51 protein-coding genes (1 of these 51 only partly in view) are annotated in these 57671 nt (G+C 30.9%); 17 read left to right on the top strand and 34 right to left on the bottom strand.

Annotated features, from left to right (window positions below; translation table 11 throughout):
• From B2217_RS15980 to B2217_RS15945, 8 genes are all read right to left on the bottom strand, one after another.
• Window positions 1-2290, bottom strand: the 5' portion of a protein-coding gene (locus tag B2217_RS15980; protein WP_180904650.1) for a DUF5686 family protein. The gene continues 122 nt to the left of window position 1, outside the view; the window shows 2290 of its 2412 coding nt (coding positions 1-2290); its start codon is at window positions 2288-2290; the stop codon falls past the left edge of the window.
• A gap of 76 nt (window positions 2291-2366) precedes the next feature.
• Window positions 2367-2921, bottom strand: coding sequence for a ribosome recycling factor (gene frr, locus B2217_RS15975; protein WP_115000990.1), 555 nt, complete (start codon window positions 2919-2921; stop codon window positions 2367-2369).
• A gap of 8 nt (window positions 2922-2929) precedes the next feature.
• A complete protein-coding gene (pyrH, locus tag B2217_RS15970) occupies window positions 2930-3640 on the bottom strand; it encodes a UMP kinase (RefSeq protein ID WP_115000992.1) in 711 nt (236 codons plus the stop codon).
• A 50-nt stretch (window positions 3641-3690) separates the two neighbouring features.
• Window positions 3691-4458: a TatD family hydrolase gene (locus B2217_RS15965; protein WP_291093290.1), complete on the bottom strand. Its 768-nt coding sequence runs from the start codon at window positions 4456-4458 to the stop codon at window positions 3691-3693.
• Window positions 4448-5434, bottom strand: a complete 987-nt coding sequence (locus B2217_RS15960; RefSeq protein WP_291093292.1) for a GSCFA domain-containing protein — start codon at window positions 5432-5434, stop codon at window positions 4448-4450. Before B2217_RS15960 ends, B2217_RS15965 begins: the two co-directional genes overlap by 11 nt.
• Before the next feature lie 3 nt (window positions 5435-5437).
• On the bottom strand, window positions 5438-6409 hold the full coding sequence (locus B2217_RS15955) for a polyprenyl synthetase family protein (RefSeq protein ID WP_280051162.1): 972 nt from the start codon (window positions 6407-6409) through the stop codon (window positions 5438-5440).
• 39 nt (window positions 6410-6448) lie between these two features.
• Window positions 6449-6946, bottom strand: coding sequence for a hypothetical protein (locus tag B2217_RS15950; RefSeq protein WP_291123165.1), 498 nt, complete (start codon window positions 6944-6946; stop codon window positions 6449-6451).
• Complete coding sequence (locus tag B2217_RS15945) at window positions 6947-7936, bottom strand: LLM class flavin-dependent oxidoreductase (RefSeq protein WP_291123163.1); 990 nt, start codon at window positions 7934-7936, stop codon at window positions 6947-6949.
• Between the two features lie 485 nt (window positions 7937-8421).
• Between B2217_RS15945 and B2217_RS15940 the strand changes: the two genes are divergently transcribed.
• Window positions 8422-10020, top strand: a complete 1599-nt coding sequence (locus B2217_RS15940; RefSeq protein WP_185655221.1) for a transcriptional regulator — start codon at window positions 8422-8424, stop codon at window positions 10018-10020.
• Window positions 10021-10027: 7 nt separating this feature from the next.
• Here the strand turns inward: B2217_RS15940 and B2217_RS15935 are convergent, their stop codons facing one another.
• Window positions 10028-11836: a chloride channel protein gene (locus tag B2217_RS15935; RefSeq protein ID WP_180904656.1), complete on the bottom strand. Its 1809-nt coding sequence runs from the start codon at window positions 11834-11836 to the stop codon at window positions 10028-10030.
• A gap of 370 nt (window positions 11837-12206) precedes the next feature.
• Here B2217_RS15935 and B2217_RS15930 point away from each other — a divergent pair, with 370 nt between their 5' ends.
• The 3 genes from B2217_RS15930 (at window position 12207) to B2217_RS15920 (ending at window position 15564) form a co-directional block, all read left to right on the top strand.
• Window positions 12207-13493 carry a T9SS type A sorting domain-containing protein gene (locus B2217_RS15930; RefSeq protein ID WP_180904657.1) on the top strand — a complete coding sequence of 429 codons (1287 nt, stop codon included), beginning with the start codon at window positions 12207-12209 and terminating at the stop codon, window positions 13491-13493.
• 262 nt (window positions 13494-13755) lie between these two features.
• Window positions 13756-15042 carry a T9SS type A sorting domain-containing protein gene (locus B2217_RS15925; protein ID WP_180904658.1) on the top strand — a complete coding sequence of 429 codons (1287 nt, stop codon included), beginning with the start codon at window positions 13756-13758 and terminating at the stop codon, window positions 15040-15042.
• Between the two features lie 81 nt (window positions 15043-15123).
• Entirely contained in the window at window positions 15124-15564 is a 441-nt protein-coding gene (locus B2217_RS15920) for an acyltransferase family protein (RefSeq protein ID WP_347881526.1), read from the top strand.
• A gap of 246 nt (window positions 15565-15810) precedes the next feature.
• On the opposite strand, the gene B2217_RS15915 is transcribed toward B2217_RS15920, so the two are convergent.
• Together B2217_RS15915 and B2217_RS15910 are read right to left on the bottom strand one after the other, a co-directional pair.
• A complete protein-coding gene (locus B2217_RS15915) occupies window positions 15811-16308 on the bottom strand; it encodes a hypothetical protein (RefSeq protein ID WP_244957947.1) in 498 nt (165 codons plus the stop codon).
• Between the two features lie 29 nt (window positions 16309-16337).
• Entirely contained in the window at window positions 16338-16865 is a 528-nt protein-coding gene (locus tag B2217_RS15910) for a hypothetical protein (protein WP_180904659.1), read from the bottom strand.
• A 173-nt stretch (window positions 16866-17038) separates the two neighbouring features.
• Between B2217_RS15910 and B2217_RS15905 the strand changes: the two genes are divergently transcribed.
• Window positions 17039-18256: a LuxR C-terminal-related transcriptional regulator gene (locus B2217_RS15905; protein ID WP_180904660.1), complete on the top strand. Its 1218-nt coding sequence runs from the start codon at window positions 17039-17041 to the stop codon at window positions 18254-18256.
• 64 nt (window positions 18257-18320) lie between these two features.
• On the opposite strand, the gene B2217_RS15900 is transcribed toward B2217_RS15905, so the two are convergent.
• Window positions 18321-20825 (bottom strand): T9SS type A sorting domain-containing protein, encoded by a 2505-nt coding sequence (locus B2217_RS15900; RefSeq protein WP_291123158.1) that lies wholly within the window; start codon window positions 20823-20825, stop codon window positions 18321-18323.
• Between the two features lie 284 nt (window positions 20826-21109).
• Here B2217_RS15900 and B2217_RS15895 point away from each other — a divergent pair, with 284 nt between their 5' ends.
• Window positions 21110-21910, top strand: coding sequence for a T9SS type A sorting domain-containing protein (locus B2217_RS15895; protein WP_291123155.1), 801 nt, complete (start codon window positions 21110-21112; stop codon window positions 21908-21910).
• A gap of 34 nt (window positions 21911-21944) precedes the next feature.
• On the opposite strand, the gene B2217_RS15890 is transcribed toward B2217_RS15895, so the two are convergent.
• Complete coding sequence (locus tag B2217_RS15890) at window positions 21945-22415, bottom strand: DUF1810 family protein (protein WP_135835150.1); 471 nt, start codon at window positions 22413-22415, stop codon at window positions 21945-21947.
• 63 nt (window positions 22416-22478) lie between these two features.
• Window positions 22479-24251: an arginine--tRNA ligase gene (gene argS / locus B2217_RS15885; RefSeq protein WP_291123151.1), complete on the bottom strand. Its 1773-nt coding sequence runs from the start codon at window positions 24249-24251 to the stop codon at window positions 22479-22481.
• A gap of 109 nt (window positions 24252-24360) precedes the next feature.
• On the opposite strand from argS, the gene B2217_RS15880 reads away from it, so the two are divergent.
• Window positions 24361-25716 (top strand): DEAD/DEAH box helicase, encoded by a 1356-nt coding sequence (locus B2217_RS15880; protein WP_180904665.1) that lies wholly within the window; start codon window positions 24361-24363, stop codon window positions 25714-25716.
• 28 nt (window positions 25717-25744) lie between these two features.
• On the opposite strand, the gene msrA is transcribed toward B2217_RS15880, so the two are convergent.
• Both msrA and B2217_RS15870 read right to left on the bottom strand, forming a co-directional pair.
• Entirely contained in the window at window positions 25745-26278 is a 534-nt protein-coding gene (gene msrA, locus B2217_RS15875) for a peptide-methionine (S)-S-oxide reductase MsrA (RefSeq protein WP_180904666.1), read from the bottom strand.
• A gap of 65 nt (window positions 26279-26343) precedes the next feature.
• The gene (locus B2217_RS15870; RefSeq protein WP_115001022.1) at window positions 26344-26805 is read right to left on the bottom strand and encodes an Lrp/AsnC family transcriptional regulator; all 462 of its coding nucleotides are present in this window, start codon (window positions 26803-26805) and stop codon (window positions 26344-26346) included.
• Window positions 26806-27132: 327 nt separating this feature from the next.
• Here B2217_RS15870 and metK point away from each other — a divergent pair, with 327 nt between their 5' ends.
• Window positions 27133-28392: a methionine adenosyltransferase gene (gene metK / locus B2217_RS15865; RefSeq protein ID WP_180904667.1), complete on the top strand. Its 1260-nt coding sequence runs from the start codon at window positions 27133-27135 to the stop codon at window positions 28390-28392.
• 59 nt (window positions 28393-28451) lie between these two features.
• Here the strand turns inward: metK and B2217_RS15860 are convergent, their stop codons facing one another.
• A complete protein-coding gene (locus B2217_RS15860; protein ID WP_180904668.1) occupies window positions 28452-28829 on the bottom strand; it encodes a hypothetical protein in 378 nt (125 codons plus the stop codon).
• A gap of 96 nt (window positions 28830-28925) precedes the next feature.
• Complete coding sequence (locus tag B2217_RS15855; RefSeq protein ID WP_180904669.1) at window positions 28926-29309, bottom strand: hypothetical protein; 384 nt, start codon at window positions 29307-29309, stop codon at window positions 28926-28928.
• Between the two features lie 145 nt (window positions 29310-29454).
• Here B2217_RS15855 and fabG point away from each other — a divergent pair, with 145 nt between their 5' ends.
• Together fabG and menD are read left to right on the top strand one after the other, a co-directional pair.
• On the top strand, window positions 29455-30198 hold the full coding sequence (gene fabG / locus B2217_RS15850) for a 3-oxoacyl-[acyl-carrier-protein] reductase (RefSeq protein ID WP_038336119.1): 744 nt from the start codon (window positions 29455-29457) through the stop codon (window positions 30196-30198).
• 82 nt (window positions 30199-30280) lie between these two features.
• Window positions 30281-31951, top strand: a complete 1671-nt coding sequence (gene menD / locus B2217_RS15845; protein ID WP_180904670.1) for a 2-succinyl-5-enolpyruvyl-6-hydroxy-3-cyclohexene-1-carboxylic-acid synthase — start codon at window positions 30281-30283, stop codon at window positions 31949-31951.
• A gap of 46 nt (window positions 31952-31997) precedes the next feature.
• Here the strand turns inward: menD and B2217_RS15840 are convergent, their stop codons facing one another.
• The 7 genes from B2217_RS15840 to B2217_RS15810 form a co-directional block, all read right to left on the bottom strand.
• Window positions 31998-32654: a SanA/YdcF family protein gene (locus tag B2217_RS15840; protein WP_180904671.1), complete on the bottom strand. Its 657-nt coding sequence runs from the start codon at window positions 32652-32654 to the stop codon at window positions 31998-32000.
• A gap of 123 nt (window positions 32655-32777) precedes the next feature.
• Window positions 32778-33803: a T9SS type A sorting domain-containing protein gene (locus tag B2217_RS15835; protein ID WP_180904672.1), complete on the bottom strand. Its 1026-nt coding sequence runs from the start codon at window positions 33801-33803 to the stop codon at window positions 32778-32780.
• Between the two features lie 287 nt (window positions 33804-34090).
• Window positions 34091-34657 carry an elongation factor P gene (gene efp, locus B2217_RS15830; protein WP_038336113.1) on the bottom strand — a complete coding sequence of 189 codons (567 nt, stop codon included), beginning with the start codon at window positions 34655-34657 and terminating at the stop codon, window positions 34091-34093.
• 19 nt (window positions 34658-34676) lie between these two features.
• The gene (gene lpxA / locus B2217_RS15825) at window positions 34677-35462 is read right to left on the bottom strand and encodes an acyl-ACP--UDP-N-acetylglucosamine O-acyltransferase (RefSeq protein ID WP_115002092.1); all 786 of its coding nucleotides are present in this window, start codon (window positions 35460-35462) and stop codon (window positions 34677-34679) included.
• A 17-nt stretch (window positions 35463-35479) separates the two neighbouring features.
• Window positions 35480-36868, bottom strand: coding sequence for a bifunctional UDP-3-O-[3-hydroxymyristoyl] N-acetylglucosamine deacetylase/3-hydroxyacyl-ACP dehydratase (locus B2217_RS15820; protein WP_135835139.1), 1389 nt, complete (start codon window positions 36866-36868; stop codon window positions 35480-35482).
• A gap of 6 nt (window positions 36869-36874) precedes the next feature.
• Window positions 36875-37900: a UDP-3-O-(3-hydroxymyristoyl)glucosamine N-acyltransferase gene (gene lpxD, locus B2217_RS15815; RefSeq protein WP_180904673.1), complete on the bottom strand. Its 1026-nt coding sequence runs from the start codon at window positions 37898-37900 to the stop codon at window positions 36875-36877.
• Window positions 37901-37987: 87 nt separating this feature from the next.
• Complete coding sequence (locus B2217_RS15810; protein ID WP_244957948.1) at window positions 37988-39178, bottom strand: HD domain-containing protein; 1191 nt, start codon at window positions 39176-39178, stop codon at window positions 37988-37990.
• A gap of 277 nt (window positions 39179-39455) precedes the next feature.
• Between B2217_RS15810 and B2217_RS15805 the strand changes: the two genes are divergently transcribed.
• The 4 genes from B2217_RS15805 to B2217_RS15790 are packed head-to-tail and all read left to right on the top strand — an operon-like array spanning window position 39456 to window position 43003.
• Complete coding sequence (locus B2217_RS15805) at window positions 39456-41009, top strand: bifunctional response regulator/alkaline phosphatase family protein (RefSeq protein WP_180904674.1); 1554 nt, start codon at window positions 39456-39458, stop codon at window positions 41007-41009.
• Window positions 41010-41414 (top strand): tRNA (adenosine(37)-N6)-threonylcarbamoyltransferase complex ATPase subunit type 1 TsaE, encoded by a 405-nt coding sequence (tsaE, locus tag B2217_RS15800; protein WP_180904675.1) that lies wholly within the window; start codon window positions 41010-41012, stop codon window positions 41412-41414.
• Between the two features lie 6 nt (window positions 41415-41420).
• Window positions 41421-42626 carry an alanine dehydrogenase gene (locus tag B2217_RS15795; RefSeq protein ID WP_180904676.1) on the top strand — a complete coding sequence of 402 codons (1206 nt, stop codon included), beginning with the start codon at window positions 41421-41423 and terminating at the stop codon, window positions 42624-42626.
• Window positions 42627-42643: 17 nt separating this feature from the next.
• Window positions 42644-43003: a hypothetical protein gene (locus B2217_RS15790; protein WP_147280013.1), complete on the top strand. Its 360-nt coding sequence runs from the start codon at window positions 42644-42646 to the stop codon at window positions 43001-43003.
• Window positions 43004-43273: 270 nt separating this feature from the next.
• Here the strand turns inward: B2217_RS15790 and B2217_RS15785 are convergent, their stop codons facing one another.
• From B2217_RS15785 to B2217_RS15775, 3 genes are all read right to left on the bottom strand, one after another.
• The gene (locus tag B2217_RS15785) at window positions 43274-44509 is read right to left on the bottom strand and encodes a porin (RefSeq protein ID WP_180904677.1); all 1236 of its coding nucleotides are present in this window, start codon (window positions 44507-44509) and stop codon (window positions 43274-43276) included.
• A gap of 67 nt (window positions 44510-44576) precedes the next feature.
• Window positions 44577-45107, bottom strand: a complete 531-nt coding sequence (locus B2217_RS15780) for a YqiA/YcfP family alpha/beta fold hydrolase (protein WP_180904678.1) — start codon at window positions 45105-45107, stop codon at window positions 44577-44579.
• 148 nt (window positions 45108-45255) lie between these two features.
• Window positions 45256-48132, bottom strand: a complete 2877-nt coding sequence (locus B2217_RS15775; protein ID WP_291123145.1) for an alpha/beta hydrolase family protein — start codon at window positions 48130-48132, stop codon at window positions 45256-45258.
• A gap of 118 nt (window positions 48133-48250) precedes the next feature.
• Here B2217_RS15775 and B2217_RS15770 point away from each other — a divergent pair, with 118 nt between their 5' ends.
• Window positions 48251-49192 carry an MBL fold metallo-hydrolase gene (locus B2217_RS15770; RefSeq protein ID WP_280051594.1) on the top strand — a complete coding sequence of 314 codons (942 nt, stop codon included), beginning with the start codon at window positions 48251-48253 and terminating at the stop codon, window positions 49190-49192.
• Between the two features lie 150 nt (window positions 49193-49342).
• A complete protein-coding gene (locus B2217_RS15765; RefSeq protein WP_291123142.1) occupies window positions 49343-49777 on the top strand; it encodes a hypothetical protein in 435 nt (144 codons plus the stop codon).
• A 136-nt stretch (window positions 49778-49913) separates the two neighbouring features.
• Here the strand turns inward: B2217_RS15765 and B2217_RS15760 are convergent, their stop codons facing one another.
• The 5 genes from B2217_RS15760 to B2217_RS15740 all read right to left on the bottom strand — a co-directional run bounded on the left by B2217_RS15760 (window position 49914) and on the right by B2217_RS15740 (window position 55476).
• Window positions 49914-50726, bottom strand: coding sequence for a purine-nucleoside phosphorylase (locus B2217_RS15760; protein ID WP_115001055.1), 813 nt, complete (start codon window positions 50724-50726; stop codon window positions 49914-49916).
• Entirely contained in the window at window positions 50710-51750 is a 1041-nt protein-coding gene (lpxK, locus tag B2217_RS15755) for a tetraacyldisaccharide 4'-kinase (RefSeq protein ID WP_291123139.1), read from the bottom strand. Before lpxK ends, B2217_RS15760 begins: the two co-directional genes overlap by 17 nt.
• A 121-nt stretch (window positions 51751-51871) precedes the next feature.
• Complete coding sequence (locus tag B2217_RS15750) at window positions 51872-52897, bottom strand: DUF4230 domain-containing protein (RefSeq protein WP_422653379.1); 1026 nt, start codon at window positions 52895-52897, stop codon at window positions 51872-51874.
• Window positions 52898-53043: 146 nt separating this feature from the next.
• Window positions 53044-54201, bottom strand: coding sequence for a M14 family zinc carboxypeptidase (locus B2217_RS15745; protein ID WP_038336088.1), 1158 nt, complete (start codon window positions 54199-54201; stop codon window positions 53044-53046).
• 153 nt (window positions 54202-54354) lie between these two features.
• Complete coding sequence (locus tag B2217_RS15740; protein ID WP_125350449.1) at window positions 54355-55476, bottom strand: GNAT family N-acetyltransferase; 1122 nt, start codon at window positions 55474-55476, stop codon at window positions 54355-54357.
• 205 nt (window positions 55477-55681) lie between these two features.
• Here B2217_RS15740 and B2217_RS15735 point away from each other — a divergent pair, with 205 nt between their 5' ends.
• Window positions 55682-56371 carry a zinc metallopeptidase gene (locus B2217_RS15735; RefSeq protein WP_115001061.1) on the top strand — a complete coding sequence of 230 codons (690 nt, stop codon included), beginning with the start codon at window positions 55682-55684 and terminating at the stop codon, window positions 56369-56371.
• 57 nt (window positions 56372-56428) lie between these two features.
• On the opposite strand, the gene B2217_RS15730 is transcribed toward B2217_RS15735, so the two are convergent.
• The coding region (locus B2217_RS15730) for an AMP-dependent synthetase/ligase (protein ID WP_291123134.1) at window positions 56429-57671 on the bottom strand (1243 nt) is incomplete at its 5' end.

Below are 57671 nucleotides of genomic sequence, written 5' to 3'. Positions count from 1 at the left end.
CCTCAACACCTGTTTCGTGATAATAATGGTTCAACGTTTTGAACTCTAAATTTTGATGATCTGCTCTATCTTTCATATCACCCAAAACTCCACGGTAAACGAATTGCGGGAAAATAATTTTGTTTCCAACTTTAACGCCAGCAAAAATATGCTTCAACTGAAATGATACAAATCGATCCGAATAAAATTCACCTGGACGCATTGTTTCGAAATTCGTTAAACCACCTACTCCAAAATTCAAAAAGTCATTTCGTTTTGCATTTCCTTGTCCTTCGTACAAATTCATCAACGGCATTTTACCTTCGACCCAACCTGCATTTACATTAAAATTTGTTTTACCAACTCGCGTATCAAACACATCAAAATAAGAAACATTGAAACGAAGTGGATCATAATCAGAATTGAAAATATCCCAATATTTCGTCAGCGTTGCATAGAAAACAGATTTCCCGCTATTCACCGTCACTTTCCCGTAAGGCGTGCGAATAAACTTGTCTTTTGGCGCAAAACGAATCGCTAATTGCGTGTTATACAAATCGTACCAACCAATATTATTCAGGAAAGAATAATCAAATTCTGCTTGCTGTTTTTCATAATTCGCCGAAATATTGAAAGTTACATTTTTGAAAATATCTTGTTCATATCCAAACGAATAGCGTTTATATGAAAAATATTCGTGGTTATAAATATTACTAAAAGCTCCAGAAATTAGACGTGTATAATTCGATTGCAATAAAATTGGCGTTTTCCCAGAAGCCGAAACATCTTGCGAGTATTTTGCAAAAATTCGACCCGAATAAGGTTTGTTTACATAATAATCTCCACCAAATCCAAACTTGAATGTTTCATCTTTGAAACCATAAGCCGAATATGCATTCAATGAATATTTATCGCTCCAATTTTCATTTGTATTAAACGCAGCACCAAGTCTAAAACCTTCGTAATCGTTAAACGCTAAGATTTTTGTTAAATCTAAATCAACTTTTCCTAACGATAATTTTCCGCCAGAATTGATGATTCGCGTCAATTTCATTTGACGTTCTAACTTATATTTATCGCCAATACTATCAATTGTCGTGTACGTATTTCGCTCTTTGTTCGATAATGACGAATCACGGTAATCTTCCATCACATTGTCCCATTTCTTTTCGTTCATATTTTGAAAAGAAATTTCGTCTTCGTAACCTAAAAATTCGTTGCGTTTGAAATGCGCAGGATTCTGAATATCCTTGAAAGTAGTTTCGAGATTAATCCAAATTTTTTCTTTTTTATCAATAAAATCATCGCCAGCTAATTTCTCAGTGATCTTGAAATTACCAGCTTCCATACGATATTTTTGTTGATTCGGTATCCAAGAACCATTGTTCAATTTCCAATCTGCTTCTAATTCGGCAATATAATTTGCACTTGTATTTTCCGCTTCAATCTTAATCAAAGCAAAGGTTCTGTCATCAATCCAAAGCGTTCCTTTAATTTGTCTTTTATCCGTTTTGATCGATGGGAAAAAACTAATAACAGCCGTTTTTCGTCCATCAATAAAAATATCTTCTTTGAAACCATAACGGTAATGCGAAAGACCTTCGCGACTTACTGGATTAATAATTCCTTTGAAGAAAAAATTGATTTTATCTTGATCAAAATTGAACGCAATTGGTTGCATCGCCAAATATTCGTACAAAGGCGAACGCATTCCAGAAATACGAGAAGATTGCACAATATTTTTTAATCCAAAACGCTTCGAAACTTTGTGATCCATTGCACGTTCTCCCAAAAATAAATGACTATTGTCTAATAATTTTTTCCATTGATTATTGACAGAATCTTTGTGATTTTGAGGTTGAATAATAAACGGAATCGAATCGTTATTTACTGTACTCCAAAATTTTGTGTATGATTTTAGGAAAATATTTCCTCCGTTTCTGATTGTATTCTTAGATTGATTGCGAATTGCTTTGATAATCAAATTACGACCAACAGAATCATTTGTTGTAAAACTAACCTCATCCAAACTAATGAAAGAAGGTTTCATCATAATTTCGACCAACTTTTTACCTTCAGTCTGAATACTTTCCGAGAAATATCCGTTCTTGATTACATCAATAAAATGAACAGAATCATTGATATCCAATTCTCCTAATTCGTCTGTTTGACCAAGGAATTGTTTGGTATCACTGTAAACATTAGCACCTGTTAAACGAAATTCGTCTTGAGCATCGAATACTCTTACTTTAATTTGAGCAAATGTGGCAATTGAGATACAGAAATTTAGCAGGAATATATAATTCTTCATCGTTTGAAATTGATTATGCAAATAAATAAAAAAAGCAGCGAAACGCTGCCTTAAAATATTTTTTTTTCAAGAAAGATTAAACTTTCATGATTTCAGCTTCTTTTTTCGTTAAAGCTTCTTCTAATTTCTTAGAAAACTTGTCTGTTAATCCTTGTACACGTGTTTCGTAATCTTTCACCATGTCTTCAGAAGCTTCTTTTACAGCTTTCAATGCTTTGTTCGCATCTTGGCGTGCATTACGAAGTGAAATTTTAGCAGTTTCCATGTCCGATTTGGCCATTTTTACTAACTCTTTACGACGTTCTTCTGTTACTGGAGGAATACTGATAATAATTGTATCTCCATTGTTAGAAGGTGCAAAACCTAAATTAGCATTGATAATTGCTTTTTCTATTTCATGAATTAAATTTCTCTCGTATGGTTGAATGCTCAATGTCATTGCATCTGGTGTATTAACATTTGCAATTTGAGTTAACGGAGATAAACTTCCGTAGTAATCAACACGAACTGAACTTAACATTGCAGGAGTAGCTTTACCTGCTCTTAATTTGTCGAATGCAACCTCTAAGTGACTTACAGTTCCCTGCATTTGCTCCTTAGCCGTTTCTAAAATAATATCTAATTCTTCCATTTCGGGATTTATTTATTTGTTACTAGAGTACCTACGTTATCTCCTAAAATTAATTTTTTCAAGTTACCATCTGTATTCATATCAAATACAATAATAGGTAAATTATTTTCTTCACTCAAAGTAAAAGCTGTCATATCCATTACTTTTAAGTTTTTATCGTAAACTTCTTGATAAGAAATTGTTTCGAATTTCTCTGCTGTTGGATCTTTTTCAGGATCTGCAGTATAAATTCCATCAACACGAGTTCCTTTCAAAATAACATCAGCTTGTGTTTCAATTGCTCTCAAAACTGCTGCTGTATCTGTTGTAAAATATGGATTTCCTGTTCCTGCACCAAAAATTACGACACGACCTTTTTCTAAATGACGCGTTGCTCTTCTTTTGATAAATGGTTCTGCAATTTGCTCCATACGAATAGCCGTTTGTAAACGCGTATTAACGCCAGCGTCTTCCAAAGCTCCTTGCAATGCCATACTGTTAATCACAGTTGCTAACATTCCCATATAATCTCCTTGTACACGATCCATACCAGAAGCAACACCTTGTACACCTCTAAAAATATTACCACCTCCGATTACTATTGCCACTTCGCAACCAAGTTCTGCAACTTCTCTAATTTGTTGCGCATATTGTTTCAGCATATTTGGATCGATACCATATTGTAAATCTCCCATTAATGCTTCACCACTCAATTTAAGTAATATTCTTTTGTATTTCATCTTGTCAAAGGTTTTCTTTTGCAAATATAATTTTTCTATTCTGATTTATCCTAACGTTCGAAAATGTCAAACGCATTTTTTGTTGTAATTGCTGCAATTTCAGCTGGTGTTTGATGATAAATATCGACCAACTTATCGCAAACATGTGTCAAATAACTACTTTCATTTCGTTTTCCACGAAACGGAACAGGCGCTAAATAAGGTGAATCTGTTTCGAGAACAATATGTTTAATATCAAAATCACCTAAAAATTGATCTATTTTACCATTTTTGAATGTTACAACACCACCAATCCCTAATTTCAAATTGAAATCAATTGCGCGTTGTGCATCTTCTTTTGTTCCAGAAAAGCAATGAAAAATTCCGAATAATTTTTCATCTTTCACTTCTTCTAATACTTCAAAAACTTCGTTGAAAGCATCACGGCAATGAATTACAATTGGTAAATTCTTTTCTTTTGCCCATTCAATTTGTGTTTTAAAAGCATCTTGTTGCGTTTGTAGAAATTCTTTTTCCCAATACAAATCGATTCCGATTTCGCCAATCGCCTTAAATGGTCGTTTATCAATCCATTCACGTACATGAGCCAACTCCTCCTCTATTGTATCTGGATGAACCGAACATGGATGTAAACCCATCATCGCAAACATCGAATCTTGATGTTGACTTTCTAATGTCAACATTCTCTCCGTGTAACTTTTATCAATTGCTGGCAAATAAAATCTCCCTACTCCATTTTGTTTTGCTCGCGCAATTACTTCATCTATATCATTCTCGAATTGCTCCGAATATAAATGTGTATGTGTATCAATTAACATGTTTTATTTTTGATTTCAAAAGTTCTTTTTCAGCAGAAAAATCAAGTTGATTTCCTTTTTCTAATTCATTCATCAATGCAATCGTTTTTGCTAAAAACTGTTGATGATTGTCTGATTCTTCATTAAAAGGACGATGATTAATCGCTGAAATAACTTTGTTTATTTTTTGAATAATTGTTTGCGTTGATTGCTCGAAATAAGTATCCGAAAATTTTTCCCAAATGTAATCAACGGCTTGTTTCGATGGATGAATCAAATCTTCTTTGAAAAAACGATAATCTCTCAAATCATCCAAAACCAATTCGTATGACGGAAAATATTCAACATGATTATTTTGACTTAATTGATATAAAGCGTCTAACAATCTCGCTTTACTTACATTATTTTCAATCATTCCATCTTTTGTGTGACGAACAGGGCTAACTGTTGTAATAATGCGAATTGTTGGATTAATTTTCTTCAAATCTGAAACAATTAATTCCAACGATTTTAGATTTTCTTCTGTTGTTAATAATCGTTTTTCAAATTGTTTTGCGTCAACTTTATGACAATTCGCGACAATTTGATTAGACGTTTTCCATTCATAAATCCACGATGTTCCCAATGTAATCATCAGCACATCACAAGAAAGAATATAATCATGAACTTTATCTAAAGTCGAATTTAATTCCTCTAGAACAGCTTCTTTCGTCAACGCATTAAACGACGAATGTACATCGAAACAGAAAAATTCTTCTCCGTTTTGATGTACATCTGCTGTTGTAAAATATTTTTTTTGAATACTTCTTTCGATTAAATTTTGAATAGAATGTGAATTAAAAATCACTCCAAAAGGATTAATTAATCCATCAAACTTTAAATCTGTCAAACGCTTTCCAATTTCATCTGAAAAACAAGAGCCTATCGTCAATATTTTGTGTTGATGATTGAGCTTAAAATCAGAAGATTGAATTTGAAAAGTCGTTCGAAATTGCATTTTTTATCCTTGTCGATCAATTAAAACTTCGCTTAATTCTCTCAAATAAGATTTGCGTTCTTCTGGAACATCAATTTGATCCAAATAGCTGTGCGCTTTATTTGTATATTCTCTAATTAATGTCGAAAGTTTACGGTTTACATTCAGTTTTCTGAATAATTTTTCTACCGCATATACCTTATCAATATTATCTGTATTTGAACTATACCAATATAATAATTCCTCTTTTTCTTCTTCGTTTGCCGCTTCTAAAGCAGAAATGTAAAGAATCGTTTTCTTATTTTCGAAAATATCTCCAGCGTGTTTTTTACCTAAATGTTCAAGGCTACCAAAAACGTCCAAATAATCATCTTTCAATTGATACGCGATTCCTAAATTCAAACCATATTGGTACAATTTATCCGAATCCTCTTCCGAAGCATTTCCAATCATTGCACCTAATTTCAAAGCACAACCAAGTAAAACACTCGTTTTTAGAGAAATCATTTTAATGTAATCTTCATACGAAACATTCAATTTTGTTTCATAATTCACGTCCAATTGTTGTCCTTCACAAACTTCTAAAGCAGTTTTAGAAAATAATTTTGTCGAACTTTTAAATAATTCTGGTTCTAAATCTTCTAAATATTGATAGGCTTTTACCAACATCGCATCACCAGAAAGAATCGCTGTATTTAATCCAAATTTTTCGTGAACTGTTGCTTTACTTCTTCTTAATGAAGCATTATCCATAATATCGTCGTGCATCAACGAGAAATTATGAAAAAACTCAATCGCTAACGAAGGTTTCAATGCTTTTTCAACTTCACCATCAAACAAATCAGTTCCCAATAAAGTCAAAATTGGACGAATTCTTTTACCACCAATATTCAAAATGTAATCCATCGGTTCGTATAATTCTTCTGGATTTTTAGAAAATGGATTTTTATCGATTGTTTCGGCAATTAATTCGTGAAATTTATCAAATGAGTACATAGTTTGATTTTTGTAAAAATTAAGTTTTGGCAAATATAACTAAGAATGATTGATTTTGGGTTGTTTTCTTTTATTTTTGATTGAACCTAAAAATTCGATTCCGACAATCAAATACAAAAGAATTTGACCAATAATCGCCGCAATAAAATAAGGATGACCTTTTTGTAAAACAATCTCAGCACTTTGCGACGAAGGAATTGTCCAAAAATAAGTGGAAACAATTATTAAAAGCAACGCATTAAGCCTAAAAATCCAAATTTTATTCATTTTATATGTTCCAAAATGGATAAATAAAGCGCACAAAAAAGTATAAGCCAACACCTCAAAAAATTCGTTCAACACAAATTGTTCTCTAAATAAGCCAAAAATATCTTTGTGACTTACAAACAAAAATTCTTCTGGAACAAAGTAACTCCAATGGTTTGCAATAAAAAATAAAACAAGATTTAACATCAAAACAATCGTCAATTGATCTTTGAATTGATCAACAAACATTGAATAATACTTGAACTTTGAGATTGATTTCTTTGATTTCATTTAACGAAACAATTCACTTACAATTTGATACGATTTTCGTTTTGCTTTTTGATCAAAAACATTTGTTGAAACCATCATTTCATCAACTTTAGATTCAAAAATAAATTCATCAAAACTCTGCGCCAATGCACCTTTACTTCCAATAAAAGATAAAGCTGTCATTCCTTTTAGCATATATTTTTGCTCAGGCGAAGCTAATTCTAACTGTGTTTTTTCTGGCGGAACAATTGGCTGACGTTTATCTGTAATAATATTCAAAAAACCTTGGTACATCGACATCGATAAATAATGTGCTTCTTCGTCTGTATTCGCCGCAATTACATTGACACAAGCAATCGTATATGGTTCTTGCAAAAATTCTGAAGGTTGAAATTGAGAGCGATAAATATCTACCGCATTATAGAATTGTTGTGGCGCAAAATGACCCGCAAACGCATAAGGCAAACCTAATTTAGCCGCCAAAAAAGCCGAATCTGTACTTGATCCCAAAATATAAATCGGCACATTTGCTCCTTCTCCAGGAATTGCACGCACCTTACTTTCTTTATTATCTAAACTAAAATAGTTTTGTAGATTTTTGATTTCAGCTTCAAAATCGTAATTCATAAAATTATCGCCTCTACGCAAAATAGACGCCGTTAATTGATCTGTTCCTGGCGCACGACCTAAACCTAAATCAATACGATTTGGATAAAGTGCATCTAATGTTCCAAACTGTTCTGCAACAGATAAAGCAGTATGATTAGGTAACATGATTCCTCCCGAACCAACTTTAATTCTTGAAGTTCCATTTGCTACATAACCTATTAATAAAGAAGTTGCCGCACTCGCAACATTTTGCATATTATGATGTTCGGATAGCCAATAACGACTATATCCTATTTCGTCGACAAATTTTGCGTTATCTAACGTGTTTTTGAACGTTTGATTTAATGTATCCCCTTCTCTCACATAAGCCAAATCTAACACCGAGTAATTTATTTTTCTCATCCGTTCTTTTCTAATTAAAATATGAAACTAAATTACAAAGAAAAAAATTCAAAAAAAATTCCTCCATAACATACATTACGGAGGAGATAAATTTGATAATTGGATTTATAAATAGGTTTAAGTAGTCGAGAGTGTAAAGTTTTTAATTAATAGTTTGATGATAGATTAGTAATCTTTCGAGATACTTAATTCAAAAATAGATAATTAAAAAAATAAATACACAATTTAGGGGGGGACAACTGGGGGGACATTTCGTATTCGATTAAATATCAAATATTTGAAAACATATTAAATCATCGAAATAATTCGAATTTTTGTTAAGATTTACAATTTTTTCGGTCTATATTTGAAAAAATAATATATTGAAAGTTTCTATTTTTTTTACGCTCCTACTCTTTCCTTTTTTATTTTTATCATCATTTAGTTCAATTAATAAAAATGATGAAAGAATTCTTATTGAAAAAATCATCGAACAGAATAAAAATGTGACAGATTCTATTCAATTGCAAAATAATTTCAAGAAATTAGATATTTCATCAACTTCTTTTTTATCAAAAAGTCTAAAATCAATTTATCAAGTTTATTTAGCTAATCTTTATGCGCAAACCAACGATAAATTAAACAAAAAAAGTAATTCGTTATTTGAATCTGCATTGAAAGTTTCAAAAAATGTTAACTCTCCAGAATTACAAATTTGGGTGAACACACAATTCGGGTATTACTATTATAATTTTAGTCAATATCAAAATGCTTATCCATATTTTATGGAAGCATCAAAACTTCTTGACTTAACAAAAGATGAGGATATTTTCTCTAAAAGTGATGTTTACAAAAAGAATGCATTTTACTTTATGAATGTAAAAGAGTTTGATAAAAGTGAAAAATATCTTTTGTTAGCTTTAAAATATACCAACAAAAAAGACGATGAATATGGAACAATTCTGAATGCGATAGGTCATGTTTTTATGAATAAAAATAATATTAACAAAGCAAATAATTACTTCGAGTTAACAAAAGAATATGCAATTCAAAATAAGGATGAAATTCGATATGCAAAAGCTTTAGGTGATATTGCGTCTATAAATATTCTCAATAAACAGTACGATTTAGCGATTGATAATTTGAAAAAAGATATTGAAATTTCTAAAAAATTAAAAAACGCTAGAAATTTAATGTATGCTAATATTCAATTGGGAAAATTGTACTTGCAATTAGATCGAATTGATGATGCTAAAATAATTTTGAATGAAGCAAAAGATTATGCTTCTCAAAAAATTTATTTGAACAGTTTTGAATATGATATTTATAAAATCTTATTAGAAATTGCTTTAAAAAACAATAACACCAATGAGGAGTTACTTTGCCGAAGAAAATTGGATGAATTGGAATTAGAATTGCAAAAAACAGATGGTCAAAATGTGATTAATGAAATTAATTGGAAAATTCAACAAGAGAATTTTAACTTTAAATATGAAGCAGAAAAAGCAAAACAAGAAAAAACAACCATCCTAAAAAATGCATTATTTCTTATTTCTTTTCTATTAATCATCATCATTTTAGTTGTAATAATTTCTTATCGTAGAAAAATAAAAATACAAAATTCCACATACGACAATAAAATATTATCTATTCAAAATGATAAACTTAAGTCTGAAAATAAATTAAATAAAACTGCTCAAACTTTAGAATCATATAAAACTTATCTGTCTGAAAAGAATAAACAAATAGTTACATTAAAGAATGAAATCAATTCGATTTCTAATTCAAGTGCCACAAACAAAGAAAAACAATATAATGAATTAGTTAATCTCTTAGATTCGCATTTGATGACGGACGAAAGTTGGGGTAATTTCAAGAATATTTTTGCCCATGAACAAAACGATTTTGTAAAGTATCTTTCTCAAAATTTCCCATCTTTAACTGAATCTAATTTGAGAACTATTTACTTGTTAAAATTAGGCTTGAACAATTTAGAAATTTCTCAAATCTTAGGAATTTCTGCAGATTCAGTCAAAAAATCGAAACAGCGCTTAAAAAAGAAATATGAAAATTTTGAGTTGATTTTTAAAGATAATGATGATTAAGAAACAATTATTCAATTCTCAACTTATTCAAATTACTTCGATAACTTTCTAATAATAAACTTTCCGTTACATAACCTTCAAATTTACCTTTTTTAGTGAGTAAAATATAATCTATTTTTTTTGCTTCCATCATTTTCATCACGTTTGCAGCATTCGTAAAAATAGATGTCGAAGTTGCTTCTGTAATACATTCTAAGTAGCTTTTATCAATATTATCATTAAAAATAAATGATCGAATATTATCTAAAACTATAACTCCATGAATCGATTTATCTTCGTTTAGAACTGGAATAAAGTCTTGTGTTGTAGTAGAAAAAATTTCTTTTATATCTTCAATTGAATTGTAAACTGTCAATGTTTTGATATTCTTGATATAAATCGAAAACAAATCAATTTTATTGAACAAATTTCGGTCTTTATCAGATGTAAAAACAATTCCTTTTTCTGCTATTGCGTATATATCCATCGAATATTTGTCGTATCGTTTTGAAATTGCAAAACTTATCGAAGAAACAATCATCAAAGGAATAATCAATCCATAACCTCCCGTAATTTCGGCTATTAGGAAAATCGCTGTTAATGGGGCGTGAAACAATCCACTTAAAACAGCTGCCATTCCAACAACTGTAAAATTACCAACAGGAACTTCTTTGAAACCAATCAAGTTAAAGAATTTTGCAACAAAAAAACCAAGATATGACCCAACAAATAACGAAGGTGCGAAGTTTCCTCCGTTTCCTCCACTTCCTAAAGTTAAACCTGTTGCAATAGATTTGATTAAAATTGTGACAAAAACAAATCCTAAAACTATCCATTGATTCGTTCTAAAACTCTCTAACAATGAATTATTTAAGATAAAACCAGCTTCATCATTTGCTAAATATTTTATACTCTCATAACCTTCACCAAATAATGTTGGGAAGAAGAAAATCAATATTGCTAAACTTCCGGCACCAACAATCGCTCGCCAATATACATTATCCGAATAATTCCCTATCAAATGTTCAACTTTACGAAATAATCGAGCATGATAAACTGAAACAAACCCCGCTAAAACACCCAAAATCACATAGAAAATAACATTATGATAATCAAATCCTAACGCATAACGAAAGGATAATAACATATTGCTTTTTAAAGTTAAATTAGCAATTAAAGCTCCTGTTGCAGAAGATAACAATAAAGGAATAAAAGCAGTAACACTCATATCCGCTAATACAATTTCTATCGCGAACAAAACACCTGCAATTGGCGCATTGAATGCTGTCGCAATACCAGCTGCAACACCACAAGCCAACAAAAGTGTTCTTTCTTTGTATTTGAATCTGTAATATTGTGCATAATTAGAACCAAAAGCTGCACCAGTAATTGTAATTGGGGATTCTAAACCAGCCGAACCACCCATACCAACTGTTAAGGAACTCGTTAAAATCTGAGCATACATCTGTTTTTTAGGCATTATTCCAGACTTTTTAGCTACAGCAATCATAATTTGAGAAGTTCCCTTTTCTATCGAACCATCCAAAAATTTCTGTACTACAAAAACCGTCAACAAAATACCTATAATTGGCAATATACTATTGATATAAGGTAGTTTGACTAAATTATTAATATAAATAGTAAATTGAAAAACATTGTGCGCAAAAGTTTTTAGCACAATCACTGCAAAAGCAGATGAAATAGCTACTAAAATACACGATAAATACAAAAATTGTCGCTCTGTTAAAACCAATTTTAATAGATTCAACAAGTTTTGAAAAAAATTAAATGATTTTTTAATGTATTGAAAAAACTTTTGTTTTGTAGAAAGTCGCATACTTCAAAAATAGTGTACCTTTTGTTTATTGCCTAATTTAACTGCCACGAATTACACAAAAAGTAAACCAATAATACATAAAAGAATAAAATTTTTGAGAAAAAAAATAATTAATCATCTAATAACTATTTAATGCTAACAACTTCAATGATCTATAAACATTCACTTTTATAAATTATTTACTTTTCTATGATTCACTAAATAAAAGAATATTCATTAAAAGCATTTTTACAATTAATAAAATAACTTATTAATAATAAACACTTTAAACTTTATTATTTCAGAATAAACATTTACATACATAACTAAACAGCAATTGATTGAGAATAAAATATAATTTTATAATTCAATGAATTAACACTTTAAAATAATGAAAAAAATTTACTTCAAGCTTATTGGTTTAACCATGGGTGTATTTATGTTAGCTAGTAATAAAACTAATGCACAAGTTTATGTTATTGGGAATGGAGAATATGCTACAAGTGTATCAAATGATGGAAATGTTGTTGTTCTTTTTGGATTGGACAATAACTATTATTGGACAAAAGACAAAGGTGTCCAACAATTAGGAGAAATAGTACCAGGAAGTTATAATGGTGGTGTATCTACAGTTACAGCTGACGGAAAAATAATTTCTACTAATGTAGTTGATCCCAAAACAGGTATTAATCAAATTGCTACTTATAATTTAGAAAAAGATGAGTGGAATTATTTAGGAGGTCTTGGTAAAATTGTCGATAGTGAAACAAGTTCTGTATGGGGAATGACAGGAAATGGATCGGCAATAGTTGGAATCGCAAGTACATCCGACGGATATGGTCACGCTGTTAAATGGACAAAAGAAACTGGTTTAGTTGATTTAGGCTCGACTACTCCAAAATCAGCATCTAGAGCAAATGCAATAAGTGAAGACGGAACAATGATTGCAGGATGGCAAGATGATAAAAATGGAGCCAGATATGGAGCTTATTGGAAAAATGGAGTACAACATTTAATAAAAGACAATAATGGAAATCCTGTTTACGAAATTAGTTCTGTTTCGGGAGACGGAAAATGGTTATTAGGTTCTCAATTTGAATATGCAATGAAATGGAGCGAGGAAACTGGAGTACAATTAATTGAAGATTCTAATGCAGATCCATTTTATGTTGGAGCGGCTACAGCTACAAATTATGATGGAAGTGTAATTGTTGGATATTACAGAGAATTTCCTGGACCTGCAATGATGGGTGATGGATTTATTTGGACAAAAGAAACAGGAAAAATCAGTTTAGATGAATATGTAAAAAATCTAGGATATGATAATTTAGGAATTACCTTTTCTTTACCTTATGCAATATCTAAAGACGGAACAAAAATTGTCGGTGTAGGAAGAACAACTGAAGAAGCAGTTTCTTTTATGATTTCTCTTCCTAAATTAGGAACTTCAGAAGTAAATAAAGTTCAATATTCTGTTTTTCCTAATCCTACAAGTGATATAATAAACATTGAGACAAAAGGAAAATTATCTTCATCAATATTATATAATATGACTGGACAAAAAGTTCTTTCTTCTAATGAAAAACAACTTAATATTTCGTATCTACCTAAAGGTACTTACGTTCTAAAAACAATTATTGATGGAAATGAAAACACTAAAAAAATTATTAAAAAGTAAATTTTATTAATCAATATTTAACAAGCCAGAAATTAATTTCTGGCTTGTTTATTTATTACTATAATATTTTTAATAAAAATTATTCAAATCAATTCAAAGAATTTCCTTAAAATCATTTAACTAACAATACACGTAAAGTTATGTTAATCAATGTTTTATTCTTCGTAATTAAAGAAAACAATATAACTTTATCCAAAACAAATCATCCTCAGTTAATAAAGTCTAAATTTATCATTCAAATTAATTAACACAGAAATTCATTATGAAAAAAATTTACTCAAAACTTAAAAGTTTAGCTGTATTATCAGCTTTAATTGGGGGAACAAGCTTTGTTAATGCACAAGTTTATGTTGTTGGAGATGGTCAAACTGCATACAGCGTATCAGACAATGGAAAAGTTGTAGTATTAAACACAGTTGATAATAATTTTTATTGGACACCAGAAAAAGGTATTCATTTATTAGGAGAAATTGCTTCTGACACTTCAAACTCAGGGCATCCATTGGTTACTGCTGATGGTAATAAAATTGCTGTAATGGTTGCTAAACCTGAAACAGGTGTAAACCAAATGTCTATTTATGATATCGAATCTGACACATGGAAATATCTAGGCGGACTTGGGGGAGTTTCAGATAACGAAACAAGTTCTGTTTGGGGAATGAGTGCTGATGGAAAATATATTTCGGGATTAGGTGCTACTAAAGACGGAAGTTTTCATGGTATTGTGTGGAACGAAGCAACTGGATTTACAGATTTAAAAACTGATGGCGAGTATTATTCTCGTGCGAATGGAATTAGTGATGATGGTAAAATTGTTGTTGGTTGGCACGATACTGACTTTGACCGTTGGGGTGTTTACTGGGAGAATGGTGAAAGACATCAAGTTTTAGATCAAGACGGATATGAAGTTCTTGAATTAGCAGGAGTTTCTGGTAATGGAAAATGGATGATTGGAGCAACGGGAGAAGATGTAGCTATGCGTTACAGTAAAGAAACAGGCGTACAATTGATAGAACATCCTAAACAAGGATTCTATTTTAATGGAGCTGCAACAGCAATAAATACTGACGGTAGCGTTATTGTAGGTTTTTATAGACCTTGGCCTGGACCTGCATTCATGGGGGAAGGATTTATTTGGACTGAAAAAACAGGACGAGTTGAATTAAATGAATATGTAAAATCTCTTGGTTATGATGATTTAGGTATTACATTCGCATTACCTCTAGGAATGTCTAAAGATGGAACTAAAATTGTTGGTTTAGGCAAAACCGATGAAGGTGTTGTTTCTTTCCTTATTTCTTTACCTAAATTAGCTACTACAGAAGTTAATACAGTAAAATTTGATATATATCCAAACCCAAGTTCAGATGTTATCAATATAGAAAGTAAAGGAAAAGTAACTGCTTCTGTTTTATACAATATGGCTGGACAAAAAGTTCTTGATTCTGATATGAAACAAATCAATATTTCTTCTTTACCTACAGGAACTTATATTTTAAAAACTACTATTGATGGTAAAGATGTTACGAAAAAAGTAATGAAAAAATAATTTACCTTAATTCATATCATAAAAAATCTCGAGCAGATGCTTGAGATTTTTTTATTTAATTAATTTTCTTATTTCGATTTTATTTTAGGAATTATTACCTGTCAAATCTATAAAAAGATAAAAGATACGCCTATCAATTTTTCGAAAGGAACTTTAATAGAGATCGCTGCAATTACAGTTTTGGCAATCTTTTTTTACTTCCACAATGATGTTGCGAGAGCTTTTCGTTACGGAATTTATTATTGGATTCCGATGGTTGGAATTGTCTTAGTTTTTGCATTACAAAAAGGTTTATTTTCGAGAATACTTCAACATAAAACATTGGTTTATTTAGGTGAAATCAGTTTTGCGTTTTACATGATTCATATGATTGTGATAAAATATGGAAATCAATATTTACCTAAAATCAATGATTTCCAGAAAATTGGAATTTATTTTGTAATTGCTTTAATTCTAAGTGCATTAACGTTTGAATATTTTGAGAAACCCGTTGCGAAGTGGATCAAAAATAAAGTGAAGTAGTAGCGAGCATTTCTAGAAAATTAATTCAAATAGTTGATTATAATTGAAATTGTAACAACGATAATTGAAACAACAATCAAAATATCTAAGTAATTTATTTTTTTCGAACCAAAATTTGTTGTTCGTTTGCGTTTTCGTGAATACACTATTTCTTTGTTCATTTTTTTAAAAGAAAATAAGCCGCGAGCTACCACGACTTATTTGTCAAATAATTAATAGTACATTATATAGTTTATAGTAATCCTATTATTGGTACTTGTAACAGCTTCCTGTTTTCTTTGCCGATTTACCTGTCATTTTATCAGATAATAATAGAATAAATGGACATCTAACTTCTGCAGCTTGTTGTTTCAAAACTTTTTCTGCACGTTCATCTTTTCCATTTCCAGTTCTGAAGTTAATCATACCTGTTTTAGATTTTAAATCATCTCCTTTTTTCAAACCTGCAACCAAAGATTTATCTTCCAAAATAATCACTTTCCCCCAATCTTTATCGTCAGTAATTTCAATTTTATCAGAAACATCTTCAATACGTGTACTTTTCCCGTAAAATACTTTATTAACAGAATATTTACTCAAAGACTGTATAGCATCTTCTCCATCATACGTATATTCTACCGTAAATTCTCCTACACGCTTAATCTGACCTTCGATAATCTCACCAGAATGTTTGTAAATTTTATCTACTTGTCCAAATGCTAGCGAAGCCATAAGACCTAATCCTAAAATAAAAATGTTTTTCATTGTTAATTGTTTTAAATATTGACTTAATTTTAATTGATCTCTAAAATACTTTCAGTTTCGTTGATTGTAATTGTGGTTTTTAGAGGACTAGATTCCAGTAAACCATAATTTTCTTTTAGATTGGTGGTCGGTTTTTTCAATAAATCAATTAATTGATCAATTGATTCTTGATAGATTTTCTTTTTTGTTGAGCTCTTAACTAAAGAAATATAATACGTCTTATAGTTTTTCTTAATTGGAGCTTCTTTTTCTATTTCTTCTGCAATATTTTTAAAGAAACTAGTTCTATTTTCAGAATTTTTGACCACAATACGTTTTATATTTTTACCTTCAGTTTCTACCTCAATATTCAACGTATATGGTTCAATTTTTACTGAGTTGTACATTACTTTTTGATTTCCAAAATTATCTTCAACAGATGTAGAAGAAACTTTATAAAAATCCTCTAACTCATTTACTCGATTTCCAATAAATTGTTTTAAATTTTTGTAATCCAAATTTTGAGAGAAACCCATACTACACAACAATAGTAATAAAGTAGATAAAATAATCTTCATTTTTATAAATAATTAGCTATTAACACTAGATTTATGTGTTAAATAAATTCTTTGCAAATTTTAGGATTCAGTACTTAAATTCCTACTTTTGCAGGAGTAGTTATGAGGTAGTTTAATGATTACTACCTATGGGTAGTTGAGTTACTTTACTAAATATCAGTCATATAATAAAAATGAATAACAAAACACTTTTAATATTCTTTACTCTATTTTTCACCCAGGTAGGGATAGGAAATACAATAAATTCCGAAATTCTAAAAAAAGAAATTTCATCTTATAATGAAATTGGTTCATTTGATAAATCAATTATCAAATTGGATAGTATTATACATTCTAAAAACGTAACGAATTACGATTTATATAATCTGTATTTGTTAAAATATCTTACATATAAAACATTATTAAATTATCCAGAAGCAGAAGAAAATTTAAACGTTGCTGAAAAATATGGTTTAAAGAGTGCTAAATACAAATCCGAAGTTGAGACAAGAGTTTTGATTGAACGAATCTTTATCCAATTTGATTATTTAAAATATGATAAGGTTGAGGAATTGCTCGAAAAAGTAAATAAATCTAATTTAAAATATTTGGATGCCGAAACGTTTGGCTTTTATATTTCTGTTATAGGCACAATGAATAGTATAAATAAAAATTATATTCAGGCAGAAAAAGATTATTTGGAAGGGATAAAAATTTTGAAGCAAAAATCTCCCAAACATTTACCTAATATTTATAGAAAGCTTTTACACTTATATACAGAAACAAAAGACAATAAGAAGGCTTTAGAAGCTTTTAACAAAGGGTTATATTATGCAAAACATTATGGTATAAAACTTTATATTTTGAATATGTACGAATCTCTTACTTGGTATTATGCTCAGAATGAAGATTGGGAAAAAGCATATAAAACAAGATTAATTGTGAATGATCTTGCAACCGATTATGATGCAATTAATCAAAGTGGAAAATTACAAAATTTAGAAAGAGAAATCATTAACAAACGAAATGATTTAGAAGTTCGAAATCAGAAAAATATCCGACTATTTCTGGTTATTATTTCTGCAATTTTGATCATATTATTAATTGTTCTTTATAAATTCTACAAGATAAACATCGAAAAAAGAAAACTTGTTGAAAATGAAAATGAACGGATGAGAAATAAACTTTCTAATTTGATTAATCATTCAAATAATGCAAATCAAGTTGAAAAGAAAATCATTTTAAGTGATTATAATCTTTCGGAAAGGCAATTGGATATCATCGAATTAGTAAAAAAAGGATTTACAAATAAAGAAATTGCAACTGAACTCTATATTTCTGAGAATACAGTGAAATATCATTTGAAGGTTATTTACAATACTTTAGGAATAGAGAGTCGTAATTCGTTGTAAATAATAAAAGTCTACTCATATAAAATGAGTAGACTTTTTGTTAATTAATTATAAAGCTATTTTATTATTTCTTTATAATTTTTTTAGTTTCAATACCATTATCTGTTTCGATTTGAACAATATAAATACCAGATTTCAATCCTTTCATTCCAATTATTGATTGATTATTCACTTGTTTTACAACTTGTCCTAAAGTATTTAAAACCGTCACTTTATTAATCTTATTATTCAAATTAGATCTCACCTCAAATTTATCTTGAACTGGATTTGGATAAATAGAAATATTCGAATTAGTGATGCTAACTTCTGATGTCATCAGATTTTCTTTTTCAAATTCAGTTTTGATATAATATAAGTTAGCCGTATCGCCTTTTGTAATTTTATTTTCACCAATAGGAACATCATTTATAATTACAATACCATCTTTTGCTACATAATTTACGCCATTAAGTTTTATCTTACCATTAAAACTTGGATCAAGAACCAATGTTAAAGTTGATTTCTTTTTAGTCGTATAACTAATAACTGTTGCAGATTCTATTTTCAGACGTTTTGTAAAAGTCAACTCATCATAAGTGGCCGTTCCATCTGTTGAATTAATATTAGCCGTTCCAGAAAATGTATAAAACTTACTTGATAAACCGTTTATTGTAAAGTTATGCGTTTCTACGCTTGCACTTGTTTCATCTGTATCAATTGTAATTGTTCCCGTTGCTGAAATTGGTGTTCCTGTACCAATAGTTTTAACCGTAAAACTTGTATCTGAAGTTGGTATACCAAATACCAATAATGTTTTTGTCGAAATATCTTTCGTAAAATCTATTCCATTTGCAGGAAGTCCAACTATTTCTAAATCACTTGCTGTTCCTCCCCAAACAAAATTCATTGGTTCTATTGCTGTATTTGATTTTACTGTCTGATCATTATTAGTTGGTATTACTAATGTGTGCGTACTTACAGGTGTATAATCGATACCTTGAACATAAACCAATGAGGATTTATAATTTTTCAATAAATTCATCAATGCCTGATTTACTGCGTACGATTTATCATCAACAGAATTATCAAACGTAAATTTTATATCTCCTCCCTGTACTCTACCTGCATATTTCATAATTTTATCTTTTGCGATACTTGGTTCATCAACTATCAAATTCTTTACATAAAATGAAGAATTTGTATCAAAATTATTATAAACCGAAGCTCCTTTCAAAGCTTTAATAGAAGAACTTAATACTTCATCTCTTGTTTTTGAAACATAAGCATCAAACTGAATAGGATTTGAAGATGCATCGTAAGGCAAAAATGAATTAGCTCCTTCTATATAATTATTAAAAGCTTTTATAATTCCGCCATCTTCATTAGAAAAAGTTCCTGTTGAATTAGATGCGATATCACTTCCTTGTTTAGAAATCAACATAGGATATTTTGAATTCCTGAAATAATTGCCTTCAGCAAAAATAGAAGCACCCATAGTCGTTCCAATACCATATTTAGAATTACCATCGTAATAATTATTATAAATGTGAGTTGTATAAGTTCTTACACGAGGATGTCTAGAATCTGAATGATCAAACCAATTATGATGGTAAGTTGCATAAGCATTAACTGTATTCGCTTCGCTCAAACCAAGCAGACTTGATTTACCATTATCCCAAAAATGATTATACGAAAAAGTGATATAGCCAGATTTTTTTGCATCTAAAGCTCCATCTCCTTTTTCTTGATCTGCATCTTTTCCAGGAAAACCATAAAATAGGTCATTATTATGTACCCAGATATAATCATTGGATTGTTGCAAGCTTATATTATCTCCTTCAGCTGCATCAGTTAACATAAATCCTAGATTACGAATTTCTACATTTGAAGCATTTTTAATTCGTACTCCCCATCCATTTGCTACAGCATCTATTCCAACACCTTCAAATGTGATATAACTTCCACTATTATTGTTATTTTCTATAACAATATCTCCATTCAACATGTATGAAAAATCAGTTACATTTCCTAAAAGACGTACAACAAGAGGTCTCGTATCTTTTCCTTTCTTAAAACCATCTAAGATATTTTGTAAACCAACACAAGGATTACTATTTGCCCCAGTAACATTCAAACTTATAGAGTTCTTGTTATCCTCTGAAACATACAAAACAACCGCATCATTTTTTAATGTTCCATCAAAATTATACGCTCCTGGCGCTCTATTGTTACTATGTGCAAAACCATTACGGTCATAAGGTAATACAGTTACATTACTTGTGACAACATTCTCTTTTTCAATACCATTTAAAACTGATACTATTTTAAATGTATATTCTCCAGAAGCTAATCCTAAAATATCAGCTCTGAAAAAAGATCCGTAATTCCTTATTAATTGAGTATCTATTTTTTTATTAGTGATTCCGTTACCCGAATAATATACATTGTAACTATCAACTGTTTCTGAGGGAGGATTCCATTTAACATAAGCAGATTCTAACCAACCTGCTGATTCAGTAACATTAACTTTTTGAGCGGATAAATTAATTATACCTAAAACTCCAAAAGCATTTAATAAAATTTTTTTCATAAATAGTGTTTTAATTGTAATCGATTACATAATTATCTAAATTTTTACTTTCACACAAAATCACATCGTGTATTTCATACAATATTAATAATTATTTTAAATTATTAATAAAAAACAGTTGAAAATAATTATTCTATTAATCAATAACTTATATAATTATTCACACATTTATTTTAAAGCGTCATATTTACACTAATTAGATGAATTTTATTGGAAAATTAAATAATATATTTAACTTTATGCAAACGATTACATTAATATAAATCACAAAAAAAATTGAAATTATGAAGAAATCTTTAATCTTTTCGGCATTATCTTTAACGATAATGTCACTTAGTGTTAATGCTCAAACATTAACTAAATCATGGGACTTTAGTACATGGAATAATGAATCTACTGGTTATTCTGAAACTAAAATTATTGATAACCTAGGCTTATTTGCTGGCGCAAGTGTTACAAATATGGGAGTTGTTGAAAGCAATAATGCTACATTTCCAGACACATGGAAAGGAACGAAGCGATTAAAATTAAACGGAGGAAGTTACGAAACTACTGAAACTTCTTTTATCTCTCCATCGAAAAGATATTTATTCTTTTCTGTCACAGAACCAGTTAAAATAAAAGTTTGGTTTAAATCAGGAAGCTCTTCTGGAACGAGAACATTATATATAACAGATGGAAAAGAAGTTATTAGTAAAATTGATGTAAATGGTAATGACAATATTGCAACCGATTACATTGAGTATAAGGGAGGTGCAGGAACTATTTATTTAGGAGGTGATCAAGCTTTAAATATATATAAAGTAGAAGTTTATGACGGAAAGCTAGGAACAACCTCTACTCTATCAACAAAAAACGTATCAACAAAAAATTCTGTAAAAGTTATAAGTTCTAATGGAAAGATTTTTATTTCCAACTTAAAAAACACAAATACTAAAATCAATGTCTATAATTTCTCCGGAAGTTTAGTAAAATCTTTAAGCTCTTCTCAAGACATTAACTTTGATTTAAATAATGGAAATTATATAGTTAATATTCAATCTGATGATGAAGTTACCTCAACAAAAGTTATTGTAAAAAAATAATCTCATAAAAAAATCTCGCAATTGCGAGATTTTTTTATTTATTCATTTGTTTCAATATACTTAATGTTTTTTTATCGACTTGATCTGCATAAAAAAACTTCAAAACATCTTTGATAATTTTTTCTTTCGGAACTATGAAGTTGAATAATGTCAAACTTGATTTCAGTTTCATTGCATCATTTTTTCCGAAAATTAATTGCGGAATTACGCCTTTATGTTGCATTAATAATACAGATAAAACTTCTAAATAATTTCCCCAAAGTTCTTCATCTTTCACAAAAGCTCTCGCCTCTTCTTTCGAAGAAATCGAAAATTCTAATGACGAATCACTCGAACCTAATCCAACTAATTGAGGAAACATAAAAACAATCCAATTTGTTTGCTTTTTTCCTGCATGAACTTCCATTAAGATTTCATCGTAGACAAAACTTTGCGCATCGTGAAATCGTTTCAAATTAAATTTATCGTGAGGATCTTTTTGTTTCAGTAAATCTCCTATTTTCATATTGTAAAGTTAAAAAAATACCTCACCAAATTGATGAGGCATTTTATTTATTTTATAAGTCGATTACATTCTTTCTGGAACACCAATTCCTAACAAGCGTAACGAATTCTGAATTGTATTTGCAACCCATTGAGAAAGATATAAACGGAAATTTTTCACGTTTTCATCTTCATTTTTCAAGATTGGGTTATTTTGGTAGAATGAATTAAATAATTTCACCAACTCATACACATAATTTGCAATCAAAGCAGGGCTCATTTCTGTTGCTGCTTTTTCTATCGTATCTTCGAAATCGTATAATGCACGAATAATTTCTTTTTCTGCATCATTCAATTCAATTGCATTTGCATCAAATTCTTTTGGGGATTCTTTTCTCAATAATGACTGAATACGCGCAAAAGTATATTGAATAAAAGGTCCTGTATTTCCATTAAAATCAACAGATTCTTTCGGATCGAATAAAATACGTTTCTTAGGATCTACTTTCAAAATGTAATATTTCAAAGCACCCATCGCAATTGTTTCGTACAACTCAGCTTTTTCATCATCAGACATTCCGTCTAATTTCCCTAATTCTTCAGAAATCTCTTTTGCTGTATTATAAACTTCTTGCATCAAATCATCTGCATCTACAACTGTTCCTTCACGAGATTTCATTTTTCCGTTTGGTAAATCAACCATTCCGTAAGACAAGTGATGTAAAGCATCAGCCCAAGAATAACCTAATTTTTTCAAGATTAAGAACAAAACTTTGAAGTGATAATCTTGCTCATTTCCTACAACATACGTTAATTCTTCTAACGTTGGATTATTTTTGAAACGCTCTACTGCAGTTCCTAAATCTTGTGTGATATAAACCGAAGTTCCGTCTGAACGTAAAACTAATTTTTCATCCAAACCTTCTGCAGTCAAATCAATCCAAACAGAACCATCTTCTCTTTTGTAGAAAACACCTTTGTTTAAACCATCTTCAACAATATCTTTTCCTAAAATGTAGGTATTCGATTCGTATAAATATTCGTCAAAAGCAACACCAAGACGTTTGTACGTTTTAGCGAAACCATCATACACCCAACCGTTCATTTTTTGCCAAAGCTCAATAACTTTTGGTTCATGTGCTTCCCATTGACGCAGCATTTCTTGTGCTTCTAAGAAAATTGGAGCTTCTTTTTTCGCTTCGTCTTCCGTTTTTCCTTGCGCTTCTAATTCTTTGATTTCTTGACGATAATGTTTGTCAAATTCCACATAATATTTTCCAACCAAATGGTCGCCTTTCATATTTGCAGATTCTGGCGTTTCACCATTTCCAAATTTTTCCCAAGCAATCATCGATTTACAAATGTGAATCCCACGATCATTGATAATTTGTGTTTTAATCACATTATTTCCTGCTGCTTCAATGATTTGAGAAACCGAAAATCCTAACAAATTATTACGAACATGTCCTAAATGCAAAGGTTTGTTTGTATTTGGCGATGAATATTCTACCATTACCGTTCTCGAATTTTCATCAACTTTTGTAATTCCAAAAGTTGAATTTTGAGCATTTTGAGTAAAATTTTCTAAAAATTCTACTGAACTTAAACTCATATTCAAGAAACCTTTTACAACATTAAACGCTGTAATTTTATTATTTTCAACCAAATTTTCACCGATTTTAGAACCGATTTCTTCTGGTTTACCTTTCAAAGTTCTGATTAATGGGAAAACAACCAATGTATAATCACCTTCAAACTCTTTCCTTGTAAACTGAATTTCAACAGATTCAGGGTTAATTTGATAAACGTTTTGAATCGCTTCTAAAACATTCTGCGTGATGTATTGTTTTAAACTCATTTTATTCCTTTTTACTTAATCGAAATGCAAAAGTACGAAGTTTCAACGAATTTGAACGGATTGCACATTGAGTTTTTAAGAAGTCATCAAGAAAACTTATCTTTGCAAAATGAAAGCTACATTCGCGGATTTCGAATTAACAAAACAATTGAGTTCGGCTTTAGAAAAGTTGAATATCACAACCCCTACTCCAATTCAAGAAAAATCATTCAAACCGATTCTTTCTGGACGAGATATAATGGGAATTGCCCAAACAGGTACAGGTAAAACAATGGCTTATTTATTGCCTTTGTTAAATACATATCAATACTCTAAAACGAATCAACCAAAGATTGTTATTTTGGTTCCGACACGCGAATTAGTTGTTCAGGTTACCGATATTTTAGAGCAATTAACAGAATTTATCAATGTTCGTGTTTTAGGAATTTATGGTGGTGTAAACATCAATACACAAAAATTATTGGTGTATGAAGGCGTTGATATTTTGGTTGGAACACCAGGTCGTGTCTTAGATTTGGCGATTGACAATGTTTTATCATTCAAAGAAATGAAAAAATTAGTAGTTGACGAATTTGACGAAATGTTGAGTTTAGGTTTTCGTCCGCAACTGATTCATTTATTTACAATGATGAGCGATAAACGTCAAAACATTTTATTTTCTGCAACGATGACAGATCAGGTTGATGATATGTTGCACGAATATTTCAAAAATCCTATTGAAATTTCGTTGGCTCGTTCGGGAACTCCTTTAGAAAAAATTTCTCAATCAGCTATTTCTGTTGAGAATTTCAATACAAAATTGAATTTAATTGTTCATCAATTAGATGATAAAGCTAAATTTGAGAAAGTTTTAATTTTCGCAAACAATAAAAAACATGCTGATTTAATTTTCAATCATTTAGATGAAATTTATCCAGATGAATTTGGTGTAATTCATTCTAATAAATCTCAAAATTATCGTTTGAGAACAATGGAAGCCTTTACCAGAGATGAATACCGAGGAATTATTACAACTGATATTATGGCTCGTGGTTTAGATATTCCAGATGTTACACATGTAATCAATTTCGAGATTCCAGATGTTCCAGAACAATATATTCACCGAATTGGACGTACAGGACGTGCGGATAAAAAAGGTGAAGCAATTTCTTATTTTTCTGAAAAAGAAATTGAGCGTTTAGATGATATCGAAGCCTTGATGGATAAAGAGATTGAAGAGATTCCTTTCCCTGAAGATGAAGTAAAAATCAATCCTGTAAAACGTGAATTCGAGAAAGATGTTGTAAAAATGAAACAGCTTACAACTGTAAAAATTGAAGAACGTGGTGCAGCATTTCACGAGAAAAAAGATAAAAATAAAAAGGTGAATTTGGGAGGTCCTACAAAACGTAAACCACCAAAATCTAAACCTAAAAACCGTGGTCAGCAAAAACAAAAAGCGAAAGCACGCAAAAAAGGAAAATAAAATGAAAGCGACCGATTGGTCGCTTTTCTTATTTTAAAATCTGTTTGAATTTAGATTTAAATTTTGCAATTTTTGGTCCAACAACTGCCGAACAATATGGCTGATCCGGATTTTCATTGTAATAACCTTGATGATAATCTTCGGCTGGCCAAAATTTATCTAAAGACTCTATTGTTGTAACGAATTTATCTTCATATAAAGTTCCGTTATCAAATTCTTTTAACGATTCTTCTGCTTGCTTTTTTTGTTCTTCTGATGTGTAAAAAATACTCGAACGATATTGTGTACCAACATCGTTTCCTTGTCTATTTAACTGTGTTGGATTATGAATATTCCAAAAAATTTCTAATAATTCTTTGTACGATATCACTTCATTGTCAAAAGTAATTTCAACAACTTCCGCATGATTTGTATCTGTATCACAAACCTGACGATAAGTAGGATTTTCTACATTACCTCCTGCAAATCCAGAGATAGCTTGTTCTACTCCATTTATCGAATTAAAAATTCCTTCCACACACCAAAAACAACCAGCTCCTAAAACTGCTATTTCCTTGCTCATGTCTTCTCTATTTTTACTTATTCAATCAAAAAAAATTCTAATTTATCAGAACCATTCTTATATTTTTATACCAATTGGAAAGCGGTATCATCTTTTACATCACCAATCACAAAAGTACTGTGAGTACTACCAATTACCTTTATTGTTGTTAGTTTATTTACCATAAAATCTCTGTATTCGTCCATATTTTCGAAAGACATTTTAATAATGTAATCGTAATCACCACTTACATGATAACTCGCCTGAACTTCTTTTAAATTCACAATTTCGTTTTCGAAAATCTTGATGTTATCAGCAGAATGTTGTTGTAACTTAATATGGCTAAATACCAAAAGCTCTCTGTTAATTAATCTTCTATTTACAAGCGCAACATATTTAGAAATAATTCCTGACTTTTCTAATTTCTTGATTCTTTCATGAATTGCGGTTGACGATAAATTTAACTTATCAGATAATTCTTTATAGGTAATTTTACTGTTTTCTTGTAGATACATTAGCAGTTGTTGATCGAGAGTGTCAAATTTCATTTCAATTAATTTTTTTCTAAAGTAACAATATTATTTTGAATAATTATCTATATAGAGTAAAAAAAATAAACGTTTACAGAAAATATATTTATAATTTATTAAAACACACCGTTTTTGTTCTATTCTAAAAAAGATAAAAAGTTAAACTCTATAATTTTTATATACTAATAAATGTTAAATATCTTTCATTATTCATATTATTCATTGTATATTTGAGCTCGAAAAAAATCGAGAGGAATGATTTGACTGATTGCAACCTCATAAAACAATTGCTAAAACAGGACTTCAGTTTTCTCCTTTCCTCTATCATTTAAAAAAAGTATAGAAATGTCATATTTATTTACGTCAGAATCAGTTTCTGAGGGGCATCCTGATAAAATTGCCGATCAAATTTCTGATTCAATTCTTGACCACTTTTTAGCATTTGATGCAAAAAGTAAAGTAGCTTGTGAAACTTTAGTAACAACTGGACAAGTTGTTTTAGCAGGTGAAGTAAAATCTAATTCTTACATTGATTTACAACGTGTAGCAAGAGAAACAATTGCTGAAATTGGTTACACGAAAAGTGAATATATGTTTGATGCAAATTCTTGTGGAATTTTATCTGCAATTCACGAGCAATCTCCAGATATTAACCAAGGTGTAGACAGACAATCTGACGAAGAGCAAGGTGCTGGTGACCAAGGAATGATGTTTGGTTATGCTACAAGTGAAACTGAAAACTATATGCCTTTGGCGTTAGATTTATCGCACAGATTATTGAAAGAATTAGCGCATATCCGTAAATACGAAAAAGATTTATTGCCATATTTACGTCCTGATGCTAAATCTCAGGTAACAATTGAATATGATAATGACAACAAACCTGTTCGTATCGATACAATTGTAATTTCTACTCAACATGATGACTTCGCTAACGAAGAAGCTATGAGAGATAAAATTACAAATGACTTAGTAAGTATTTTAATTCCTCGTGTTAAAGCGCAATTACCTGTTCATTTACGCGATTTATTTACAGATAGTATTACTTATCATATCAATCCTACAGGAAAATTCGTTATTGGAGGACCTCATGGAGATACAGGTTTAACTGGTCGTAAAATTATTGTAGATACTTATGGTGGTAAAGGTGCTCACGGTGGTGGTGCTTTCTCAGGAAAAGATCCATCAAAAGTTGACCGTTCTGCTGCTTATGCTGCGCGTCATATTGCAAAAAACTTGGTTGCAGCTGGTGTTGCTGACGAAGTTTTAGTACAAGTTTCTTATGCAATTGGTGTTGCTGCTCCAGTTTCTTTATTAGTAAATACTTTCGGAACTCAAAAAGTTGAGTTAACAGAAGGAGAAATTTCTACAAAAGTTTCTGAAATCTTTGATATGAAGCCTTTCGCTATCGAGCAAAGATTAAAATTAAGAAATCCTATTTACAAAGAAACTGCATCTTACGGACACTTAGGTAGAGATCCAAAAACGGTTTCAAAACGTTTTGAATCTGCTAATGGACAAGATGTTGTTGAAGTTGAAGTTGAATTATTCACTTGGGAAAAATTAGACTTCGTAGATCAAATTAAAACAGCTTTCGGATTATAATCTGAAAATTTTAAATCATACTAAAAAATCCACTCAATATTGAGTGGATTTTTTTATGATTAATTTTTACTAATCGAATTGACTAACCAATATCGTTTTCCTTCTTTGTAAGAAATATTGATACTATCTCTAGAAAGCATAATCAGTTTTGTTGGTGTCCAACCCACGTTTCTTAACGAATTGCTTCCTGTCATTTCCATTTGAATATTTTCTATCGGATCAATTTTTTGAGATGTGATAAAATCAAATTTATATAAATTCTTAGATTGAGAAACTTGCACTAATCCACTATCTTGTACAATTCCTCCTAAAGAATCTTGAAAAATAATAAATCGTCTTTCATATTTTTCTTTATAAATAGTATTCTGGCTATCATCCTCATTATTACAAGAAAATATCATCATTAATAATGAAGCAAAACATACAATCGTTCTCATAAAACATCATTTTATATTTAACAATTTTCAGCTCAAAATATTGTATAAAAAAAGACGCTCACTACTGAACGTCTTTTCTATTATTATTCCTAAAAATTATCTTGTTGCATTTGCAGTCCAAGTTTTACCGTCTTTTGTGTAAAGAATTGTCAATTTAGCATTATCAATTCTAATATAAGATAATTCATCTGCTCCAACACTCACCAAAGTATTGTCACCTTTCTTTTCAAACTCAACACCGTTCAAATCTGGAATTTTATCAGAAAAAGCAAAATTATACTTTGTTCCGCTTGCAATTTTTGTTACAAATACACTACCACTTTGAGTTGATAATGAATTATTCGCGTCTTTATAACTTAAACTTCCTTTGTAAGTTCCTGCAAAAAAATCGTTATTTGCCGGATCGTCATCATCATTACAAGCTGTGAATACAAATAAGGCGAAAAATGTTACCGCCAAAAATTTCAATAGATTCTTCATGTTTTTATTTTTTTATTGGTTATAACAATCAATATTTTCAATTATAATACCATAAAATGTTAAATAAAATTGATAAAGTATTTTTTAACATTTTTAACTCTCACAAAAAATCGTATTTTTGAAGCAATATATAATACCTATAAACATGAATTTATTGCAAGGTAAAACAGCAATCGTTACAGGCGCAACTCGCGGTATTGGAAAAAGTATTGCTGAAGTTTTTGTGAAAAATGGCGCTAACGTTGCCTTTACTTATGCTTCTTCTGTAGAAAAAGCTAAAGCTTTGGAAGAAGAATTGGGACAATTCGGTAAAGTAAAAGGATATCAATCTGATGCTTCTGATTACGAAGCTGCTCAAAAATTAGTAGAAGATGTAATTGCTGAGTTTGGTCAAGTTGATATTGTAATTAATAATGCTGGAATTACGAAAGATAATTTGTTGATGAGAATGTCTGCAGAGGATTTCGAAAAAGTAATTCAAACAAATTTAAATTCGGCTTTCAACTTAACAAAAGCAGTGATCAAACCAATGATGAAACAACGTTCTGGATCTATCGTGAACATGTCATCTATTGTTGGAATCAAGGGAAATGCAGGACAAGCAAATTATGCTGCATCTAAAGCTGGTTTAATTGGTTTCTCTAAATCTGTTGCGTTAGAATTAGGTTCTCGTAACATTCGTTGTAATGCAATTGCACCAGGTTTTATCGAAACTGAAATGACAGAAGTTTTAGATCAAAAAGTGGTTGAAGAATGGCGCAATGGAATTCCATTAAAACGTGGAGGACAGCCAGAAGACGTTGCAAATGCATGTTTATTCTTAGCTTCAGATTTATCAAGTTATGTAACAGGACAAGTTTTGAGTGTAGACGGAGGTTTACATACTTAATTCTTAAAAATATCATACTTTTTGAAAGGTTTTGTTTAGTAAATTTGCTAATCAAAACCTTTTATAATTTAAGACAACTACGTTGAGAAAAATATCAAATAAATTAAATGTTCAATTGATTGCTGAAACTTTTTTGGCTTTCGGAATTGATCATATCGTATTATCGCCAGGATCTCGAAACGGAGCATTAACCATGCAATTTGCGAATGACAAACGTTTCAAAACTTATAGTGTAATCGACGAACGTTCGGCTGGATTTGTCGCTTTGGGAATGGCTCAGCAAATTCAAAAACCTGTTGTGGTTTGTTGTACTTCTGGTTCGGCAACGGCAAATTATTACCCAGCAATTACGGAAGCTTTTTTTCAGAATGTTCCTTTAATCGTACTTTCTGCCGATCGTCCCGAACATTTAGTTGATAATTTTGATGGACAAACTATTCGTCAAAATAATTTATTCGAGCAACATTCTGTTCATAATGTTCAACTTTCCGAAAGTGAAGAAACAGACGATTTGACAAGAAATATGTTGTTGACGAAATATGCGTTGATTGATTGTATGCACAAATCTGCGCCAATTCATATCAATATGCCTTTTTCTGAACCTTTGTACGAATCTGTAACAACGCCAGATATTGAAATTGATACAATTACAATTCCTGCAAAAGATTATCCAGAAATTGATGTAATTGATTTTATGAAACGTTGGAATGCTTCGACACGTAAAATGATTTTGGTCGGATTACATCATCCTGATGCCAAATTTGATCATTTTGTAAAACAATTAGCCCAAGATGATTCGGTTGTTGTTTTGACAGAAGTGACGTCAAATATTCATGATGAACGATTTTTCAATAAAATAGATCAAGTTATTTTCCCTTATTCGGAAGAAGAATTAGAAGCGTTGAAACCTGATATTTTATTGACAATTGGGCAAAATGTTGTTTCAAAAAAAATAAAAAAATTCTTACGCGATCAAAAACCAACGCAACATTGGCATTTGGACGAATATTGGCAACCAGATACTTTCCAAGCATTAACAGATAAAATAGAAACAAAACCTGAATTGTTTTTAGAACAATTTGTTCCGTTTGTCAATCCAAAAGAATCTGAATATTACATTACATGGAATTCGATACGAGAAGCGAATAATATCAAACACAAAAACTACATCAATATGATTCCGTTTTGTGATTTGAAAGCATTTGATTCTATTATCAGAAATTATCCAGAAAATTGGCAAATTCAGTACGGAAATTCTACCGTTATTCGTTACGGATTATTGTTCGATCATAACAATTCGAATCCTGTTTTCTGTAATCGCGGAACAAGTGGAATTGATGGTTCTACGTCGACAGCAATTGGCGCTTGTATCGCTTCTGGTCAAAATACGGTGATGATTACAGGAGATATTTCATTTTTCTATGATTCGAATGCGTTGTGGAATGTCAATATGCCGAATAATTTCAGAATTATTTTGATTAATAATGGTGGCGGAAATATTTTCAAATTTATTCCTGGCCCTTCTGAAACAGATGTAGTTGAAGATTATTTTGAAACAAAACATCATTTCACTGCCGAACATTTAGCTAAAATGTATGATTTTGAATATAATGTTGTTTCGAATTTAACAGATTTAGAAAATTCGTCCAACGATTTTTATGCAGAAAGTAATCGCCCGAAGATTTTAGAAATTGATACACGAAATTCTGCTAACGATGCTATTTTAAGAGGATATTTTAGTAGTTTGAAGTAAAAATATTAGAAGAGAAATCAATTTGTTTGGTTTCTCTTTTTTTTATTTAAATTATCTCAATTTTCTTTCCTAAAAATTTTGGTTGAATACCAAAAAAGCTATCAATAAAAACTTTCGTTCGGGCAAAATATTCACGGATATTTGTTTTTAATCCAGCATGTTTATTGACATCTTTCGCATTGTAACCATATGCATTAATTCCTTTTTGACGTGCAATGTAAACTGCTCGTTGATTGTGAAATTCTTGCGAAACTATAATAAATTCATTCTGTCCAAAAATTTCCTTTGCACGTATCATCGAATCTAAAGTTCTAAAACCTGCATAATCCAAATAAATCACATTTTCTGGAACTCCACTTTTTATCAAAGCTTGTTTCATCGCTTCAGGTTCGTTGTAATTTTTTCGACCATGATCTCCACTCAAAATAAAATGCGTCACTTTTCCTGATTGGTACAATTTTGTTGCTGCTTCTATACGATACGTGAAGTAATAATTTTGATAACCACTCACCAAATTTGGCGCAGTTCCCAACACAACCGCAACTTTAGTTTTAGGTAAAATTTCTAATTTATCTGTGACAAATTCTTCCGTAGAGTTTTCTATTTTATAATTCGCAAAAGCTGTAAACAAAAGACTTAAAACACCAAAAATAAGTAAAGTATAAAAAGATTTTTTCAGAAACTTTTTGGTTTTAATTTTCATACAATAAATTCGATTGATTCTTAGCTAAAATACACGATTAATATGATTTTAACTAATAAAAAAAGTAGCTAAAATTAGCTACTTTTCTATATAATTGTTAAAAATTATTAACTAATTATTTTTTTAGTTTTTGGAAATTTTTTGCGTAAAAGTTTTATCAGCTGTTATTACTTTTAAGATATAAGTTCCTTTAGAAAGAGAAGATACATTTACTTGTTTTGTATTTTCTTTTGTTAAAATTAACTTTCCATCCATTGAATATAATTCTATTTTCAAGTTATTATTTTCAATGTTTATATTTAGAAAATCTTTTACTGGATTTGGATAAATAACCATCTCATTTTTTGAAATTTCAGCTGTACTCAAATCTGATAAACTTATTTTTACTACTTTATTTCTAGAGACTAATGCGCAATACAATTCATCATTATAAACAGCAAGCCCGTTTGTATATCCTAAATCAGAAACAAATAAATCTGCTTCAGTAGTAGTTTCTGATAAATTATACTTATAAATTTTACCTGCATAATCAGTTGAAATATATAAATTTTGATCTTTATCTAATGCCAAATAAGAAGGATTTTTCACATTTGTAACAACGGTAGACAATATACCATTTTGTGTAATTTTATATACTTTATTGTCTTTAACAGAAGCTACATATAAGTTTCCGTTTTTATCAAAAACAAGTCCTCTCGCCCCTTGTATCGAATGAGATAAATTAGTAATTTCTATTGTATTTAAATCAAATACAGATATTACACCATCTCTTTCTTCAGAAAAATAAATATTCTTTGATATAGGATCAATAGCCATTCCGTAAGCAGAATAAGCAGGATAAGAAACCGATGTTCCTGTCAAAGAATTGATTGACTTAATACTTCCTAAAGCTTGAAAAGAAGCCCAAATATCTCCAAAAGAGTCAATCGCTAATTGTCTTGGTTGACCATTCATTCCTGTTTTAAGAGTTGTCAAAGAGTTATTTTCAAATTTTTTTATACCATAATCAGATTCTGTTCCCACATAAAGTATACCTTTTGAATCGAAGACAATTCCCGTAGGGTTTCCAGATACAGTTACATAATCAGATACGGTTTGTGCATTTAACATTGATGTTAATAGCGTAACAAAAAATAAAAGTTTTTTCATAATCATAAAAATTTAAGTTGTTTAATAATGCAAAGCTAAAATTTTATTATGAACAAAAATCTGATTATTATCATAACAAACTCAACTGCAATAAGATACAAATAAACGTTTATATATGTAATTATTAACTTAATAGCTATTAAACTATAAATTCAAACTATTGGATACAATCCTTGATTAATATTGTATTTAGAAATAAATTAGAAAATATCTTGAAAAAAAATTAGAAAATAAAAAATCCCTCTAATTAATTAGAGGGATTTTTTGTTATAATTGTTCAGAATATATTATTCTTTAATTCTTTCTACATAAGAACCATCTTCTGTGTTGATTTTCACTTTATCACCTTCGTTAATGAATAAAGGAACACGAATTTCAGCACCAGTTTCTGTCGTTGCAGGTTTTGTAGCATTTGTAGCTGTATCACCTTTAAGACCTGGCTCTGTGTATGTAATTTCCATTACAACTGTAGTTGGTAACTCAGCTGCTAAAGCTGTTTCATCAGAAGCACGGAACAAGATTTTTACTTCGTCACCAGCTTTCATAAATTGTGAATTATCAATCAAATCTTTGTTTAAATAAACTTGAGAGAAATCATCATTATTCATGAAGTGGAAACCATTATCATCTTCATATAAATATTGGTAGTTACGTGTTTCTACACGAACCTCTTCAATTTTATGACCAGCAGAAAATGTATTGTCTAATACTTTTCCATTAGTTAATGATTTTAATTTTGTACGAACGAAAGCAGGTCCTTTACCTGGTTTTACGTGTAAAAATTCGATAATTTTATACGTATCATTATTAAAAATAATACATAAACCTTTTCTGATATCAGAAGTTGTTGCCATTTATTCTATTGTTATTTTATTAAACTCCCGAGCTATATCCTTTCATAATTCCACGATCACTTGTATTGATAAAATCAAGGATTACTTCACGATAATGTGAATCTGGGAATTTTTCTAAGATTTGTTCTACAGCCTGAGATACGTTATTTTTTTGTTGATATAAGATTCTGTAAATACCTTGAATTTCGAAGATTTCTTCTGATGTGAAACCTTTTCTTCTCAATCCAATTGCATTAACTCCCGCATAAGCAACAGGATTTTTTGCTGCTTTAACGTACGGAGGAACATCTTTACGAATTTGTGTCGCACCAGCTACAAAAGCATGTTCTCCAATTTTTGTAAATTGATGAACCGCACTATAACCACCAATAAAAGCGAAATCTCCAACTTCTATATGTCCTGCTAAACCAACCGCATTTACGATTACGACATTATTTCCTACAACACAATCGTGCGCGATATGCGCAGTTGCCATAATCAAACAATTGTCACCAATTTTAGTATAACCTAATGCATTAGTTCCTTTGTTTACAGTAACACATTCACGAATCGTTGTATTGTCACCAATATATGTTAAAGTTTTTTCACCTTCGTACTTCAAATCTTGAGGCTCACCAGAAATTACTGTACCTGGATAAATTTTACAATTTTTTCCAATACGCGCTCCTGACATAATTGTTACATTAGGACCAATCCATGTTCCATCACCAATTTCTACATCTTCGTAAACAGAAGAGAAAGGGCTGATTGTAACATTTTCACCTATTATTGCAGTTGGATGAACATATGCCATCGGATGATTCATAACTTCCATTTCTTTAATTATTCTTTTGTAATAACTGCCATCATTTCTGCTTCCACAGCGATTTGATTGTTCACATATCCAATTCCTTGCATATGAACAATTCCTCTTCTAATTGGTTCAACCAACTCTAATTTAAACACCAATGTATCTCCTGGAATAATTTTACGTTTAAATTTAGCACTTTCAATTTTCATGAAATAAGTTGAATAATCTTGAGGATTTTCTAATTCTCCTAAAATTAATAGACCTCCTAATTGCGCCATTGCTTCAATTTGCAATACACCTGGCATAACAGGTTCTTTAGGAAAATGTCCAACAAAGAAAGGCTCGTTCATCGTTACATTTTTCACGCCGATTAAACCTGTTGCACTTTTAGAAATTACCTTGTCAATCAATAAAAATGGTGGACGATGTGGTAATAACTTCATGATATCATTAATATCATAAACTGGTTCTGCTGTCAAATCAAATTCTGGCACTTTGTTACGTTGCGCTAATTTAATTTGTTTGCTTAATTTCTTTGCAAAATTTGTATTGGTATGATGTCCAGGCTTTGTTGCAATAATTTTAGCCTTCAATTTTTTACCTACTAAAGCCAAATCTCCCACAACATCTAATAATTTGTGACGAGCAGCTTCGTTTGGATAATGTAAAGTCAAATGATCTAAAATTCCATTCGGACGAATAGAAACATCATCTCTATTGAATGCTTTACATAATTTTTCTTTTGTTTCTGGCGTAATTTCTTTGTCAACATAAACAATTGCATTGTCTAAATCTCCACCTTTTACTAAACCAGCTTCCAACAATTGCTCTAACTCATGTAAGAAACAAAATGTTCTTGCTTGAGAGATATCTTGTTTAAAGTTTTTGATAGATGTTAAAGTTGCATTTTGAGTTCCCAAAACTTTCGTTCCGAAATCTACCATTGCTGTAACTTGGTATTCATCTGCAGGAATCGCAGTGATTTCTGACCCTGTTTCTGGATCTACGTACGTTACAATTTCTTTAATTCTATAATATTCTCTGTCTTTATCTTGCTCTACAATTCCAGCAGATTCTATTGCTTCAACGAAAAAACGAGAAGAACCGTCCATAATTGGTGGTTCCGCATTGTCAATTTCAATGTAACAATTATCAATATCCATACCTACCAAAGCCGCCAAAACGTGCTCTGTTGTATGTACTTTAACTCCTTTCTTCTCTAAAGTTGTTCCTCGAGCTGTACTCACAACATATTGTGCATCAGCTTCTACTTGAGGTTGACCTTCTAAATCTGTTCTAACAAATACAAATCCTGTATCTGGTTCAGCTGGTTTAAATGTTAAGGTAACAAATTTACCTGTATGTAAGCCAACACCTTTTAGAACGGCTTCATTCGCTAAAGTTTTTTGTTTATCAGACATTAACTTTTACTTTTGTTTGTTCTCTTTTTCTAATTTATCGATTCGTTTCACAATTTCTGGAAACTTTCTAAAATGTACGTACGATTTTCTAAAGCTTGATGCATCCATTGCTGGCGAACCATACAATTGCGTTTTGCTTTCTACATCTCCATTGATACCACTCTGAGCTTGTACTTGTACAAAATCTCCGATTGTCAAATGTCCTGCGATACCAACTTGACCTCCAATCATACAATTGCGTCCAATTTTTGTAGAACCTGCTACTCCACTTTGCGAAGCAATAACAGTATTCTCACCAATTTGAACGTTGTGAGCAATTTGAATTTGGTTATCTAATTTTACTCCTTTACGAATAATTGTAGATCCCATTGTTGCTCTATCAATTGTTGATCCTGCTCCAATTTCGACATTATCTTCAATCAAAACATTTCCTATTTGAGGAATTTTTTCGAAAGAACCATCTGGATTTGGCGCAAAACCGAAACCATCAGCACCAATCACAACATTAGAATGAATGATACAATTTTGACCAATTTCACACTCTTCATACACTTGTACGCCCGAATGTAAAACGCTATTATCACCAATCTTAGCATGATCGCCAATCGTTACATTTGGATATATTTTCACATTATTCCCAATCGAAACGTTAGCTCCAATATAAGAAAAACTTCCAACATATACATTATCTCCTAGTTGCGCAGTAGAATTTACTTTCGTATATTCTTCTATCCCAACTTTATTATTTTTTATCGTATTGTAATACTGCAATAGCTGTGTAAAGGCTTGATATGCATCTTCAACCACAATCAATGTAGACGAAATAGAATCTGTTGCCACAAAATCCTTACTCACAATCACAATAGAAGCGTTTGTTGTATAGATAAAATGCTCGTATTTCGGATTAGCCAAAAACGAAATCGAACCTTCTTTTCCTTCCTCTATCTTCGATAATGTGGAAACATCTACATTTGCATCACCTTTTACGGTTCCTTGCAATAATTGCGCAATCTCTGCAGCTTTAAATTTCATAGTCTGCAAAACTAATAATTATTCTTAAATTTATAAAATGATTATTTAAGTTATTTAACTTTTTTGTCAAATTCTTCAAATCACTATTTAAACGCTGTGGTAATGATATTTTGTAATTTCTTGTTGCAAAAATTGCGTTAACAAACTTTTTTCTGAACTCGAAATTTCTTTTACCTCACCATTTTTATATAAAACCTTTATCGGACTTTTTGATTTTTCGTAGGGAACAATTTTTATCGTTGTTTGCTCTACAAAATAACTTGCATCATCAATTCCTAAAGCTTTTTCTACTCTATTTTTTTCAACCAAAATTTCTTCTTCAGATAATTTTGTATCCATCAAATATGATTTTGGTAATGTACGCTGAATAATATTTTTGGATAATTTACTCAAAATTAAATCATCATGAAACTGCCATTCTTTTATCGCTGATAAAACATCCGAATCGTCTAAACGCGTAAAAATTTCTAAACCTTCTTTCGATAAACTTCCTACTTCATTTTCTTCTAAAAAGTATTTAAAAGCAAACGTAGCAAAAAGATTTTCTCCCGCTTTTGTCAATTCTTTTGCTCTTCTCAAAACGCTAATCAAAAAATTCTCTGCTGTAAACGACTTCTTGTGCATATACACTTGCATGTACATAAACATACGCGCCATCAAAAATTTCTCGACCGACGAAATTCCCTTTGCTTCTATCACCAGCTCATCATTCGAGACATTCATCATCGAGATAATTCGTTCTGGATTGATATTTCCTTCTACCACTCCTGTGTAAAAACTATCGCGTTTCAAGTAATCCATTCTATCACAATCCAACTGACTAGAAACCAATTGCGACAAGAATTTTTTCGGATAATTCCCTTTAAAAATCTGAATAGCTAAAGCTAATCGATTATCAAAAATTTGATTCAATTCTTCCATCAAACGAAGCGAAATTTCTTCGTGATGCGAACCATTAATGATAGAATGTTCAAGAGAATGAGAAAAAGGACCATGTCCCAAATCGTGTAATAAAATTGCAATTAAAGCTCCATTTTCTTCTTCTGGAGTAATATCGACGTTTTTTCTTTTGAGAATATTTAAGGCTTTTTGCATCAAATGCATACAACCTAAAGCGTGATGAAAACGAGAATGTCTGGCTCCTGGATAAACTAATTCTGTTAAACCCGTTTGCGAAATCCTACGAAGTCGTTGAAAATATGGATGTTGAATAATCTGATAAATAAGCTCGTTTGGAATCGTAATAAATCCATGAACTGGATCATTTACTATCTTCAACTTATTATTGTTTAATGGATTCAAACGTACTATTTTATCGGCAAAGATAAGAATTTTTACTCATTCTGAACGTTACTTTTTTGATTAAGAATGGTTTTTATAAAATATTTTAGATAAAAATCATTTTTGGAATTATTTATGCTAAATAATCATCGCAAATTTTGGGAAAACTCCAATTTTGTTTAACATACAATTTTGATTTTAACATTTCCGTTATCGCTATATTTGGAATAATTCTAAAATGTAGAAATCAATATAAAAAATAAAAATATAACAAATGGCTATAAAAATTTTATGGATTGATGATGAAATCGATTTATTGAAACCACACCAACTTTTTTTAGAGAAAAAAGGATACGATACAACAATGATAAATAATGCGACTGATGCATTAGAAGAAATAGAAAAAGAGAACTTTGCAGCGGTTTTAATCGACGAAAATATGCCAGGTTTAAGTGGATTGGAAGCCTTACCAAAAATTAAGGAATTGCGTCCAAACCTTCCTGTTATTATGGTCACAAAAAGTGAGGAAGAGCATATCATGGAAGATGCAATTGGCTCGCATATAGCAGATTACTTGATTAAACCAGTTAATCCAAATCAGATTTTATTGAGTTTGAAAAAGATTTTGGATGCTTCGAAAATTATTTCAGAAAAAACAGTTATCAATTATCAACAGGAATTCAGAAATATCACAATGGATATGATGAATGCGCGCGATTATGAGGATTGGCAAGAGATTTATAAAAAATTAGTTTTTTGGGAACTTGAGCTTGAAAATATCGAAGATACAGCACTTTCTCAAATCATCGAAAATCAAAAAAGTGAAGCGAATGCAGCTTTCTTCAAATTTATAGAACGTAATTACGAAGATTGGTTGCATGACGACGAAGATCGTCCCGTTTTATCGCACACAATTTTCAATCAATTAGTTCGACCTCATCTTGGAAAAGATAAAAATGTCTTATTGATTATGGTTGATAATTTACGCTACGATCAATGGAAAGTTATTGAGCCAATTTTCAATCGTTATTATAATTCGGAAGCCGAAAATTTATATTATAGTATTTTACCTTCGGCTACTCAATATGCTAGAAATGCGTTCTTTTCGGGTTTAATGCCTTTAGAAATTGAGAAAAAATATCCTGAATATTGGTTGAATGATACCGACGAAGGAAATAAAAATATGTACGAAAAAGAATTGTTAGGAGAACAATTAAAACGTCTTGGTTTTGGCGATTTATCGTATAATTATTTCAAAATTTTAAATTCTGATTTCGAGAAAAAAATTGCAGATGATTTTAATAATTACAAAAAGAACAATCTAAATGTAATTGTCTACAACTTTATCGATATTCTTTCGCATGCGAAAACGGACAACAAAATTGTTGGTGAAATTATTCGTGATGATAAAACGTATCGTTCGATCACAAAACATTGGTTTGAGAATTCATATTTAATGGAAATTGTGAAAAAAGCGGCGCAAGAAAAAATGAAAATTATTGTAACAACCGATCACGGAACAATTTACGTAAAGGAACCTACAAAAGTGATTGGCGACAAAGAAGCAAGTACAAATTTGCGTTATAAACTGGGGAAACAATTGCAATACGATCCGAAAGATGTTTTGGCGGTTGAGCAACCAGAAAAATTCCTTTTACCTAAGGTTAATGTTACGTCAAAGTATATCTTTGCAAAAGAAAATTTATTTTTAACGTATCCAAAAAATTACAATCATTTCGTTAATTATTACAAAAACACTTACCAACACGGTGGAATTTCGTTGGAGGAAATAATTATCCCAATGGTTGTTTTAACACCAAAAAATTAAATGGAATTTATCATCAATAATTTAGACGAATTACCAGAAGTTGCTCAAAAAATAATCGATCAACTTCAACATAAATTAATCACTTTCGAAGGAGAAATGGGAGCTGGAAAAACAACTTTTATCAAAGAGTTTGTAAAAGCTTTGGGAACAAATGATGAAGTTTCGAGTCCTACTTTTTCGATTGTAAATGAATACGAAACAGATAAAGGAAAAGTTTATCATTTCGATTTTTATCGTTTAAATCACGAAGATGAAGCCTTAGATTTTGGGATTGAAGAATATTTATATTCTAATCAATATTGTTTAATGGAATGGCCAAATAAAATTGCTAACTTTATACCAGATGAACACCACACAATTACATTGGAAAATGTAGATGGAGTTCGTCATTTAAATTTTAGTTAATCGTATATGGACGGAAAAAATATTTTCACGCCTTTTTCTCAAGAAGATCTTATTCCTCAACCCGAGCGTTTAGAGATTCCTCATAAGAAAGAACGCTTTGATATTGGAATTCCAAAAGAAACAAATAATCAAGAAAAAAGAATTTGTCTTTCTCCTGATGCAGTCGAAATTTTAGTCAATAATGGACATCAAGTTACGATAGAAACTGGAGCAGGAGAAGGTGCAAATTATTCGGATAAAGAATATTCGGAAGCTGGTGCGCAAATTTCTTACAATACGCAAGCTGTTTTCGAGAAACCTATTATTCTAAAAGTTGGACCACTTACTTTAGATGAAATTGATTGGGTGAAACCAAATGCATTGATTATTTCATCTGTTCCGGCGAATACCTTAAGACGCGAATATTTTCAGAAATTAATTACAAAACGTGTAAACGCTGTTGGATTTGAATTTATTCGTGATGAACAAAATCATTTACCAGTCGTTCGCTTATTAAGTGAAATTGCAGGAACAACGGCAATTTTGGTTGCAAGTGAATTGATGTCTTCTACAAACGGAGGAAACGGAATTTTGATGGGCGGCGTAACAGGCGTTCGTCCAACAGAAGTTGTGATTCTTGGAGCTGGAACGGTTGCAGAAAATGCGACAAGAACAGCTTTAGGTTTAGGTGCTTCGGTTCGTGTTTTTGATAATTCATTAACAAGATTAAGACGATTACAACAAAATATAGGACAACGAGTTTCTACTTCTACATTAGATCCAAAAGAATTAGGAAAAGCTTTGCGACGTTGCGATTTAGCAATCGGTGCTCTTCGAGGAGAAACACGTACACCTTGTGTTGTAACTGAGATGATGGTGCAAAATATGAAAGCTGGCGCTGTTATTATTGATGTGAGTATTGATCAAGGTGGATGTTTCGAAACATCTGAATTAACAACCCATGATCATCCAATTATTATTAAGAATGATATAATTCATTATGCGGTTTCTAACATCACTTCTCGCGTCGCACGTACCTCTACCAAAGCGTTGAGCAATTATTTCTTGTCGTATTTATTCCAAATTTCAGAAGAATCTGGTTTTGCGAATGTGGTACAATCGGATAAAACTATAAGAAATGGCGTATATTTGTACAAAGGAAGAATTGTAAAAAAGAACTTATGTGATTGGTTTGATTTACCATTTCACGACATTAATTTATTGATCATATGACGTTTACGCAAAGATTTATGAAGTATTTGATGGGAGTTGGAATTGGGTTAGTTTTCGTCGCAATGGCGTTTGGACCTCGTGCTTTCTCATGTAATTACTTTCCAAATGCAAGGGTTTTGGATGAAGCTTTTTCAAAAAGATTAGCTATTTCACCAGAAGCTCAGGCATTTTTAAAAGCAGAAAATTTAGATTCGACATTCTTGAAAAAAGAATTATTCAAAAGAAGTAAAGTTGATTTTGATCACTCGAAAAAAGATCAGGTTCCTTGTAGAGAATATTTGGCAAACTATAAAAGCAAAGACAATACGAAAGATTATGATTTTGTATTAGAAATTTGTAAAGAAGATTCGAAATTAGTTTCCATCAAAAAGAAATAAAACAAAAAAACCACTTCGTTTGAAGTGGTTTTTTTGTTTATGATTAATTTATAAATTTCAAAATTACTAAAACAATTACGAAGATTAATATTGCGACAATAATTACATCTTTAAATTGTACTTTTTTAGTTCCGAACTCTACGTTTCGGTTTAAACTTTTTCTTTTTTTATTGGCTTGCATGGGTTGATATTAGACTGCAAATTTATTAAATATTATCAAATATCAAACCTTTATTTTATTCTAAGATATTTAATTTACAATAAGATATCTTAAATTCCAATTTCTATCTGAAAACGCGCATACCAGTTGTTTTTCTTTTCTAAATTATAGAATTTTTGTTGCTCATACGTGAACTCTGCTTGTAATTTGAACGCATGTTCCCAAATATATTTTGTCAAACCTAATGTGAATTGGTTTGTATTTGGCGTAAACTCAAAAATATCTTTATCTACTGTTTGAGTTGAATAACGTCCTATCACCTCCCAATGTTTCGGAAATGTGTACGAACCTTGAAAATCCATCCCTTCTCCATTATAAATATAATTAAAATCAGAAATATCCGCAGGGTTATAAAATAATACATTATCCGAATTACGATTCATATAAGAATACATCAAATTCCATCCACGATATTTTAACATCGCATCCAAAAACAATGATTTTATATTAGCTGTTCCTCCACCTACAATATCATCTCCTAACATTCCCGCCGTTCTATGCGCTCTATCATTATAACTATAAGCTCCCGAAAGCATCAATTTTGGTGTTTGTTCATGAACTAAATCACCTTCATAATTGCTCCCTCCTTTTGTAAATTCTCCAAGTGGAAACAGCTCAACTTTTCCTGTATAAGCTAAACCAGTATCTTTAAAATTTGTCCAATTTCGTCCTTCACCAGTAGAAATAGCTCCTCTCAAAATATATGAGAATTTTTCTTGATTTCTTTTATTGTATAAGACCTGAAATCCAAAATCGCGATCAATATTAAAATCTGCATTATTGATAGATCGATCCGTTAATTGTAATGCTCCAGAAGAATTAACACGTTGCCTATTTCCTGGAAGTTTTGTTTGACCAAATCCTAAACTCCAATGTTTATTTGGGTAATAGAAAATCATCGCATCACGAATAATATTCGTATTCTTCCCCTCTTCTGCTTTTCCTACATCACCTGCTGCAAAAGATAATTGCATCGAATAACCAAATTTTGGATCTCCGATATATCCATCAAAACGCAATCTTAAACGACGAATTTGTCCATCAATATTATCTTCTTCTCCATCATTATGATTATAACTAATGCGATTTTGCATACGAAATCTAATGTTGACCTGATAAAGACTATCTGGAGAAGTAATTCCCAATCCGTTACCATAGCTATAATAGGGCGACATCATATTCTTAAAATCCTGTACAGTTTTCTTTTTAGATTCTGTAGAATCTTTTACTTGCGCATACGAACTGATTGAAAATACAATAAGTATTAATATTAAAAATTGCCTCATGTTTATTTGTTTCTTGATTCGTGTGCAAAAATGCAGTTAATAAAATTAAATAATTGTAAAGCGTAAATTAAATTAACGTTAACAATGACTCGAAGTTACGTATTCGATGATTGTCATCAATTTCTATGATTTCGATTTGTTGTGGAAAAATATTTTGTTGAATTTCGAAGAAAGTTTTTAGTTTTTCAAAATCCAAAACTTCATCATGCACAGAAAGAAAAACCGTTGTATTTTCGAAACGATTCATATCAACTAAATACTGCGAAAGATTTTCAGGAAAATTATTTTCGACTTTCATTGAAACATCAACCAAAGGATTTAACAAAATCAATTCGCTCGATTTTCCATTTTCCTTTAATTTTTGTTGCAATTGCCAACCAAAATTCCCTCCAGTAGAGCTTCCTATAATTGTCAAATCATTTACCAAACCTTTTAAATGTTCGTAAGCTTCAAATAAAATAGTTGCAATATTCTCCTCGGTTTTCCATTCAATACAAATCGCTGAAGGATATTTTTTTAGAATAGTTTTGAATTTAGTTGAATTTGCCGAACTATTTAGTCCATGGATATAAACAATTTGTCGATTATTTGTATTCATATTTAGTGCAATTAAACCTTTAAATTAAACTTTTTCAATAAGTTAATCAAAATGAATTGTAAATTTAACAATATAATTGTGTTGTAAGAAATTCTTTTGACAAAAAAAGCGACCAAATAAATTTGATCGCTTTTATTATTTTGTAAAGTTATTTCTCAAGATCGAAGCCCCAATCAACTCCCTTAGAAATAGCAGGAACTCCTTCTGTCATCCATTTTGGAGCAGGTTTATCTTTCAGATAATGATCAAAAAATTGCACTTGACGTTGCTGAATATCATTTTTATTTGCACGTTTTATCAAGTTATGGTCATCACCATTATAATTTAACATCCAAACTGGTTTTTGTAAACGACGCAATGCCATAAACATCTCAATTCCTTGGTACCAAGGAACAGCACCATCTTCGTCGTTATGCATGATTACAACTGGCGTCGTAACTTTCGGCATATTGAACAAAGGCGAATTTTCGATGTATAATTCTGGCGCTTCCCACAAGGTTTTACCTATTCTACTTTGTGTTTGCTCGTACTGAAATTGACGACTCATACCCGTTCCCCAACGAATTCCACCATAAGCAGAAGTCATATTCACAACAGGCGCACCCGTCCAAGCCGCAGCATACATATTGGTTGCAGTAATCAAATGTGCTACTTGATATCCTCCCCAACTTTGCCCTTGTATAGCGATTTTACTTCCATTTACCCACGTATTTTTCTTCAATGCTTCTACTCCAGAATTGATATAATCTTCAGCAGATTTCCCAGGATGACCAATCGTGTACGAAATATCCGGAGTAAATACAATGTAATCGTTACTTACAAAATATGTATGATTGATACGAGAAGGTGTTGGCGCAGGCGCTTGATAACGATTCAAATTATCCGAAAGTTTTTCGTAGAAGTAAACAATCATTGGATATTTTTTATTTGGATCAAAATTCTCTGGTTTGTACACAACTCCAGTTGCATCTTTACCCGAGTACGTTTTCCACGTTACCAATTCACCATTCCCCCACAAATAATCTTTTTGTTGCGGATTGATTGCAGATATCTTTTTCTCATCTTTAAAATTTGTTGAAACATATACATCAGGCGAATTTCGGAACGATTCTTTTGTATAAATAAATTCGTTCGCATTCAACGCTTTTGTCATTTTTTGTGCTCCCCAAGTATTCGACATCACAACTTCTTCAGGATTTTTTGCTTTCGAAATAATTGTTTGATAAACTCCAGATTGTTTATTCTGATTATTAAAAGCACCTAAATAAACTAAATTATCACGATTAAGTGTTTTTATATCATCATTTAATTGATTGATATCAAACGTAATATTATGTTTACGACCGAAACCATTTGTCATATTTTCTGGACGACGATTTCCAGCCAAATCAAACTCCCAAATATCATAACGATCTTTGATTAAAACCGTTTCGTCATTATCCGTAAAATAAGCAACACCATATTCTTGCGCTAAAGTTGGCGAATCATTTTCTTCGTCATAGAATTTCACTTTTAGCTTTTTATTCAGAACTTTTGTTTCCTTTGTTTCGATATTATAGCTCGACCATAATCCATTTTCGGCATTATAAAAAACAGCAAATTTGCCATTCGGCGACATTTCCACTTTTCCAGCCAAAGCTTTTGCAAATAACTCGCGTTGTCCCGTTTTCGTATTAATGATATAATAATCTTTACGACCTGTTACATCCCAATTAGAGCTTAATCGATAGGCATTATCAGAAGTTCCTAAAGCAAAGTTTGAATTTCCTTCATTCAAAATTTCGGCTTGATTCATATCCAAATCTGCTAATTGTGTCACTTTTACAGGATTCGATAAATCAATCACTGATAAATACGAACGCTTTTTTTCACGCTCAAGATTCTTTAATTGTTGTGGTTGAATAAAATCATCTTTGTAACTCCAAACATCCACTTTTGCATAATCATCAGCGATTAAAGTTGTGTCTTTTTCTGCTAATTTCGGCATCAAACCAATGAACAAAGAATTTCCATCTTTACTAAATTTTGGTTGACGATTTTCTGAAACTTGCCAATCTTTTTTCAATCCTAACAATTCAGATTTCTTGATTTGTTGTGGATTATTTGTTGCAGAATAATATAAATAATATGTTTTATTTTCCTTTTTCTCTTCGTCAGAAGTTCCAACAAAAGCAACTTTATTTGCTAATTCATCAAACGCAAATTGTTTGAAATCTCCAATTGTATCAACCAATTGTTTTTGAACAAAAGTTGCTGTATTTACCAAGAAAACACCATATTTAGTTTTATCTAAACTGTCTTTTTTCTCTTGTTTTGTCGAAAAAATTAATTGTTTACCATTTTCGCTAAACTCATAATTCATTACATTTTTGAAAGATTTTTTCTGACCAGAAATCAAATTTCTCAACACCAATTCTAACGGCGTATCTTTTTTATCTTTACCCGCTGGTTTTGAAGGTTTATCTTTCGTTTTTGTAGAATCTGACTTGTCTTTTTTATCATTCTTCGCTTCTTCTTTTTCTAATAAATAAGCCAAAAAAGAACCTCCTTTTTTCGGTGTTTTGAATGATTTTATATTTGGTAATTTCTCAACTTGATTTGTTGCTAGATTTAATATTCCGATTGAATCTTTTGCAATTTCATGTTCTTTCTTTTTCTTAATTCGAACCAATTTCAAATCTTTATAAAAAGGTCGAATTTTAAAAACGGCAAATTTAGAATCTGCTGTAAAAACACTTTGTTCACCACGATGAAAACTTAGATTTTTATCCGTTTTCAAACCAAAAAAGTTCAATGTATTATCACTTTCTTGTGCATTGACTTGATAAGCAACCCACGAACCATTATTCGATAATTCTTTCATTCCAATTGATTGCCATTCATCAAAAACAGTCAAATCTAATGGTTTCTTTTGCGCATCAACATTTGTTGCCAATAAAGCGATTGCCGCAGCATACATTGCTTTTTTTGTCATCAGTTGAGTCGCATAATTTTTCAATATTTTAGTAGATAATTTCGATTTCATTCTAACTAATTTTATGCGTTAATTTTATAGAAGTGTGAAAATACTAAAGTTTTTACAAACTATGAGGATATTTTAGTTTAATAATACTTTCGGTTGTATTTTTGTTAAAATTCTTTTTATGAAAAAATATCTATTAAGTATTGGATTTGGAATTTCGATGATTGCCTCAGCACAAAATATTCAGGTTGTTCCACTTGGAGTTTATGGTGGTAGCAACGAGAGTAATCTTTCTTCTTATTTGATTGGTGAAGAAACGACAAATAGCTATTTGGCGTTGGATGCAGGGACAATTCTTTCTGGAATCAATAAAGCAATAGAGAAAGGTACTTTTGAAGAACAAAATAGTAAAGTTCTGAAAAATTATATCAAAGGATATTTTATTTCTCATGGACATTTGGATCATCTTTCAGGCATGATTATTAATTCTCCAGAAGATGCAAACAAGCCTATTTATGGTATTTCTGAAACAATTTCAGTTTTAAAAAATAAATATTTTACTAATGATGCTTGGGCAAATTTTGCCAATGAAGGCGAATCGCCAATTTTGAATAAATATTACTACAAATATGCAGAAATAGGAACACCTTTCACAATAGAAGGAACTAATTTTACAGGAACAATTTACGAATTGAGTCATGTAAATCCTTTGAAAAGTTCGGCAATATTAGTAGAAAATGGTTCAAGTGCAGTCTTATATTTTGGTGATACAGGAGCAGATCGTATCGAAGGAACTAAAAATTTAACAACTATTTGGAAAGCAATTGCGCCTAAAATTAAATCAGGTAAACTGAAAACAATGATGTTAGAAGTTTCTTTTCCTAATTCTCAACCTGAAAAATTATTATTTGGTCATTTAACACCAAAATTGATGAACGAAGAATTAGGTGAATTAGCGAAAGAAGTTGGAAAAAGTAAGTTGAAAGGTTTTACAATCATCGTTACTCATATCAAACCAAAAGATGATTATGAGCAAAAAATTAAAGACGAATTGTTAAAAGATAATCCATATAATATCAATTATATTTTTCCTCAACAAGGAGAAAGAATAATTCTTAAATAAATAATAATTACGAATTTATCATTTAAAGACAAGATAATTTTTAACCATTTTATTTTAGTCGGTCAATTTTTATTATTTTGATAAATTAGCGCTATTGATTTTTCATTAATTCGTGTGGCTATTCTACATTTGAATAAACCATAAGAAAAAATGACCGCGCAAATAGGAGAAATTTTATTAATCGACAACCAACAATATATTATAGCCGAACAACCATTACATCATTATTTTAGAAAATTAAATCATCCACCTTATTTTACTCCACCTTCGCCAACATGCTGGAGAGGATATTATGGGAAATGGGAATTGAGAAATGACGAATTGTTTTTGATTAATTTCAGAGGATATTTGGATGGTTTGGATGAAGTTGAATTGAATTATTTGTTTCCGAGAAGAGAAGAAGTTTTTGCGAGCTGGTATTCTGGAATCATTAAAATCTCACAAGGAAAATTATTACAATTTAACCAATTGACACATACATCAATTTATGAAGAAGATTTAATGTTGTGTTTTGAAAACGGAAAACTAATCGATTATATCGTTCATAGTAATTGCACAAATTCTGAACGAGAAGTTGAGATCTAATCAATCGAATACTTCAAAACTTGTCGGTGAATTCGTCTTGTTATTTGACCTTATTATTCTTTCGAATTCACCGATTTTTATAAAATAAAAAAACCAACTTTTCAGTTGGTTTTTTCTTTTATCATCAAATCAAAAATTAACAATTCTCGATTACGCTTTTTACCACGCGAATTACATTTGGCATTGCTGTATTCGCTGCATTTAATACATCTTCGTGCGAAACATCGAATGAAATTTCTGGTCCACCTAAATCTGTAATAATAGATAAACAGAAAACGCGCATATCCATGTGACGAGCAACAATAACTTCAGGAACTGTACTCATACCAACACAATCTCCTCCAATAAAACGAACCAATCCGTATTCAGATGGCGTTTCGAAAGTTGGTCCTTGTAATCCTACATAAACTCCTTGATGAACCAGGATATCATTTGCTTTTGCAAATTCTGCCGCTTCATTCAACATTTCTCTGTCATATGCTTTAGACATATCCACAAAACGAGGTCCTAATTCGTCAATATTTTTTCCGCGTAAAGGATGTTCTGGCATCATATTAATATGATCTTTTACCAATAAAATATCTCCAACTTGGAAATTTGGATTAACACCTCCAGAAGCATTCGATAAAACAACTTTCTTAATTCCTAATCCATTGAAAACACGCATTGGGAACGTTACTTCTTCCATCGAATATCCTTCGTAATAATGAAAACGACCAGCCATCATCAAAACTTTTTTACCTAAAATAGTTCCGTATACTAAATGACCTTTATGCCCTTCTACTGTTACTTGAGGAAAGTTTGGTATATCTTTGTAGCTAATAACAACTTTATTTTCTACTTCGTCTTCTAATTTTCCTAATCCAGACCCTAACACAATTACAAATTCTGGTTGATCTGGCAATAAATTATTGATGTACTTTACAGCCTCATTAATTCTGTCCAACATACTCTAAAATAGTTTGATTAAATTTTTCTTTATCGTTAATATCGATACTAATCGGAATGTAGTATAAATCGTCTTTTATCATGGATTCTTCCATCAAACGCATATAATCTTTCTCCGTTGTCATGATAATTTTATCAAAACGCTTTCTACCTTCCGTATCTTCGTATCGTTTGTAAATATACTCAATTTCTGATTGACTAAAATTATGATGATCTGGATATTCTAAATGCAAGACATTTGCAAAGTTTTCTTCCGCAAATTTTACCAAACCATCTGTTTTAGCAATTCCTGTAACTAAAATAACATTCAGATTTTTCCAAGTCGATTTCTCAACATTATCCAATTTCCCAATCAATTTGTTATCATAAACAATTTTCGAAAAAAATAATTGCTGATGAGATTTTAACTTAATCTTTTTCGAAATTTCTTTGTGTTTTTCTTCCGAAATTCTGTCTGGACATTTCGTTACAATTATAATATCTGCACGACGAACTCCACTTCTACTCTCTCTCAAATCACCTGCTGGCAATAAAAAATCTTTATAATATGGATTATTAAAATCTGTCAACAAAATATTGAAACCAGCTTTAATTCCACGATGTTGATAAGCATCATCCAACAAAATTGCTTCCGCATTATAATGATCAATTAATTTTTGCGCACCAAAAGCTCTGTCCTCACAAACTGCAATCAAAATTCTGTTCTTGAAACGTTGAAAAAACTGCATTGGTTCGTCTCCAATATCATAAACTTTGGATGAATAATTTGCAATCAAAAAACCTTTTGTTTTTCGTCCATATCCTCTACTCAATGTTGCAATTAATTTTTCGTCTTTCAACAAATCAATTAAATACATAATATGAGGTGACTTTCCCGTTCCGCCAACAGACAGGTTTCCAACATTAATAATTGGAATTTTGAATGATGATGAACGCATCATTCCTATATTGTAAAACAGATTTCGAACCGAAGTTCCAATCCAATATAAACCAGAAAATGGAAGTAAAAATCTACGCCAATTCATTTTTATTTTTAATATTAAGCGAAAATACTATTTTCAATTTTAATTCTAAAAAAAGAAACACTTCATTTCTTTATTCAGCGAAAAAAAACCTATTCTATCGGAACAGGTTTTTAATTATTTATTAATCGTATAATTTATTCAATTCGTTGGCATAACTCGTTTTATCCTCTATCTTCCAACCATAGGTTTTGGCAAGGAAATACAAATCGCCAAGATTTTGAATTAATTGTTGATGTGCTTCTTGTTTTAGTTTGGTTTGATCAACGGTTTTTTCTACATGCTCTACAGCACGTTTCTTAATTCCGTTCAAATCATCTTTACTAAATTTATTGAAAACACTTTGATCCATGTCATAAAAACTAACATCTGGATACACTTGGATTTCAACTGGAGGAATAGATTTGATGATAATTTTTTTATTCACCGAATCCAATTCAATATCCATTTTTTTCAAATCATACGTTGCTTGTGCTTTGGCTTTCACCAAAAGTGTCACCTTTTTATCCGCAGAAAAAATATCAGTTAAACCTGGCAACGATTTCTTTGACGTGTGATTGTATAAATCTGAATAGGTTTGTTCTGCAACAATCATTTTATTCATTCGTTCGATTTGATACGCAATCACATGAGATTGTTCGGTATAACTTTCAGATTTGAATTTATCCATGATGAAATACGTTATCATCACACCAAAAATGAAGGCTACAACGACTAGAATTATTTTCTTTAAATTATTCATTTGCATAANNATCTGTGCCAAATCTTCTTCTAAATAGCCAGAAACTGGAGATTCTACAATTCTACCAACTTCTTCTTTTTTATTATTATATACGATAATTGTCGGAACGTGCGTCACATTTTTATTGATTTCTTCTCCGTTGAAGCTTTTCTTTTGACGGTTTACACCAATCACTTTCAAACGATTTTGAGGAAATTTAATATCATCTAAAATTTTATACAAACGTGGCAATTCACGACGAGAATCTGGACACCAAGTTCCTACAAAAACTTCCAAGCGATAATTGCGTAAATCTTTTAAACCTTTTAATTTACTTTTTTCAACTTCGTACGTGTCATATTCGTGGTGGTACCATTCCTTAAAATCATCTTCTTCCAACGCTTTTCTAGTGAATTCTCCTGTCAACATTTTCTTCCCATTTTCAGCTGTAATCGTACGATTCAACACTTTATTTTGAGCAAAAGATTGTGTAGAAAATCCTAACATTGCCACAAGTGCAATTGCCAATATTTTTTTCATTGTATTTTTAGTTTATAGGTTAAATGTATAAATAATTATGAAATGATTTGACCATTTTCAACTTTAATTGAGCCAATTTCGAAAGTCGCCAATTGATTCAAAAAAGGATAATTTTTAGTTATTCCTTTATAAACTTGTTTTTCAGCATCAATTTCGAGATGACCAATAAATTTTCGTAAATCACCAATTTCAATAATTTTCGCGATTTGCACTACCGAATTATTTTCTTCGTTGTATTCATCTTCAAAATAAATTCCCAAATCAACAACAGAAGAATTTTCTCCATTTTGGATTTGAACATTATGAATGACAACATCCAAATATTTTTGTCCATTTTGAGGAATCGATAAATATTCATCAAACGGAAAATTTTCTTGCGTAGCTAAAGCATTCAATCCTGCTAAAATAGCCAATGCATTGTATTTTCTTGTTGTATTTCGTTGATAATCATTCGGAAAATGTCCCGCTTCAAATAATACGCAAGGATAACCCATTTTTGTAAAATTATCTCCAGTTGACATCGGATAAAACTCTGATGTATAACGACCTACATGACCAGAAATTACTTTTTGCAATTCTGTATTCATTGCCTGAATAATTCCCATAGTTTTCTCGCGAACTTCGTTTACATCTTCTTCAACATTATAAGAAGGAGCTAAAAATGATAAAGTCGCTGGGTTAGCGGTTTGTCCAACATTGAAAATCGTACGTTGATCATGTAAATTGAATAAGGTTTGATAATTTCCTTTCTCCACTTGATTTAACAAAACGTGAATTTCTGTTGATTCTTTTGCTAAAAAATCACGGTTAATATCAATTCCAACCGCATTTCTACGTGTATTAACATTTGCACCATCAGGATTTAGCATCGGAATAAAATCAATCGTCAATTGAGATAAAATGGTTTGAGCTAATTCAGATTTTTGTTCAAAAAAATTAATCACATCAAACATTGCACGCGTTCCAGAAGATTCGTTTCCGTGCATTTGAGACCAAATTAATAAACGTTTTTCTCCAGTGCCGAAACTTAATTTATAAATCTCGTTTCCTAAAAAAGATGTTCCAATTTGTTCTTTTTGAGTTGATTTTAATGAAAAATATTGATTTAAAGCTTCAAAATTTAACCATTTCGAATCAAAACCTTCTTGTCTGAAAGTTGAATATTCTTTCTCTAATTGATGAATATCAAACATATTTTTTACGTTATACGTTTATAAGTTCTATGCTATAAATTTTTAGAAAATATAATTCATCTTAATTCTCGATATAATTTTCAGAAATAATCTTTCTAAAAATCACTCGAATTGACAAATTTTAATTCAAAATATATAACATTATTATTTATACTAAATTGATTTCTTGAAAGTTTTGCGACGTTTGTGATTTACAGGATCATAAGCTTTCCATAAAACTTGAATACTTTCGTTGTCCGCTAATTCAGGGTTTGTTTCCAAAAATTTGATCCCGTTGTTTCTAAACGTATCAAACATTGCATTAAAAATCAATGCTGTAACTCCCTTTCCTTGAAATTTCGGATCAATTCCAATCAAATAAAATTGAGCAGAATCATTATTTTTACTTGCTTTCATCAAATGCCACCAACCAAAAGGAAAAATTTTACCTTTCGCTTTTTGCATCGCTTTCGAGTAAGAAGGCATCGTAATTGCAAACGAAACCATTTTTCCGTCTTCATCAACAATACAGTTCACAAAATCTGGATTGATAAACGGAATATATTTCTTTTTGTAATATTCTATTTGGTAATCCGCAATTGGCACATAAGTATCCAATTCGCTGTAAGTTTTATCTAACAAATCGAACATTTCGTCGACATACGGAATAATTTCAGAAGTTTTTGTAAACTTCAATTCTCGTAATTTGTAACGTTCTCGAATAATTTTATTAAATTTGATAACCTTTTCTGGCAATTCTGTTGGTGCAGCCAATTCATATTCCACCCACTCATTAGCCGTTTCAAAACCTAATGATTCTAAGTGTTGCGCATAGTACGGAAAATTATATAAACCAACCATTGTAGCCAATTTATCATATCCGAAAGTTAGCAAACCTGCCTTTTCCAAATTCGAAAAACCAACTGGTCCCTCTATATATTCTAATTGATTTTCTTTACCTATTTCCGTGACTTTTGCCAAAAGTACTTTCGTGACTTCGATATCATCAATCATATCAAACCAGCCGAAACGCATTTTACGTTTTTGTTGATTATTGACTTCTTGCCAATTGATAATTGCCGCAACACGTCCCACAATCTTACCTTCTTTTTCAGCAAGAAAATAACGCGCTTCAGCATCTTTAAAAACGGGATTTTTAGAAACATCTAATGTTTCCTTCTCCTCATTAATAAAGGGTGGAACGTAATATTGATTATCCTTATACAAATTCATCGGAAACTTAATAAATGCTTCCAAATCGTGTTTTGATTGTACTTCTATTATGCGAATACTCATAGCTTACAAAGGTAATGAGTTTTGTAATTTCAATTCAAAAATTTTTGAGCAAAATGTCAGTTTTTGTTCATTTTTATATGATTTAATACAGAACTCTGCCAAAAAAACTAACTTTTCTGCTATTTTTGTCTCTATTCACTTATTGGAATACTTTTTGAATTTTGAATAAATATTAAAATTGATTAAAAAATAAAATAGAAAATAGATGACAGGTTATTACATTATTATTGGGTTATTTATGCTGATTAGTTGGTTTGTTAGTAACCGACTGCAAAGTAAATTTAAGTATTATTCGAAAGTACATTTAGCAAACGGAATGTCAGGAAAAGAGATTGCCGAAAAAATGCTTTCTGATAATAACATTCACGATGTTCGTGTTATATCTACTCCTGGACAATTGACGGATCATTACAATCCTGCTGATAAAACGGTAAACTTATCGGAAGTTGTTTACCACGAACGAAATGCAGCGGCGGCGGCAGTTGCAGCGCACGAGTGTGGTCACGCAGTACAACATGCGGTTGGATATAATATGTTGCAATTACGCTCGAAAATGGTTCCAATGGTAAACGTTGCATCTCGCTTAAATCAATGGATTTTGATGTTAGGATTAATCGTAATGGCTTCATCTAAAAATGCAACTTTATTGTGGATTGGTATTTTCTTATTTGCGGTAACAACAGTTTTCGCATTTGTTACTTTACCTGTAGAATATGACGCTTCCAACCGTGCGTTAGCTTGGTTAAAAGGAAACAATATGGTAATGCCAAACGAATATGAAGGCGCAAAAGATTCATTAAAATGGGCTGCAAGAACTTATGTAGTAGCGGCGATTGGTTCATTAGCGCAATTACTTTATTTTGTAATGATGGCAATGGGCGGACGACGAGATTAAAACTTAATTATTATAAAATTAAAAAATCCCTTCAAAAATTTTTGAAGGGATTTTTTATTATTTCTTATCGTATAATTTATTGTATAAATCTTGATATTTAGCCAAGACATTTTTACGTTTCAATTTTAATGTTGGCGTTAATAATCCATCATCAATTGTCCATTCATCAGGAGTTAATTCAAACTTTTTGATTTGTTCCCAATGTCCTAAACCTTTATTCATTTTTTCAATTTCACGACCTATAATATCTAAAATTGCAGGCTCTTTAATTAAATCTGCCTTCGTTGCAGGTTCAGCAATTCCTTTGATACGTAAATAATCTTTCAACACTTGGAAATTAGGTTGAATAATCGCACAAGGCATTTTCTCTCCTTCTCCAACAACCATTACTTGCTCAATAAAACGAGATTGTTTGAATTTATTTTCGATGATTTGCGGCGCAATATATTTACCTCCAGAAGTTTTGAACATTTCTTTTTTACGATCAGTAATTTTAAGTAAACCTCTTTCAAGAACTCCAATATCACCCGTTTTGAAATAACCATCTGGCGTGAATGCTTCAGCAGTTTTTTCAGGATCTTTGTAATAACCTTGTGTAACGTTAGGACCTTTGACTAAAATCTCTCCGTCTTCTGCAATTTTAACCTCGATTCCTTTTAATGGAGCACCAACAGTTCCGATTCCAAAACCGTCTTTCTTCATACAATTCACCGAAATTACGGGAGAAGTTTCTGTCAAACCATAACCTTCTAAAATAGGAATTCCAGCACCCCAGAAAATATGATTCAAACGTGCTGCTAAAGGCGCAGATCCCGAAACCATACATACTAAATTACCACCAACTCCTTCTTTCCATTTACTGAAAACCAAACTTTTCGCAATTGAATGTTTCAAACCAAATAATCCACCTTTTGGATTGTAAGGATCGTAATCTTCAACAAGGCTTAAAGCCCACATAAAAATTTTCGTTTTAAGACCTCCTGCAGAAGCACCTGTATTGTAAATTTTATCGTAAACTTTTTCTACTAATCGTGGTACAACCGTCATTACATGCGGTTTCACCTCTTTCATATTATCTCCTAATTTATCAATGCTTTCTGCATACCAAATTCCTATACTCAAATGTTGATACAAATAAATCAACATACGTTCGAAAACGTGATTAATCGGAAGAAAACTCAATGCAATCGCATGATTTGGAAAATCTGGAATGCGATCAACGGACATTAAAACATCAGAAACGATATTTTCGTGCGTTAATACAACACCTTTCGGACGACCTGTTGTTCCAGAAGTATAA

Origin of the sequence: Empedobacter sp. UBA7620 (genome assembly GCF_002484185.1) — a bacterium.
GTDB lineage: Bacteria > Bacteroidota > Bacteroidia > Flavobacteriales > Weeksellaceae > Empedobacter > Empedobacter falsenii_C.
The sequence above is the reverse complement of the archived record's forward strand: the minus strand, read 5'-3'. Positions and strand labels throughout refer to the sequence as shown.

Bases quoted from the DNA above. Each gene is read 5' to 3' on its own strand.
- frr (WP_115000990.1), bottom strand. From the start codon at position 2,921: ATGGAAGAATTAGATATTATTTTAGAAACGGCTAAGGAGCAAATGCAG.
- pyrH (WP_115000992.1), bottom strand. From the start codon at position 3,640: ATGAAATACAAAAGAATATTACTTAAATTGAGTGGTGAAGCATTAATG.
- B2217_RS15965 (WP_291093290.1), bottom strand. From the start codon at position 4,458: ATGTTAATTGATACACATACACATTTATATTCGGAGCAATTCGAGAAT.
- B2217_RS15960 (WP_291093292.1), bottom strand. From the start codon at position 5,434: ATGCAATTTCGAACGACTTTTCAAATTCAATCTTCTGATTTTAAGCTC.
- B2217_RS15955 (WP_280051162.1), bottom strand. From the start codon at position 6,409: ATGTACTCATTTGATAAATTTCACGAATTAATTGCCGAAACAATCGAT.
- B2217_RS15950 (WP_291123165.1), bottom strand. From the start codon at position 6,946: ATGAAATCAAAGAAATCAATCTCAAAGTTCAAGTATTATTCAATGTTT.
- B2217_RS15945 (WP_291123163.1), bottom strand. From the start codon at position 7,936: ATGAGAAAAATAAATTACTCGGTGTTAGATTTGGCTTATGTGAGAGAA.
- B2217_RS15935 (WP_180904656.1), bottom strand. From the start codon at position 11,836: ATGCGACTTTCTACAAAACAAAAGTTTTTTCAATACATTAAAAAATCA.
- B2217_RS15930 (WP_180904657.1), top strand. From the start codon at position 12,207: ATGAAAAAAATTTACTTCAAGCTTATTGGTTTAACCATGGGTGTATTT.
- B2217_RS15925 (WP_180904658.1), top strand. From the start codon at position 13,756: ATGAAAAAAATTTACTCAAAACTTAAAAGTTTAGCTGTATTATCAGCT.
- B2217_RS15915 (WP_244957947.1), bottom strand. From the start codon at position 16,308: ATGAAAAACATTTTTATTTTAGGATTAGGTCTTATGGCTTCGCTAGCA.
- B2217_RS15910 (WP_180904659.1), bottom strand. From the start codon at position 16,865: ATGAAGATTATTTTATCTACTTTATTACTATTGTTGTGTAGTATGGGT.
- B2217_RS15905 (WP_180904660.1), top strand. From the start codon at position 17,039: ATGAATAACAAAACACTTTTAATATTCTTTACTCTATTTTTCACCCAG.
- B2217_RS15900 (WP_291123158.1), bottom strand. From the start codon at position 20,825: ATGAAAAAAATTTTATTAAATGCTTTTGGAGTTTTAGGTATAATTAAT.
- B2217_RS15895 (WP_291123155.1), top strand. From the start codon at position 21,110: ATGAAGAAATCTTTAATCTTTTCGGCATTATCTTTAACGATAATGTCA.
- B2217_RS15890 (WP_135835150.1), bottom strand. From the start codon at position 22,415: ATGAAAATAGGAGATTTACTGAAACAAAAAGATCCTCACGATAAATTT.
- argS (WP_291123151.1), bottom strand. From the start codon at position 24,251: ATGAGTTTAAAACAATACATCACGCAGAATGTTTTAGAAGCGATTCAA.
- B2217_RS15880 (WP_180904665.1), top strand. From the start codon at position 24,361: ATGAAAGCTACATTCGCGGATTTCGAATTAACAAAACAATTGAGTTCG.
- msrA (WP_180904666.1), bottom strand. From the start codon at position 26,278: ATGAGCAAGGAAATAGCAGTTTTAGGAGCTGGTTGTTTTTGGTGTGTG.
- B2217_RS15870 (WP_115001022.1), bottom strand. From the start codon at position 26,805: ATGAAATTTGACACTCTCGATCAACAACTGCTAATGTATCTACAAGAA.
- metK (WP_180904667.1), top strand. From the start codon at position 27,133: ATGTCATATTTATTTACGTCAGAATCAGTTTCTGAGGGGCATCCTGAT.
- B2217_RS15860 (WP_180904668.1), bottom strand. From the start codon at position 28,829: ATGAGAACGATTGTATGTTTTGCTTCATTATTAATGATGATATTTTCT.
- B2217_RS15855 (WP_180904669.1), bottom strand. From the start codon at position 29,309: ATGAAGAATCTATTGAAATTTTTGGCGGTAACATTTTTCGCCTTATTT.
- fabG (WP_038336119.1), top strand. From the start codon at position 29,455: ATGAATTTATTGCAAGGTAAAACAGCAATCGTTACAGGCGCAACTCGC.
- B2217_RS15840 (WP_180904671.1), bottom strand. From the start codon at position 32,654: ATGAAAATTAAAACCAAAAAGTTTCTGAAAAAATCTTTTTATACTTTA.
- B2217_RS15835 (WP_180904672.1), bottom strand. From the start codon at position 33,803: ATGAAAAAACTTTTATTTTTTGTTACGCTATTAACATCAATGTTAAAT.
- efp (WP_038336113.1), bottom strand. From the start codon at position 34,657: ATGGCAACAACTTCTGATATCAGAAAAGGTTTATGTATTATTTTTAAT.
- lpxA (WP_115002092.1), bottom strand. From the start codon at position 35,462: ATGAATCATCCGATGGCATATGTTCATCCAACTGCAATAATAGGTGAA.
- B2217_RS15820 (WP_135835139.1), bottom strand. From the start codon at position 36,868: ATGTCTGATAAACAAAAAACTTTAGCGAATGAAGCCGTTCTAAAAGGT.
- lpxD (WP_180904673.1), bottom strand. From the start codon at position 37,900: ATGAAATTTAAAGCTGCAGAGATTGCGCAATTATTGCAAGGAACCGTA.
- B2217_RS15805 (WP_180904674.1), top strand. From the start codon at position 39,456: ATGGCTATAAAAATTTTATGGATTGATGATGAAATCGATTTATTGAAA.
- tsaE (WP_180904675.1), top strand. From the start codon at position 41,010: ATGGAATTTATCATCAATAATTTAGACGAATTACCAGAAGTTGCTCAA.
- B2217_RS15795 (WP_180904676.1), top strand. From the start codon at position 41,421: ATGGACGGAAAAAATATTTTCACGCCTTTTTCTCAAGAAGATCTTATT.
- B2217_RS15790 (WP_147280013.1), top strand. From the start codon at position 42,644: ATGAAGTATTTGATGGGAGTTGGAATTGGGTTAGTTTTCGTCGCAATG.
- B2217_RS15785 (WP_180904677.1), bottom strand. From the start codon at position 44,509: ATGAGGCAATTTTTAATATTAATACTTATTGTATTTTCAATCAGTTCG.
- B2217_RS15780 (WP_180904678.1), bottom strand. From the start codon at position 45,107: ATGAATACAAATAATCGACAAATTGTTTATATCCATGGACTAAATAGT.
- B2217_RS15775 (WP_291123145.1), bottom strand. From the start codon at position 48,132: ATGAAATCGAAATTATCTACTAAAATATTGAAAAATTATGCGACTCAA.
- B2217_RS15770 (WP_280051594.1), top strand. From the start codon at position 48,251: ATGAAAAAATATCTATTAAGTATTGGATTTGGAATTTCGATGATTGCC.
- B2217_RS15765 (WP_291123142.1), top strand. From the start codon at position 49,343: ATGACCGCGCAAATAGGAGAAATTTTATTAATCGACAACCAACAATAT.
- B2217_RS15760 (WP_115001055.1), bottom strand. From the start codon at position 50,726: ATGTTGGACAGAATTAATGAGGCTGTAAAGTACATCAATAATTTATTG.
- lpxK (WP_291123139.1), bottom strand. From the start codon at position 51,750: ATGAATTGGCGTAGATTTTTACTTCCATTTTCTGGTTTATATTGGATT.
- B2217_RS15745 (WP_038336088.1), bottom strand. From the start codon at position 54,201: ATGTTTGATATTCATCAATTAGAGAAAGAATATTCAACTTTCAGACAA.
- B2217_RS15740 (WP_125350449.1), bottom strand. From the start codon at position 55,476: ATGAGTATTCGCATAATAGAAGTACAATCAAAACACGATTTGGAAGCA.
- B2217_RS15735 (WP_115001061.1), top strand. From the start codon at position 55,682: ATGACAGGTTATTACATTATTATTGGGTTATTTATGCTGATTAGTTGG.